This is a genomic window from Bradyrhizobium sp. WSM1743 (assembly GCF_000473065.1).
Classification (GTDB): domain Bacteria; phylum Pseudomonadota; class Alphaproteobacteria; order Rhizobiales; family Xanthobacteraceae; genus Bradyrhizobium.
Window position 1 is genome coordinate 1 of record NZ_AXAZ01000051.1, and the last position, 55,519, is coordinate 55,519.

Sequence of the window (55,519 nt, forward strand, 5' to 3'; positions counted from 1 at the left end):
GTCTTCATCTCCGGCCAGAAGCGCGGCGTCTTCGGTGTCATCAAGCACGAGCTGCGCCGCCGCTCCGCCATCGAGCCCATCATCGGACACCTGAAGACCGATGGTCACCTCGGCCGATGCTACCTCAAAGGCCGCCCCGGCGATGCGGCTAACGTCATCCTCTCCGCCGTCGGTCACAACTTCCGCCGTGTCCTCACCTGGCTGAGGGCTCTTTGGTGCCTGATCCTGACCACCCTCATCGCGGCCGCCAGCGACTGCTTACCGCTCAAATCGGTTTCTTAACGGACGACTCCATATCCAATCGCCGTCTCTGGAATACTGGATCGCCCGGTCAAGCCGGGCGATGACAGTTTTCGTGTGGCGCGATCTACGCCGCCACCACCGCCGGGATCGGCAGCGCCGTGACCGACTTGATCTTCTCCATCGCGAAACGTGAGGTGACGTTCTTCAGCGGCACTGCACTGATCAGCTTCTTGTAGAAGACATCATAGGCCTGCATGTCCGCGACCACGACGCGCAGCATGTAATCGACGTCGCCGGCCATGCGGTAGAACTCCATCACCTCGGGCATGGCGCTGACGGCCTCGGCGAACCGTTTCAGCCAGGCGTCGGAGTGGTCGGCGCTCTCGACCGACACGAACACGGAGATGCCGAGCCCGATCTTGTTCTGGTCGACGAGCGCCACGCGCTTGATGATCACGCCGTCGGCCTCCAGGCGCTGGATGCGCTTCCAGCAGGGGGTCGAGGACAGGCCGACGCGGTCGCCGATCTCGGCGACGGAGAGGGAGGCGTCCTCCTGGAGGACCATCAGGATCTTGCGGTCGATGGCATCGAGGCGGCGGCTGGTCTCGGGGATCTGGACGGCGACATCAGTCATTTTGAAGAACTTTGTTCCATTATGAGGGCTACTTTACCTCATATATAGAAAATTCTTCTATCGCAAGCCCATAATGTCATCATGCCAGCGAAGACGTTCTAAGGGCTGCGTCGTAAAGCCATTTGGATATCAGTACGTTGTTGGGGGGCAGCTCAGGCGTCGCTCTTGTCGTGGACCCAGCGGCCGAGCAGATGATGAGCGATCGCAAATGGATGCGGGCCGGCGAGCCCGTCCGGATGCGTCCGCGTCAACATCTTTGCGGCGTCTTCGCGCGTGAACCAGCGTGCATCCTCGAGCTCGGCGTGATCGATGACGATGTCCTCGCTCACGGCCCGCGCGCTGCAGCCGATCATCAGCGAGGATGGATAGGGCCAGGGCTGGGTCATGTAATATTGCACGTCGGTGCAATCGATGCCGGACTCTTCCAGGATCTCGCGGCGCACCGCATCCTCGATGGTCTCGGCGGCCTCAACGAAGCCAGCGAGGCAGGAATACATGCCGGGCGGAAAATGCTTCTGGCGGCCGAGCAGGCACTTGTCGCCGGAGGCAACCAGCATGATCACGACCGGATCGGTCCGCGGAAAATGCTCGGCCTTGCAGGCCGGGCAGTCGCGCTTCCAGCCGCCTTCCTTCATCGCGGTACGCGTGCCGCAATTGGCACAATAGCCGTGGCGCTGGTGCCAACTCACCATCGACTTCGCCATCGCGATCGCCGACAGCTCCTGTGGTGGAAGCGCGCCCTGCATCGCCATGCCGCGCAGCTCGGTCACGGTATAGTCCTCGCGGCCGATCAGCTTCTCGGCGGCGGCCTGCGACAGGCCCATGCCGAACACGGCTGCATCATCGCGCAGGCCCAAAAAGATCGTGCCGGGATTGGCTCCGCATTTCAGCGCCTCGTCGATCGAGAGCAGCGCGCGCACCTTGTCGCCCTCGCGCTTTACCAGCAGCGAGTCGCGATAGACCACATAAGCGCGCGATGATGGCTTCTGCTCCAGCGCGAACAGCTTTTCGTCATCGCGGCGCAGATGCGCGGCGCGGTCGAGAATGTTGCTGACAAAGGCCGGCTGTCCCAACGGAAACGCGTCGAATGCTGACATTTCTTGTTCTTTCAATCCAACCAGATCTTGCGGCGAAGCGCGCTGATGAAATTCTGCACCTCCGCAGCGTCATGCGCCAGCGGGGGCATCACGCCCCATACCGGCCGCGGCCAGGCCGCGTCATTGGTGCGGCGCGCGATGATGTGGACGTGCAGCTGCGGCACGAGGTTGCCGAGCGCAGCGATGTTGAGCTTGTCGCATTTGGTGATCTCCTTCAGCGCGCGCGAGACGCGGGAGATCTCCGTCATCAGCTGCGCCTGCTGCACCTCGTCGAGATCGATGATCTCGACCGCATCGGCGCGTCGCGGCACCAGCAGCAGCCAGGGATAATGCGCGTCCTTGATGACCAGCACCTTCGACAGCGGCAGATCGCCGATGTCGATGGTGTCCTCTTTCAAGCGGGAGTGCAGCGACCAGGCGGGTTCGGGCATATGCGTTTCCGGATGGCCCGGTGGGGAACGGGCTTGTTGATACGACCATACGATAGGGATTCTGCCAGGGGAAGGATCGGGCTCCGCTCTAGCTGCATAGACGCTCGTCGTCCCGGACAAGCGCGCCTCAGGCGCGCGCCGACCCGGGACCCAACCACAGGGAGTGCTTATTGCGTGAGCTGACAACTCCGGATCTTCGCCAAACTCGATCCTGCGGTTGGGTCCCGGATCTGCGCTTACGCGTGCCCGGGGACGACGACCGAGTTTGTGGCAGTGCTGGTGGCTGCCTTACGCCTCCGCCAGCACCCGCGCATTGGCGCGGACCGAGGCTTCGCTGACGCGAATGCCGAGGCCGGGGCCGTCGGGCACCACGACATGGCCGGCTTGGTTCGCAACGCGCTCCTCCAGCACGTCCTCGGTCAGCACGTGATGCGGCATGTAGAATTCGCAGCCGAGCGAGATGCCCGGTGTGGCCGCGATCAGCTGCGTGCCGGCGGCAAGCCCGATGCCGCCTTCCCACAACGTGCCGCCATAGCCGGGCAGGCCGGCGATGTCGGCGATCGCCATGATCGCCTGCGCCTCGAACAGGCCGCCGGCCTTCATCAGCTTGATCGAGACGGCGTCGGCCGCTTCGCGACGCACGAGCTCCATCATATCGCGGCGGTCGAAGCAGCTCTCATCCGCGAGCACGGGCGTCTCCAGCGCCGCGGTGAGCTGCGCCATCACGTCGAGATATTTCCGCGGCACCGGCTGCTCGATGAAGGTCGGCGCGAACTCCTCGACGTCGCGCAGGATCTTGATCGCGCCGAACGGCGCCAGCGCCTGGTTGTAGTCGACGCGCAGATCGATCTTGTCGCCAAATTCCTTGCGGATCGCCTCGAGATGGTCGAGGTCCTCGCGGTGCGGCTTCACGCCGGTCTTGACCTTGTAGATGATGTTGCCCTCGGGGACCATCTTGCGCATGCGCTCGAGGTCGGCGGCAAAATCCGGGTCGGCGATCGAGAAGGAGAGAGGAATGGTGTCGCGCACGCGGCCACCGAGCAGGTCGGCAACCGAAAGCCCGGACGATTTGCCGACGATGTCGAGCAGCGCCATTTCGATGGCGACTTTCGCTTCCGCATGGCCGACCAGCGCGCGGTCGAGCTCGGCCATCAGCGCGCGGATCCGACGTACGGGTTTGCCGAGCACGATCGGGCGCAGATAGATATCAAGTGCGGAGAACGCGGCTTCCGGCGTTCCCGTGAACACTTCCCACGGCGCCGCCTCGCCCCAGCCGACCACGCCGTCGCTGGATGTGAGCTCGATCAGCACGCGCTTCACGGTGCCCTTGACGTTGCCGACGCCCTGCAGCCGCGCCATCTTGATCGGGCTTTCGATCAGGAACAGCCTGAGGCGCTCGACGGTTGCTTCGCTCATGTCAGGCCTCCATTGACGTGCCAGACCTGGCCGGTGACGTAGGACGTCTTCGGGGACGCCAGGAAGGCGATGATCTCGGCGACCTCCTCAGGCCGCCCGCGGCGGCGCATCGGGATCAGCGCTTCGCTTGCGGCGATCTGCTCGGGCGACAGCCGGCTCTCGCTCGGCTTGTCCTTGACGATCAGGCCGGGTGAAACCGCATTGACGGTGATGCCGTCGCTCGCGAGCTCGATCGCGGTCAGCCGCACCAGGGCTTCAAGCGCGGAACGGCTCGCGGCCGTCGCAGCGAACGGCGCGAATTCGGGCCGGATGGCGTGCGCGACGAACGACGATACGGCGACGATGCGCGCATCGCGCCCAGCGCGTAGCAGTGGAAGTGCGGCGTCGACCATCCGCGTGAACGCGAGCGCCGATTCGTCCATCGACTGCCGGAACTGATCCGCCGGCGTGCCGATCGCGCTGCCGCGGCGGGCGTGGCCGCCGACCAGGATCAGTCCATCGAGCCGGCCGAAGGCGGCTCTCGTAGCGGCGATGGCCTCGGTGACAGCTGCTTCCTCTGCGAGATCGCCGCGGCACTGCCCGACGTAGGCGCCGCGCTCCTCTGCTTCCTCCATTGCGTCATCGAGGCCCGCCCAGTTCGACCGCGTATGCAGCAAGAGACCTACACCAGGTGCTGCTAGCAATCTCGCCGTGGCGCGGCCGATCCCGCTGGCGGCGCCGGTCACCAGATAGACGCGGTCGATAGGAGTTTGTCCTGCTGCGGGGAGAAGTACTTGGCTCATCACGGTGTCGCGTTGGCTGCCGGCAGCGCGCCGGTGCGGTGGAAATGGCTGAGGAAGGCGCGCGTCGCGGCCTCCTGCGGATTGTCGATCACCTGCCGCGCCGGGCCTTCCTCGACCACGACTCCGTCGCGCATGAAGATGAGGCGGTCGGCGACCTCGCGGGCAAAGGCGATCTCATGGGTGACGATCACCATGGTCATGCCCTCGGACGCCAGCTGCTGCATCACGTTCAGGACCTCGCCGACCAGCTCGGGATCGAGCGCCGAGGTCGCCTCGTCGAACAGCATGACATCAGGCTCCATCGCGAGCGCCCGCGCGATCGCGACCCGCTGCTTTTGCCCGCCGGAGAGTGTCGCAGGGTATTGGCCGGCCTTCTCGGCAAGGCCGACCTTGGCGAGCTGCGCCCGTGCGAGCTTCTCGGCGTCGGCCTTGGCCATGCGCCGCACCGTGACCGGGCCCTCCATCACGTTCTGAAGCGTCGTCATGTGCGGGAACAGATTAAAATGCTGGAATACCATGCCGGTGGTGGCGCGGAATCTTGCGAGTGTCTTGACGTCGGGCAGCTTTGCGCCGTCACCGAACGCAAAGCGCGTGTCGCCGACGCGAACGCTGCCGCCGTCGGGCACGACCAGCAGATTGATGCAGCGGAGCAGCGTCGATTTGCCGGAGCCCGACGGCCCGATCAGCGCGACGACACCGCCCTTGGCGACGTCGAGATTGATGTTCTTGAGGACCTCGTTGTTGCCAAAGCTCTTGCGAAGGCTGCGGATCTCGATTTTCGAAGTATTGTTGGTCTCGCTCATTCGCTCACCGCCAGTCGCTTCTCGCCGCGCCGGACGATGATGGTGAGCGGAATCAGGATCGCCGCATAGGCGACCGCGACCGCGGTGTAGGTTTCCAGCGGCCGGTAGCTGTCATGGGCGGCGACCTGGCTCTGATAGACGAGGTCGGGCACCGCCAGCACCGAGACCAGCGAGGTGTTCTTGAACTGGATGATCGAATGGTTCATCAGTGCCGGGATCATGCGCTTGATCGCCTGCGGCAGCACGATGCGCCGCATGCTCTGGCCGGGCGTCATGCCGAGCGCGGCCCCGGCTTCCGACTGGCCCTTGTCGATCGAGACGATGCCGCCGCGGATGATCTCCGAATAGAACGAGCCGCCATAGAGCGAGAGCGCCAGCGCCGAGGCCGTAATCGGTGTCATCTCGACACCGGCGAGGATCGGCAGCGCGTAATAGAACCAGATCAGCTGCACCAGGATCGGCGTGCAGCGGAACGCCTCGATGAAGGCGAGCGCGGCAAGGCGCAACCCCCGAAAGCGCGACAGGCTGCCGAACGCGCCGAGCAGACCGAACAGCAGCCCGCACACCACAATGACCACGGTGAAGCCGACGGTGACGCCAAGCCCGTTGAGAAAGAGCCAGCGATAGCTCCAGAGGATGCCGAAGTCCCACTGATACATGCGTGCTCTCTTGCTTCACCTCTCCCGCTTGCGGGAGAGGTCGCATCGCATCGAAGATGCGATGCGGGTGAGGGCTCTTTCTTCTGGGGGAGTCTTGCCAGCGGAGACACCCTCACCCCAGCCCTCTCCCGCAAGCGGGAGAGGGAGAGGAGCGGTGCGCGCGGCTCGCGCTGGCCCCGAACTGATCACTTACAACGACACGCCCGGCGGAATGTCCGCCTCCGTCACGCCCACCAGCTCCATATTCGTGATGATCGCATTACGGATGAAGCCGAGGCCCTTGTTGAAGTCGATCCAGGTGTTGACGTAGTCGCGCCAGGTCTTGTCGGCCTCGCGGCGGAAGCCGGCATTGGACGTGGTGGCGAAGATCGGTGTCGGCAGCACGAGCTGGCCGAGCGAGGGATTCTTCTTCAGCACGGTCAGCGACAGCATGGTGATCAGGCACTGCGCGTCGACGCGGCCGGTCTGCAGCGCGGCGGTGGCATCGTCCGCGGTCTTCAGCCGCGTGATCTGCGCCTTCGGCGTCAGGCGGCTGACGACCTGGTCATGCGAGGAGCCCTGGTCGACCGCGATCTTGATGTCGGGCGAGTTCAATTCGGCCCAGCTCTTCGGCTTGAAGTCTTTCTTGCAGAGAATGGCGAAGGCGTTGTTGAAGACCGGCACCGAGAAGTCCACCACCAACGCGCGCTTCGGGGTCGGGTTGAGGCCGAAGAAGATGTCGATCTTGTTGGCCTGCAGGTCGAGCACCGAATTGCCCCAGGTGGTCTCGGTGATCTCGAGCTCGGCCTCCATGTCGTCGGCGAGCCCCTTGGCGATGTCGATGTAAAAGCCCTTCCACTGGCCCGTGGCGAGGTCCTTCATGTAATACGGCGCACCGCCGCCGACGGCGCCGATCCGCATCTTCTTGGTCCGGCGGATGCGGGCAAAGGTCGATTCGTTCGGATCGGCGGTCTGGGCCACGGCCGGGGCGGCCAATGCAGCCGCGGTCACCGCGCCAAGCCCGACAATCGCTGCAACATCACGACGTGTAACCATTGGGATCAATCGCTTTTCTGGTTGGATGGAGTTCCGGCAGGGTTCTTAGCAAGGTGGTCCGTGCGGCGAAAGCACAGCCTATCGGCTGGGCAGGCCGGGAATTGCCCGGATGCTGGGCAAACGCAAGACGTTCGACCCGATACCCGCTTGCTTTCCGCTCCCTTTGGCCCCAAATAGGGACCGGGAGATTGGCGGTGGACGAGCCACTCGCCAACCGGGTCAGGTCCGGAAGGAAGCAGCCCTAACGAGGTCCGGATCGGGTCGCTCGTCAGTCTCCTACCTGTTTTTTCGAGCGAATTGCGCCGGCGGGTGTCCCGCCAGCGCGCTCCTTTCCGCAAAAGCCGGCCGAGAGAGATTTCATTGCGGATCGACCGATGACCGACGCTGGCGCCCCTCCCAATCCTGATAGCGCCGGCCCGGCTGGCAACGCGCCTTACCGGGTGCTGGCGCGCAAGTACCGACCTTCCTCATTCGATGACCTGATCGGCCAGGAGGCCGTGGTCCGCACCGTCTCCAATGCGTTCGAGACCGGACGCATCCCGCAGGCCTGGATCCTCACCGGCGTCCGCGGCGTCGGCAAGACCACCACTGCGCGTATCCTGGCCCGCGCGCTCAACTACGAGATGCCGAATGGCTCGGTGCAGGGCCCGACCATCCACATGCCGACCTTGGGCGTGCATTGCCAAGCGATCATGGAAAGCCGGCACATGGACGTGCTGGAGATGGACGCGGCATCGCATACTGGCGTCGACGACGTCCGCCAGATCAATGACAGCGTGCGCTATGCCCCGGCCAGCGCGCGCTACAAGGTCTACATCATCGACGAAGTCCACATGCTGTCGACGGCGGCGTTCAACGCCTTCCTGAAGACGCTTGAGGAGCCGCCGGAGCACGCCAAGTTTGTGTTCGCGACGACCGAGATCCGCAAGGTTCCGGTCACCGTGCTGTCACGCTGCCAGCGCTTTGATCTCCGCCGGGTCGAGGCGGACGTGCTGATGAAGCACCTTGCCAACATCGCAGCCAAGGAAAGCGTCGAGATCGAGCCGGAGGCGCTCGGCATCATCGCGCGCGCGGCGGAAGGCTCGGTGCGCGATTCGCTGTCGCTGCTCGATCAGGCGATCGCCCATGCGGCAGGCCCGGTGAAGGCCGACGCGGTCAGGCAGATGCTGGGCCTCGCCGACCGCACCCGCGTCATCGATCTCTTCGATTCGCTGGTGCGCGGCGACATCGCGGCCGCCTTCAAGGAGTTCCGCGACCAGTACGACGTCGGTGCCGACCCCATCGTCGTGCTCTCGGACCTCGCCGAATTCGTCAACTTCGTCACCCGGGTGAAGGTCGTGCCTCCGACCGCCGACAACGTCGCCTATGGCGAGACCGAGCGGGTTCGCGCGAAGGATTTCGCCTCGAAAATCTCGATGCGCGTGCTGTCGCGGATGTGGCAGATGCTGCTCAAGGGCATCGCGGAGGTGCAGGCAGCAACGCGCCCCGCGGCGGCCGCCGAGATGGTGCTGGTGCGTATCGCCTATGTCGCCGACCTGCCGACGCCGGACGAAGCCATCAGGATGCTGGAGCAGAACGGCGGCGGCTCTCCGGTCGTGAGCGGCGGAAGTGCGGCGCGCAGCACCCCTTCCGCGCCGGTTGCGTCCGCGGCCCCTGTTCGGATGGCGACATCCTCGCCGTCCTCGTTCGGCGGCGGCGCTGCCCGGCCGCAGATGGCGGCACCGGCGCCGGATCCGCAAGGCGCTGCGCCGCAGCTGCGCATCACCAGCTTCACCCAGCTCGTTGCCCTGGCCGGGCAGAAGCGCGACCTCCTGACCAAGGGCGCGCTCGAAGGCGATATGCGCCTCGTCCGCTTCGAGGAGGGCCGGCTGGAAGTCGCGCTCGAGCCCAACGCGTCCAAGACCATGATCTCGGAGCTTGCGAAGAAGTTCGAGCTGTGGACCGGCCGGCGCTGGACCGTGATCGTCTCCAACGAGCAGGGCCAGCCGACGCTGCGCTCGGTGAACCAGGCGGCCAAGCAGGAGCATGCCCGTACCGCGGAAGCCGATCCGCGCGTGCAGGAGGTGCTGTCGCGTTTCCCCGGCGCCAAGGTCGTCGAGGTCCGCAGGCTTGCCCCCGAGACGCCGGAATCCAATATTAACGCGGACTATGGCAGTGACGATCCGCTGGACGGTTCCGACGGCGACGATCTCTAGCGCATGATCCGGAAAAGTGCGAAGCGGTTTTCCGATAAGATCATGCGCAAACAATATGCTAAGGCGCGATGATGATTCATAGCGCCTTAGCCTCTTTCAAGGACAGGCACCGATGGCTGATTTTCTCGGCATGATGAAGCAGGCGGCGCAGCTGCAATCCAAGATGCAGGAGATGCAGGACCAGCTCGCCAACGTCGAGGTCGAAGGCATCTCCGGCGGCGGCCTCGTCGCCGTGCGCATGACTGCGAAGATGGACGTCAAGGGCATCAAGATCGATCCCTCGCTGATGAAGGCGGAGGAGCGCGAGGTGCTGGAAGACCTGCTCGTCACCGCCTTCGGTGATGCGCGCCGCAAGGCGGAGACCGCCATGCAGGACAAGATGCAGGCCCTCACCGGCGGGCTCGGCCTGCCGCCGGGGTTGTTCGGCCAGTAAGATGGGCGCGGTTGCAGGTCCTGAGATCGAGCGGCTGGTTCAGCTGCTCGCGCGGCTGCCGGGCCTCGGCCCGCGCTCGGCGCGGCGCGCGGCGCTGCATCTGATCAAGAAGCGCGAAGCGCTGATGATGCCGTTGTCGTCGGCCCTGCAGGTCGCGCTCGACAAGGTCGAGGTGTGCAAGTCCTGCGGCAACATCGACACGCAAAATCCCTGCACCGTCTGCACCGATCCGAAGCGCGATCCCTCCATCATCGTCGTGGTCGCCGACGTCGCCGACCTCTGGGCGCTGGAACGGGCCAATGCCACCCAGGGGCGCTATCATGTGCTCGGCGCGACCTTGTCGCCGCTCGACGGCGTCGGCCCGCAGGACCTCACCATCGACGCACTGGTCGCGCGTGCCCACGCACCGGAAGTGCACGAAATCATCCTGGCGCTGAACGCGACGGTGGACGGCCAGACCACGGCGCATTACATCACCGACCTGCTTCAGGACGCCAATGTGAAGGTGACGCGGCTCGCCCATGGTGTGCCTGTCGGCGGCGAGCTTGATTATCTCGATGAAGGTACGCTATCGGCTGCGATGCGGCAGCGTACCCTGTTCTAGCCATCCAGATCTTACGGAACGGACGACATGACGAAACTTTTCGCCACACGCCTGGCTTTGGTCGCGATGATGACAATGCTGGTCAGTCCGGCCATCTCCGCGCAGCAGGGCGACGAGGCACCGCCGCCGTCCAAGCCCGGCAAGCCGATCAACACCGGCGACGTGCTCTCCGGCGAGCTCAACGCGATGAAGGTCCGCGACGTCAAGAACGGCAAGCGCGTTGCGACCTACCAGATCACCTCCGAGCCGCGCCGCCTGCCGCCGCCGAACGGGCTCTGCAATCTCGAGACCGGACCCGAAACCTTCCAGCTCGTCACCTCCAGCGATGCGCAGGCCGCGCAGTTGAAGTCGTTCGTCGGCAAGGAGATTTCGGTCAAGGTCGACGAGATCGCCTGCGCCAGCGATGCCGGCCAGATGAGCGAGGCCGTGATCACCAAGTGGAGCCTGATCAAGAAGCAGTAGGGGGCGGTGACGCTCTCTCCGTCGTCATTGCGAGGAGCTCTTGCGACAAGCAATCCAGACTGCTTCTGCGGAACGATTCTGGATTGCTTCGCTTCGCTCGCAATGACGAGGAGAGACGAGACTGTCAAACCCTTACCGGCCCCAGCGCCTCGAAATGCCCGCGCTTCTGCAGGTACGCCAGCAGCACCAGGCTCGGGATCGCCACCAGCACGCAGATTACGAAGAACAGCGCCCAGCCCGTGGTATCGGCCACGAAGCCGGCACCGGATGACAGATAGGTCCGTCCCACCGCCGCGAGCGCGGTGAGCAGCGCATATTGCGTCGCTGTGTGCAGCGGGTTCTGGCACAGCGCCGAAAGGTAGGCGACGAAGATCACCGTGCCGATCGCGCTGGTGAAGTTCTCCGCGCAGATGGCGAGCGCCAGCGCCCATTGATTGGTCCCGACCACGGCGAGCCAGGAGAACGACAAATTGGCGAGCGCCTGCACCACGCCACCGATCCAGAGCGACGTCGCCAGGGAGTAGCGGCGCGCGACGAAACCACCGGCAAATCCGCCGATCAGGGTCGCAGCGAGGCCGACGCCCTTCACGATCGCCGCATAGTCGTTGCGGGAGAAGCCGAGATCGATCACGAACGGCGCCGTCATCGTGCCCGAGAACGCGTCAGTGAACTTGAACAGCACCACGAAGGCGAGCGCAGCGAGCGCGTCCTTGCGCGAGAGGAATTCCGAGAATGCGCCGATCGCGGCGTGCAGCACGCGCGCGAACGCAGTCTCGGCCTTGGTCGCGGCTTCGGCTCGCACCGATTGCTCGGGCTCGGTTGCGACCAGCGCCGTGATCGTCCCGATCAGCACCATTGCCGCCATCACCACATAGCCCCACATCCACGCCGAGGTGCGGGTGATGCCGGTGCTCTCGAAACCCGAGACGATGAACAGCGCGCCGGCGGTCGAGACCAGCATGCCGATGCGGTAGGCCGCGACGTATGATGCCATGCCAGCGGCCTGCTCGCTCTCGGGCAGGCTCTCGACGCGGAAGGCGTCGACCACGATGTCCTGCGTCGACGATGTCGTCGCGACCAGCAGCGCGCCGAGCGCGACGTAGAACGGCGAGCGTGCCGGATCGGTCATCGCCAGCAACAGGATCGCGATGATCAAGAGCAGCTGCGAGAACACCAGCCAGCCGCGCCGCCGCCCGAAGGCGCGGGTGAACAGCGGCACATGCATCGCGTCCACCAGCGGCGCCCACAGGAATTTCAGCGTGTAGGGCGTGCCGACCAGCGCAAACAGACCGATAGTCTTGAGATCGACCCCGGCCTCCCGCATCCACACCAAGAGCGTCGAGCCCGACAGCGCCAGCGGCAACCCCGAGGAGAAGCCGAGGAACAGCACGATCAGCACCCGCGGCTGCAGGTACACAGCAAGGCTGTCGCGCCAGGAGGCGGCGGGAGCTTCGGTGGTGGCGGCAGTTCCGGAGGTGGCGTCGGGTGCTGTCATGAGGCGGTGTTAGCAGATTCTGGCCGTCACAAGGGGGCTCTCGTCGCCCGGCTTGACCGGGCGACCCAGTATTCCAGAGGCCGGAGTTATGGAGGACCTGCGATCTCTGGATAGAGATCGTTCCAGTCCGGATTGTCTTTCTCGATCAGCGCGATCTTCCAGTCACGCTTCCACTTCTTCAGCCGCTTCTCGCGCTTGATAGCGTTTTGAGGATCGTCGAATTGCTCGAAGTAGACCAGCTTCACGACGCCGTATTCCTTCGTAAAGCTCTCGGCCAACTGCAACTTGTGTTCGGCCACGCGGCGGATGAGATCGTTGGTCATGCCGATATAGAGCGTCCACCGATCTTAGAAGCGAGAATGTACACGTAGTACGATCGCGTGCCCATCTGCCGTCTCTGGGATACTGGGTCGCCCGGTCAAGCCGGGCGACGACAATGTGCCTTAAATCCTACTCCCCCGCCTGGAGCTTCCTCGGAAACAGCTCTCCCGCGCCCGTCGCCACCAGGCGCGGGCCCTCCGCGTCGCTCTTGCTGAAATCGAGTTCCTCGATCCGTCCTGCGCGCTTTTCGATCTTGTCGGCGGAGATCAGCACCTGGCGGACGTCCTCGTTCACGTCGGCAAAATGCTTTTGCAGCTTCAGCACGCGGTCGCGCAGGCGGCCGAGGTCGTCGCCGAGCTTGATCACCTCGGTGCGGATCTGGTCGGCGGCATCGCGCATGCGCGCGTCCTTCATGATCTGCTGCATCACCTGGATCGCGAGCATCAAAAGCGAGGGCGACACCAGCACGACGCGGGCGCGATAGGCCTTCTGGATCACGTCGTCGAAGCCGTCATGGATCTCGGCATAGACCGACTCCGACGGCACGAACATCAGTGCCATCTCCTGGGTCTCGCCGGTGACGAGGTATTTTTCGGCGATGTCGCTGACATGCTTCATCACGTCGCCGCGCAGCCGCTGTGTGGCGGCGCGCCGCTCCTCGTCGGTGCGGGCGTCGTGCAGCGCCGTCATCGCCTCCAGCGGGAATTTGGCGTCGATGCAGAGCGGGCGCTGGTCGGGCAGGAACACGACGCAGTCCGGCCGCTTGCCGGTCGAGAGCGTGAACTGGAACTCGTACGAGCCTTTCGGAAGACCGTCCTGGACGATCGCCTCCATCCGCGCTTGTCCAAAGGCGCCGCGCGACTGCTTGTTGGCGAGCACGTCGCGCAAGGTGGTCACCTGGGTGGTGAGGTCGGTGAGGTTCTTGTGCGCGCTGTCGATGATGCCGAGCCGCTCGTGCAGCGCGCGCAGGCTCTCCATGGTGTTGCGGGTCGAATGTTCCATGGACTGGCCGACGCGGTGGGTGACCGAATCCAGCCGCTCGTTGACGGCACGCGCCATCTCGGCCTGGCGGCCGGCGAGCGCCTGGGTCATGGCGTCGACCCTCCCTGAGGCCTCGCTCTGGGCGCGAAGCACTTGGGCAAGGCGCTCCTCAAGCTCGTCGGCCCGGATCGCGTGCGCCATGGCGAGTTCCGCGCCGCGCCGCCCCGACCGCGCGATCACGACCGCAATCACAACCAGCAGGATGAGGACGAGCGCGCCGAAGCCGATCAGCGCATCGACGGTGCGCACCGGCCAGTCGCCGAGCATGACAATGATCTCGTTCATGCCAGCCCTTCTAGCCGATTCGCAGCCTGGCGCGAACGAAGAGAGAACGTCGGCGGTTAAGAACTCCCTACCTTTTATGGTTAACGAAAGGCGAAGTTTTATGGTTAGCGGAGGGTTAACGGGGTTCCTGGCCGCATTGACCACATCCGGCGCGCGGCTTAAATCGCGGCCATGGCCCTACGAGAAATCATCATCCTGCCGGACAAGCAGCTGCGCCTGGTCTCCAAGCCGATCGAGAAGGTCACGCCGGAGATCCGCAAGCTTGCCGACGACATGTTCGAGACCATGTACGACGCGCCCGGCATTGGCCTCGCCGCGATCCAGGTCGCGCAGCCGCTGCGGCTCATCACCATGGACCTCGCCAAGCGCGACGAGAGCGGCGAGACCAAGCACGAGCCGCGCGTCTTCATCAATCCTGAAATCCTCGCCTCCTCCGCGGAACTCTCCACTTACGAGGAAGGCTGCCTCTCGATCCCCGAATATTACGAGGAGGTCGAGCGCCCTGCGAAGGTGCGCGTGCGCTTCACCGATCTCGACGGCAAGGTGCATGAGGAGGACGCAGAAGGCCTCTACGCCACCTGCATCCAGCACGAGATCGACCATCTCAACGGCGTGCTGTTCGTCGACTATCTGTCGAAGCTCAAGCGCGACCGCGTCATGAAGAAGTTCGAGAAAGCCGCCAAGCGCGCGGCGGAGTAGGGCTCTCTGTCATTCCGGGGCGATGCAAAGCATCGAACCCGGAATCTCGAGATTCCGGGTTCGGCTCTTCGAGCCGCCCCGGAATGACCGTCAGTGGATTCGCGTTGTTCGCAGGTTTTTTCGATGCCCCTCCGCCTGATCTTCATGGGCACGCCCGATTTCTCCGTGCCGACGCTGCTCGAGCTGGTCGCGCATGGCCATGAGATCGCGGCTGTCTACACCCGCGCGCCGAAGCCGGGCGGGCGGCGCGGCCTGCAATTGCAGCCGACGCCGGTCGAGGAAGCTGCGCGAAAACTCGGCATTTCCGTGCTGACGCCGAAGTCGCTGAAGACGCCGGAGGCGCTGGAAGAGTTCCGCGCCTTTGGCGCCGATGCCGCCGTCGTCGTCGCCTACGGCATGATCCTGCCGCAGGCGATCCTCGATGCACCAAAGCTCGGCTGCTACAATCTGCACGCTTCGCTGCTGCCGCGCTGGCGCGGCGCCGCGCCCATCAACCGTGCGATCATGGCAGGCGATGCCGAGAGCGGCGTCATGGTGATGAAGATGGACGTCGGCCTCGACACCGGCGACGTCGCCATGGCCGAGCGCATCGCGATCACCGACAGCATGACCGCGCTCGACCTGCACGATCGCCTGTCCCGGTTGGGCGCCGATCTGATGGTGCGCGCGATGGCCGCGCTCGAACGCGGCGGGCTCCAGCTCAAAAAGCAGAGCGACGACGGCGTCACCTATGCCGCCAAGATCGAGAAGGCCGAGGCGCGGATCGACTGGACCAGGCCCGCGCGCGCGGTGCTTCGGCACATCCACGGTTTGTCGCCGTTCCCCGGCGCCTGGAGCGAGCTTGACGATGCGCGGGTCAAAATCCTGCGCTGTGAACTCGCGAAGGGCTCCGGCATTCCGGGCGAGGTGCTCGACGATCAGCTCACCATCGCCTGCAGCGAGGGCGCGATCCGGATCCTCGAGCTGCAGCGCGAAGGCAAGGCCCGGATGCAGGCGGCGGACTTTTTGCGCGGCGTGCCCGTCACGCCGCCAATGCGGTTCGCTTGATGCCCCGCTACAAGCTCACCATCGAATATGACGGCGCGCCGTTCTTCGGCTGGCAGGTGCAGGAGACACTGCCGTCGGTGCAAGGCGCGCTGCAGGCGGCCGTGAAGGCGATGACCGGGGCGGATTTGCGGGTGCACGGTGCCGGCCGCACCGATGCCGGCGTGCATGCGCGTGGCCAGGTCGCGCATGTCGACGTCGAGAAGCAGTTTCCCCCGGGCCGCTTCCGCGACGGGCTCAACGCACATCTGCGCCCGCATCCGATCGCGGTGCTCGAGGCCGAGATCGTGCCTGATACGTTCGAGGCGCGCTTCTCGGCGGTCAAGCGCCACTATCGCTACCGCATCATCAACACCCGCGCCAATCTCGCGCTGGACGCCGGCCACGCCTGGCGCGTGCCGCGCAAGCTCGATGCCGACGCGATGCATGCGGCGGCGCAGCGCCTGCTCGGCAAGCACGACTTCACGACGTTCCGCGACACCGAGTGCCAGGCCAAGTCGCCCGAGAAGACGCTCGACCAGCTCGATGTGCTGCGCGACGGCCGCGAGATCACGGTCATCACCTCGGCACGCTCGTTCCTGCACAGCCAGGTGCGCTCGATGGTGGGCTCGCTGGTCTGGGTCGGCGAAGGGCGCTGGACCGCCGATGATCTCTCCGCAGCGTTGGAGGCCCGCAACCGCACCGCCTGCGGCATCGTCGCCCCGCCGGAGGGGCTGTACCTGATGAAGGTGGATTATTGAGGGGCGCGGAGGGTGAAGGGTGCGCTCTTGCTACACCCACCGCCGTCATGCCCCGGCTTGACCGGGGCATCCAGTACGCCGCGGCGTCTCGACTCAATCACTACCGTCTCTGGAATACTGGATCGCCCGATCAAGTCGGGCGATGACAGCGGTATGTGAGGCGGCAGCAGTGCCTAACCGAAATACCTCTGCAAAATCCCCCGATACACCTTCGTCAGCTTCTCCAAATCCGTCACCGGCACGCGCTCGTCGACCTGATGCATGGTCTGGCCCACCAGGCCGAACTCGATCACCGGACAATAGCTGGAGATGAAGCGCGCATCCGACGTGCCGCCCGAGGTCGACAGCTCCGGCTTGCGGCCCGTCACTTCCTCGATCGCGGAGACCGCAAGATCGGTGAACGGGCCGGGTTTTGTGACAAACACGTTGGAGTTCGAGGGCTCCCAGACGATGCGGGCCTTGATGCGGTTGCCACAGGCTTTGGCGAGGCGCGTCTCCACCAATTCGCGCAAGGATGCCTGGGTGTGGTTGTCGTTGTAACGGATGTTGAATTTTGCGCGGGCTTCGCCGGGGATGACGTTGAAGGCCTTATTGCCGACATCGACCGAGACGAATTCGAGATTGGAGGCCTGGAACTGGGCGCTGCCGTGGTCCAGCGGCTCGTCGGAGATCGCCACGATCAGCCGCGCGATGTCAGGCACCGGGTTGGACGTCCGATGCGGATAAGCGACATGGCCCTGCACGCCGTCCACGTAAAGCGTGCCGGATTGCGAGCCGCGGCGGCCGACCTTGATGGTGTCGCCGAGCGTCTCGACATTGGAAGGCTCGCCGAGCACGCAATGATCAAATTTTTCGCCGCGCTCGGCGACCCATTTGAGCAGCTTGATCGTGCCGTTGACGGAGACGTCTTCCTCGTCGCCCGTGATCAGGAACGAGATCGAACCTTTGCCGTCGCTGCGCGGCTTGCCGCCATTGGCGGCGAGATGCTCCAGCACCGCAGCGACCGAGCAGGCGATGCCGCCCTTCATGTCGACCGCGCCGCGGCCGTGCAGGACGCCGTCCTTCACCTCGCCCGAGAACGCGCCGACGCTCCAGGCGCTCTCGTCGCCCGGCGGCACCACGTCGGTGTGCCCGGCAAAGGTGATGTGCGGCCCTTCCGTGCCGATCCGCGCATAGAGGTTGTCGACGTCGGCGGTGCCCGACTCGCTGAAGGTCACGCGGTGGCAGGTGAAGCCTGCTGCGGTCAGGGCTTTCTCAAGCACCCCGAGCGCGCCGGCATCGGCCGGGGTCACTGAGGGGCAACGGATCAGATCGCGGGCAATGGAGAGAGCATCGGTCATGCTTCCGGCTTAACACGCCATTGCGGCGGTGGGCCAGCCTTCTGCGCGGGCATTTCGAGCTCACGTTGCTGATCCCAACCGGGCTTTCCTGCCGGCGAGACGTGAAGCGGATCGGCGCCGAAACGGTTGGTCTTCTTCGAGCCGCGGAAGAACAGCAGCTCGATCCCGCCCCAGGTCGCGAGGACGAACGAGATCAGCGCGAGCATGAAGCCGACATGATCGTTGCTGATCCGGTCGATGAACTGATTGATCAGGCCGGGCACGACGAAGAAGGGCAGCACCCACCAGGCGCTCTTGTCGCGGTCATGGAGCCGTTTGACAGAGGTCGCGGCGAACACCCACGTGAACAGCGCCGTGCCGATCAGCTTGGCCAAGATCAGCGGGAGATCGGCGCGCGATACCCCTCGATAGGAGTCGGGATCGACGATCTTGAAGATGTCGCTGACCGAAAATGCGAACGAGCGGGGGCCGAACGCCGCCACGAGTGCGGCCATGAAGATCATCCAGCAGACGATGATCAGCCCGGCCAGCCAATATTTGGCGCGGTTGATGCGGCCGTCGAAACGGAAGAGGTACCAGGTCCAGTCCATGCGAGCGGCTCCGGGCGGAAGAAGCCGCCCGGAAATTGGTCGCGATGGTGGGAGGATGGGTTCGACGGGCCTCTAAGACCCTTCATCCCCGCGCAACGGCGAAGCCGTTGTCGCTGGAGGCGCGAGTGGCGCGATGCGAAGCATCGCGCCGGGAGCCTCGAAGGATGAACGGCCGAGATGCAGCTGCCAGCCGGGCCATCGCCCTTCGAGGGCCGCTGAAGAAGCGGCCACCTCAGGGTGACGGGGATAGGTCTGGGTTCGCGGCGCGAACTCAATCCCGCAGCAGCTCGTTGATGCTGGTCTTGGAGCGCGTGCGCTCGTCGACGCGCTTGACGATTACGGCGCAGGCGGTGCTCGGGCCGATCTGGCCGTTCTTCATCGGCTTGCCGGGCAGCGCGCCGGGCACCACCACCGAATATTCGGGCACTTCGCCCATGAAGACCTCGCCGGTCTCGCGGTCGACGATCTTGGTCGAGGCACCCAAAAACACGCCCATCGCCAGCACCGCGCCCTTGCGCACGATCACGCCTTCGGCCACCTCGGAGCGCGCGCCGATGAAGCAGTCGTCCTCGATGATGACGGGCTCGGCCTGCAGCGGCTCGAGCACGCCGCCGATGCCGGCGCCGCCGGAGATGTGCACGCGCTTGCCGATCTGGGCGCAGGAGCCGACGGTGGCCCAGGTGTCGACCATGGTGCTCTCATCGACATAGGCGCCGAGATTGACGAAGGACGGCATCAAGACGACGTTCTTGGCGATGAAGGCCGAGCGGCGGACCACCGCGCCCGGCACCGCGCGAAAACCGGCATCGCGAAAGCGGTTCGGGCCCCAGCCTTCGAACTTCGAGGGCACCTTGTCCCACCAGCTTGCCTTGCCGGGGCCGCCGCCAATGACGTCCATGTCGTTGAGGCGAAACGACAGCAGCACGGCCTTCTTCAGCCACTGATTGACCTTCCACTTGCCGTCAGCGCCGCGCTCGGCAACGCGCGCCTCGCCCTTGTCCAGGGTCTCCAGCGCCTGGTCCACGGCCTCGCGCACCTCGCCCTTGGTGGTGGTCGAGATGCCGTCGCGCGCCTCGAAGGCGCTGTTGATGGTGGATTCGAGGGCTGCAAGGGACATCGGGACTTCCTCTGGGGAGCGGGAATTTTGATGGATTGGTGGGCTTTTTCGGGATTTGGCGGGGTGGAGTCAAGGCATACTGTCCCGTCGTCCCGGACAAGCGCGCCTGAAGCGCGCGCCGATCCGGGACCGATAACCACAGGGGGGAGTTCGGCGAAGACTCGGAGTTTGCCAAGCTCGCGCGACAACCACTCCCTGTGGTTATGGGTCCCGGGTCTGCGCTTACGCTTGCCCGGGACGACGGCAGTTATTGTGGTGACAGCCTGCCCAAAAACCCCGTCAGATCATCCGTGACATAGTCGACATGGGCCGCGTCCCGGCCCTCCAGCTCCCAATCCTCGCGCACCACCTCCTTGGTCCCATCAGGCACCACAAGCACGGTCGTCATGCCAAGCTCATGCGGGACGGTGAGGTTGCGGGCGAGGTCCTCGAACATCGCGGCGCGGGTCGGATCGACAGCGTGATCCTTTAGGAATTTTTGGTAGGTCTGCGGCGCCGGCTTCGGCTCGAATTCGGCGGCGATGATGTCGAACACGCCGTCGAAATGGCTGGCGAAGCCGAGCCGCGCCAGCACCGCATCGACATGGTCGACCGAGCCGTTGGTCAGGATCAGTTTTCGCCCCGGCAGTCTTGCAATGGCTGCACCGAGCGCCGGGTTTGGCTCCAGCGGTGAATGGTCGATCTTGTGCACATAGGCGAGATAGTCGTCGGCGCGGACGCCATGCAGGGTCATCATGCCGCGCATGGTGGTGCCAAACCGCCGGTAATAGTCCTTCTGGATGTTGCGCGCTTCGGCGGGCGTCACGTTCAGCCAGTTGCAAACGAACTCCCCGATCCGCGCATCGACCTGCTGCCACAGATTGACGTGATGCGGATAAAGCGTGTTGTCGAGATCGAACACCCAGGTGTCGACATGCGCGAAGGTGCGGGGGGATTTCATCACAACTCTCTCGCTCACGGCACCGCAAAGCGCAGCGTCTTGCCGCCGCTCGACATGTCCACGGCGCCAAAGCCCGTTGGCGCAAATCCGCGCGCGCCGCAATCGGTCTGCTCACTGGTCTCGAACTTGGTCTCGCGGGTGCAGAGCTGCCTGTCGCCGCCCCAGTTCAGCGGCCGGTCCTTCAGCTTGACGACGCGGTTGTCGGCGTCGACCGCTTCCGCGAAGCTGAAGATCTGCTTCGGCTGGCCGGTCACGTCGGGGTGCAGGCAGGTCTTGGGATCGATGCGGTACCAGCCGCGGCTCGTCACGGCCTTGCCGTCGTCGGTCGCGATCGCCGCCATCACCTTGTGCGGCGTGTCGTTGCACCAGGTCAGCCCGGTCGCAGACGGCGTCTGCACGGCATCAACCATGGTCTTGAAGAAGTTCTGTGAGCCCACGATGTCCTGAGACAAGCCGCGGCTCTTCAGGAATGCGGCAAGGGCGGCTTGCGTCTTCGGCCCGTCGACGCCATCGATTGGCGCTGCGTCGTAGCCTGCGATCACCAGCAGCCGCTGGATTCCGGCGAGGCGCGCCTGCTCGTCGTCATATTCGGAATCCTCGGCGAGATAGGCAACGAGGTTGCCGTCCGCGCCTTGCGTCGGCGTCACTTGCGTGAACGGGACTTGCGTCTGGCCGCTGCGGCACTGCCGCGCCGCGGCGATGACGAAATTGTCTTGCGCCACGCAGAGCATGTCGCTGCCGCTTTGCGGGATTGGAGAAGCGCCGTAGACGCCGAGCGCACGGGCGTTGAGCAGGATGCGGTCGGCGGTCAGCGTGCCCTGCACCACCACGCGGCAGGCGGCGGGATCGATCCTGAACCAGCCGCGCGTCGCGGTGGCCGCCTTGTCGTCGATGCCGATCGCGGCCTCGACGACATAGGACATGCGGTTGCAGATCTTGAGGTCGGCAAAGGCCGGCGCGGAGGAGAAGAGGAACGAGACGATCGCAGCCGGCAGCGTCATGAGGAGGCGCGTCAAGGCGGAGCGGCGATGCGGTCTCGATCCCGTCATTCCGGGATGGTCCGAAGGACCAGACCCGGAATCTCGAGACTCCGGATTCGCCCTTCGAGCGCTCCGGAGTGACTGTGCAAGACGAGACGCGTGGATGGCCGGGACAAGCCCGGCCATGACGGCGTCTCTCGTGTTCTCGCGCATCACTTATGGATCAGCGTGCCCGTGCCCTGGTTGGTGAAGAGCTCGAGCAGCACCGCGTGCTGCATCTTGCCGTCGATGATGACGACGCCCTGCACGCCCTGTTCGAGCGCGTAGATGCAGGTCTCGACCTTCGGGATCATGCCGCCGGAGATGGTGCCGTCGGCGATCAGCTTGCGCGCGTCCTTGATCGACAGTTCCGGAATGAGCTTCTTGGACTTGTCGAGCACACCCGGCACGTCGGTGAGCAGCAACAGGCGCTTGGCCTTCAGCGCACCGGCGACCGCGCCGGCAAAGGTGTCGGCGTTGATGTTCAGCGTCTGGCCGTCATGCGAGGTCGCGAGCGGTGCCAGCACCGGGATCAGCTCGTAGCCGATCAGCTGGTTGAGCAGCGTCAGGTCGACCTTCTCGGGGTCGCCGACGAAGCCGAGATCGACCGCTTTCTCGATATGCGAGTCCGGATCGATGATGGTGCGCGTCGTCTTCGACGCCTTCACCATGTTGCCGTCCTTCCCGGAGAGGCCGACGGCCTTGCCACCGGCTTCGTTGATGTAGCCGACGATCTGCTTGTTGACCGAGCCGGCCAGCACCATCTCGACGATCTCGATGGTCGCGGAGTCTGTGATGCGCAGGCCGGCGGCGAATTCCGAGACGATGCCGAGACGCTTGAGCATGGTCGCGATCTGCGGCCCGCCGCCATGCACCACGACCGGATTGATCGCGGTCTGCTCGAGCAGCACGATGTCGCGGGCAAAGTTCTTCGCAGTCTCCTCGTCGCCCATGGCATGGCCGCCATATTTGATGACGATGGTTTCCTCGTCATACTGCTGCATGTGCGGCAGCGCTTCGGACAGGATGCGGGCCTGGTCGAGCGGGGAGATGTCGGTCATGTCGCGGATCTCGCTGGCGGGTCTAACGCGGCCTGCGTTCTATCTGATTGGAAGGCGGTGCGCAAAGTGGGTGTTGGCTCTTACCCTCCCCTGGAGGGGGAGGGTCGATCGCGCGCAGCGCGAGCGGGGTGGGGTGATCTCTCCACGCGGGCACTGCTTCTGTGGAGGGACTGTCACCCCACCCCGCTACGCATTTCGCTTCGCTGCATGCGTAGCGACCCTCCCCCTCCAGGGGAGGGTAAGGTCGAGCGTCACTTCCGCACCACCACCGCCGCCAGCGTCACCGCCAGCCAGCTCGCGATCATCACCGTCCCGCCGGTCGGCGCCGCCATCGGAAACAGCGAGTGCCCGGCATATTGCCGCAAGGTGAGGTCGCCCGCGAACAGCCCGGCACCGATCACGAAGCCGAACGCCGCCACGAGTCCAATTCCGCCGTGCAGAAGGCCGCGCGCGAGCAAGGCGACGGTCGCAAGTATGGCCGTTGCATGAAACAGCAGCATGGCGCTCGCCGAGGCCAGCCGGCTGGCGTCGGCGCCATGGGCGGAGGCGGCGGCCAGCGCGACGCCGGCGGCGCCCATCAAACCGGCAAACCCAAGCAACAGGCGATGCGTAGGCATCACGAGGCCCGCTCTTCCAAGAGCTTCGCCATCGCGGCGCGCAAGCTCTCCATGCCGGTCGAGCTGCGCGACGAGGTCGCGAGCACGGTCGGGAACGCGGCCGGATGCTTGGCCAGCGCGGCCTCGGTCTCGGCGATGCGCGCTTGCAGCTCGGCGGCCTTGACCTGGTCGGCCTTGGTCAGCACGACCTGGTAGCTGACGGCGGAGCGGTCGAGCGTCTTGAGCACGTCGAGATCGACGTCCTTGATTCCGTGCCGCGCATCGATCAGCACGTAGACGCGCGCGAGGCTGGCGCGCCCCAGCAGGAATTTGTGGATCAGCTCGGTCCAGGACGCGACCTGGCTCTTGGGCGCCTTGGCATAGCCGTAGCCGGGCATGTCGACGAGGCGCAGGTCGCTCTTCCCGGGGACCTCGAAGAAGATCAGCTCCTGGGTGCGGCCCGGCGTATGCGAGGTGCGCGCGAGGTTGTTGCGGCCGGTGAGCGCGTTGATCAGGCTGGACTTGCCGACATTGGAGCGGCCGGCAAAGGCGATCTCCAGCCCCGCCATCGGCGGCAGCGTTTCGATCGAAGGCGAGGCCCAGATGAACTGCCAGTCGCGGGCGAACAGTTTTCGCCCGGCCTCGATCAGCTTCGCATCTTTGTCGTCGGTCATGCGAAGCTCTTTGCCTTCTGTCATTCCGGGGCGATGCGCAGCATCGAACCCGGAATCTCGAGATTCCGGGTCTGGTGCTTCGCACCATCCCGGAATGACTGAGTGTGAGAGAGCTACGTCGCCTTCCTCGCGAACGTCGCCTTGAGATTGTCGAACAGCTCCACCTTCACGCCGTTGCGGCGCATGATGTAGCTCTGCTGGACAACCGAGAGCAGGTTGTTCCAGGCCCAGTAGATCACGAGACCCGCCGGGAAGCCCGCCAGCATGAAGGTGAAGATCAGCGGCATCCAGTTGAAGATGATCTGCTGCGTCGGATCCGGCGGCGTCGGGTTCAGCTTCATCTGGAACCACATCGTGATGCCCATGATGATCGGCCAGATGCCGAGCGCGAGGTAGTGGCCGAACACCGGGATCGTGGTCGGATCGAACGGGATCAGCCCGAACAGGTTGAACAGATTGGTCGGATCCGGCGCCGAGAGGTCCTTGATCCAGCCGTAGAACGGCGCGTGCCGCATTTCGATGGTGACGAACAGCACCTTGTAGAGCGAGAAGAACACCGGGATCTGGATCACCACGGGAAGACAGCCGGCAACCGGATTGATCTTCTCCTTGCGGTAGATCTCCATCATCTCCTGCTGCTGCTTCACCTTGTCGTCGGGATAGCGCTCCTTCAGCGCCTGAAGCTGCGGCTGGATCGACTTCATCTTCGCCATCGAGGCGTAGGACTTATTCGCCAGCGGGAAGAACAGAAGCTTCACGATCACGGTCACGAGCAGGATCGAGATGCCGAAATTGCCGAAGAAACGGAAGAAGAAGTCGAGGCCGAGGAACATCGGCTTGGTGATGAAGTAGAACCAGCCCCAGTCGATCAGCAGATCGAAATGGTTGAGGCCGAGCTCCTTATTGTAGCCGCCGAGGCCGGCGAACGGAAACACTCCGACGACGCCGGCTTCCTTGGCGCCGGCGAACAGCCGCGCATTCGCGGTCGCGGTGCCGCCGATCGCGACGGTGACGGGATCGAGCAGATAGTCGGTCTGGTAGGTGTGGAGATTGCCTGATGGGTTCGAGGAGAAGCGCGCCTGCAGCTTGGCATTGGTGTCGGGCAGCAGCGCCGAGGCCCAGTACTTGTCGGTGATGCCGAGCCAGCCGTTGGTGATGTTGTTGAAGTTCACCTGCTTGGCTTCGTCGACCTTCTTGTAGGCGTATTCCTGCAAGCCCTGATCGCCGAGATAGCCGATCAGGCCTTCATGCAGGATGTAGTACCCCGAGACCTGCGGCGCGCCGTGGCGCGAGATCAGCGCGAACGGGTAGAGCGTGACAGGCGCGTTGCCGACATTGCTCACCTCGTCCTTGATGGTGAAGAGATAATGGTCGTCGACCGCAATGGTGCGGCGGAAGGTGAGGCCCTCGCCATTGTCCCATTTCAGCACCACCGGCGTCGTCGGCGTCAGGCTGCCGCTGCCGTCCTGCTGCCAGACGGTCTGGGCGTCAGGCATCTTCGCCGTCACGCCCGTGGCCGCCACCCAGCCGAATTCGGCGTAATAGGGCTCGGCCGTGCCCGAGGGCGAATAGAGGATGATCGGCGGCGACTTCGGGTCGACCGTTTCGCGGAATTGCACCAGGGCGATGTCGTCGATGCGGCCGCCCTTCAGCGAGATGCTGCCGGCAATCCGCGGCGTGTCGATCTTGACGCGCGGGCTCGCTGCAATCGCGCTGGCGCGAGGAACGACCGCCTGGGCCTGTTGGCTGGCGGCCGGCGTTGATGGCTGAACCGCGCCGCCGGCCTGCGGGGGCGCGCCCGGAGTCGCGGACGCCGTCGGCTGCGGCGTGCCCTTATGCAGCTCGGCCTGTGACTGCTGAAGCGCGCGCTGCTTCTCCATCTGCGGCACGTTGTAGAAATACTGCCAGGCGATCAGCACCAGGCCGGACAGAATGACGGCGAGGATGGTATTGCGATTGTCGGTCATCTCGAATGTCTCGTCATCAATCCGGTTTGCGGCTGGTCGCTGCGGCGTGACCTGGCCTCTGGCCGCGCGCTTTGGGCGTATGCCGCGCGGGCTTCGTGAGCGCTATGCGCAGATCGTCGAGCATGGTGGCAAAGTCGCGCGAGAGCGCGTCCCTTCGTCCGACCAGCACATAATCATGATGGGGCTGCATCGACACCGGATCGAGCCGCTTCACCAGTTCGCGAAGCCGGCGCCGGATACGATTGCGCTCGGGGGCGTTGCCGTTCTTTTTGGTGACGGTGAAGCCGATCCGGATCGGGCCGGAATCGTCGCGGCGGCGGCTTTGCAGGACGAACGCGGGACTATTCACCCGCGCGCCATTGGCAACGGCGAGGAAATCCGCCCGCTGCCTCAGCCGATCCATGATGAAATCCCAAAAAGGGGGTCCGGCTCAGGCGCTCAGACGCTTGCGGCCGCGGGCGCGGCGGGCGGCGAGAACCTTGCGGCCGCCGGCAGTGGCGAGGCGGGCGCGGAAGCCGTGACGGCGCTTGCGCACCAGTTTGCTGGGTTGATAAGTCCGCTTCACGGGTTTTTCTCCGCTGACCGGGCAATTTGCCTGTAGAATTGATGGTAAAGTCCGGAAGATGCGGCCCAAAACGGGCCCTTTCCGGCCCCAAGAGAGCCGCTCCCGGTGTCGCACCGGGTCATCGCGGACAATTCGCGCGGCTTATAAGGGAGCGCCTTCTTTTCGTCAACGCCGCACAAGCGCGCGATTTTCGTGAATATCGCTGTTTGTGCGGGGTTTTTAACCCTTGAGGTGGCGACTCGCGACATCAGCGCCTACATCCCACATCGGTAGATTAGCGATCCGTAATTTGACCGGACTCCGGGCGGGTCGCATCCTGCATCAGCCAAGGCCAACAGGGGCGAATTTCGTGGCACCCACAGATCGCCAGCCGATCCAGGATCTGGATCAGCCGGACCAGCCGGCGATGCGGCCCCGCGGGTCGCGCGGGCTCGGGCTGTCTGGCAAGCTGCTGCTGCTCACCATTCCCCTGGTGATGATTGCCGCCGTGCTGCTCTACGTGCCCGCCATCGCCAATTTCTGGGTCAACCGGCTGAACGACCGCGTTGCGGCGGCCAACACCGCCGCGCTGGTGCTGGATGCGGCGCCGCTCGGCATGGTGCCCGATTCGCTGTCGCGCCAGATCCTGAAAAGCATCAATGCCCGCGCCGTCGCCATCAAGATGGGCCAGCAGCGCCGGCTGCTCGCCAGCGACAACATTCCGGCTGCCATCGAGCATGACCTCGACCTGCGCGACATGACCGCCTGGGAGGCGATCACCGGCTCGTTCCGGATGATGCTGGAGACCGGCAACCAGGCCATCCGCATCGTCGGTCCCGGGGTCGGCAATGCCCAGTTCATCGAGATCGTCACCGACGAGCTGCCGCTGCGGCAGCAGATGTACCGCTTCTCCCGCAACGTCGTGGTGGTCGCGCTGATCATCGCGGTGCTGACCGCGGGCCTCGTCTATCTCGCGCTCCACTATCTCTTCGTGCGGCCGATGCGGCGGCTGACCGCGAGCCTGGTCGGCTTCCACGAGAACCCCGAGAGTTCGGCCGGGATCATCGTGCCGAGCCAGCGCAGCGACGAGATCGGGGTGGCCGAGCGCGAATTGTCGGACATGCAGCGCGATCTGATGTCGATGCTGCATCAGAAGAGCCGGCTCGCCGCCCTTGGCCTTGCCGTCTCCAAGATCAATCACGATCTGCGCAATCTGCTGGCCTCCGCCCAGCTTCTGTCGGACCAGCTCGCCAGCGTGCCAGATCCGCGGGTGCAGCGCTTTGCGCCCAAGCTCGTGCGCTCCCTCGAACGCGCCATCGCCTTCTGCCAGTCGACATTATCCTATGGCCGTGCCCAGGAAGCCGCGCCCGACCGCCGCATGATCCTGATCGAGCCCGTGGTGATGGAGGTGCGCGAGACCGCAGGCCTCACCAACGATGCCTCGATCGCCTGGGTCGCTGCGATCGAGCGCGGGCTCGCGGTCGATGCCGATCCCGACCAGCTGTTCCGCGTATTGCTCAACCTCGTGCGCAACGCCGCCCAGGCGCTCGAAAGCCACGCGTCGGGTGAGGGCCGCGTGCAGCAGATCCGGATCACCGGGAAGCGCGAAGGCGCCGTCGCCATTATCGAGGTCTCCGACACCGGCCCCGGCGTCCCCCAGAAGACCCGGGAGCACCTGTTCGAGGCCTTCCAGACCTCCGGCCGCCCCGGCGGCAGCGGCCTTGGCCTTGCCATCGCCGCCGAGCTGGTCCGCGCCCATGGCGGCGACATCCACCTGGTCGAAGGCACCATTGGCGCCACCTTCCGCATCGTCATTCCCGACCGTCCCGTGGAACTGCTTTCCATCCGTAACGAGCGGGCCAGGGCGTAAGTCGGCCAGGGGCCGAATGAACGACCGGGGCGATCTCCATGACTTCCGTCATTCCGGGATGGCCCGAAGGGCCAGGCCCGGAATCCATAACCCCGACTGGTGGTTATGGATTGCGGGCTCGCGCCTTCGTCGCGCCCCGGAATGACGGTCGAGAGGCGGAAATGCCCCAAAATACCGCCATCCCAGACCTTGCCAACGCCGGCAAGAGCGGTTAGTCAGAGCGCTCTTTCGCACCCCCTCCGGCTCTGCCGGGGGCTGCGTCGCGGGCCACGCCCGCGCTGTTTGCGAAGCACGCGCCCGTAGCTCAGCTGGATAGAGCATCAGACTACGAATCTGAGGGTCGGACGTTCGAATCGTTCCGGGCGCGCCATTCTTCGACGGAAGGTCAGGACAAGGCAGCATCTGGTCGCCAGACCGGCTCGAGACCGGATGGCCGCGCCGTGTGAGGAGCTGGATGAGGATATCGCAGGCGTTCAAGTTCGAAGCGGCGCATCGGCTGCCAAACGTGCCCGAGACTCACCGGTGCAGCCGGCTGCATGGTCATTCCTATCGGGTCGAGGTCCAGTTGGACGGGCCGGTCGATCCGCACACCGGCTTCGTCGCGGACTTCTTCGATATCGAAAAAAGCTTTGCCGACATCATGGACGCGCTGGATCACCGCTGCCTGAACGAGGTCGACGGACTCGAGAACCCGACCGCCGAGAATATCGCGGTGTGGATCTGGGATCGACTGAAGCCGAGCCTTCGGCAGCTATCGGCGGTCCGGGTCTATGAGACGGCAGACTGCTGGGCCGAATATCAGGGACGGTGACGACAGCCCTGCGCTGACCCGGCGCGGGCCACCCGTAGCTCGGCTGAAGAGAGCATCAGACGACGGATCTGAGGGGCGGGCGTTCGAATCGTTCCCGGCGCGCCACTTCGGTACAAAACTGGGCACTCCAAAACCTGCCGATTTTGCGCTCGATGCGGCGACGAGCGTGCGCAAGGGCCCGGTCCGGCGGACGCCGTAGCTGCGATTTGTGAGGGAGAGCCATGGCGCCACTGTGGCAAGCTTGGCCGATCCACAGAACGGCCGATGGTCTACGCCACGTCCCGCTGCAGCGCTGCGAACTCGCACTTTCTCTGCAGAATGAGCGCGATCGCGCAGAGCAGGCCATGAACGCATGGAAGCAAAGGAGCCGGGCCAGCGGAGCGCGGTCAAGGCCGCAAGCCGGCGAGCCGGTCGCGCGCAGCGCGACCCTTGACGGCGCTCCGTTGGCCCGGCAGCGGCCTTCCATGCGATCATGGTCGGACATCCCGCCGAGCACGCGCAAGAAGACGCGACGCTACGAACGATGGCGCTCGGAACGTTGATTTTGAATGCTTTTGCGGTTCGAGCGGCACCAAGTCACTTCATATGGTGCCGCTGCAGTGCCATCCAAAGCGATGTGCAGACAAACACATACGACCCCCGACAGCACGGAGCGACACCGTCGCTTTTATCTTGCCGTCTTAATCGGTCGCTGGGGTGCTGTCGTTCGGCTAGCGATATTGATACAAGTTCGGTGAACGTCGGATCGGTAGATTTCAAGCATGTCAACAAACTCCCTAACGGATCTTCAAAGCGCCCTAAAGGCCGCCCAGATACGGCTCAAACGTGCAGTGCAAGCTCTCGCGCCTCAACATAAGGGTGGAGAGCTCGAGGAATTTGCCGCGGCCCAAGAGGCTTTGCTTGAAGCGGAGCGCGCCCTCGCAGCAGCGCAGAACGAACCGCATGCCGTTCCAATTGAGTTTCCCGTGCAATGGGACACCGGCGCTCCGTTTCCTTATCTGCTCCAGAACGACTATCGGACCTTTCTTGTGTTCTTCCTGCGCGACGTTGATCCCGAATGGGACGGAACCTACGTCAACATTCGTCACGCTGACGATCCTAGTCCGGGCAATCTTGCAGTTGTCGAATTCAAGCGTTGCATATGCACAAGGATGGGAACACCAAACGATGAGGTGTTTCATGGCCATCCGCTAAACGGAAAGGGCTTGCGAAGGTATAGCCCGCTACGGGTGAAGAATTCTCTTTGGGTCAAGGAACTGGAGGCGATCAATTCAATACATGAAGGCTACAGACCCGAATCCTGGCGCAGTCTCAACCATTACATCTTCGGATTCCACGACTGCACCTTCGAATGTGTCGCGGAATCATTCCTCGTCGAGGTAGGAGCGACGACGATTCCGGAAGTGCTCGCAGAAATATGCGGCAAACTTGTCCAATAGCGACATTCGAGACGCGCCATGGATTAACGCGCAGCAAAGACTGGTCGTCCTAACGATTGCGCTCTACAAGATCAGACCAGAACGGTATGTACTTGATTTGGTCTGGCCACGGCCGATGGCCCCACCCAGCGAACTCTCGCTCGAAATAGTCGAGCAGATCGGCTCCATAGTAGATCACGTCGGCCTGATAGACGGAGAACACGGGATTGCCCGGCTCGTGCGGCTCCTCTGGCAAGTATCGGTGGCTGATCAATGGTATCAATTTCGGGGCGCGCGAGACGACGGAACGCAAAACCTCACGGGCGTCCGGGCTGACCGGCTTTTCTCCCCATTCCGGCCACCAAAGGTCGTTGTGCTCAATGTCGAAAAGGAGCCCTTCAAACGGCCAGTCCAGCATGCGCCTGATCGCGACTTCATCGGTCCAGTCGTGTCCATCCACTGGCCGCCTATCTCCCAATAGGGCCACTAAGTCTGGAGGAAAAACCAAACCGAATTTCTCTTGTGCGTCATCAAGTTCGGTCTGTGTGTAACCTTTTGCCCACCTACCCGACGTCATTTGTGCCTCTCAGCCACCGCCTGGACGCGACCCATCCGAAGACTTCCGCAAGGCGTAGCATGAATTCGCATGCTGTCGCAGTACTGGTGGTTGGATCGGGCGGCAGGCTCCGGCATCATAGTGCCACGGCGAAGCAATAGTGCCCATCTTCATCGGCCGTGGCGCGCCACTTCGATAGTAAGTTCGTCCCATGCCTACTCTCGCGCGTCTGCTCTCCTGCCTCTTTTTATTCGTTGCCATCGCAGCCGTCCCGGTGCTTCCCGTGCGCGCGGCCGAAACCTGCCCGTTCATCAGCGCCCAGGAGCTCGGCCGCGCGATGCCGGCGCTCAAATGGTCGCTGATCTCAAATCAGGACGGCCGCGGCTGCATCTACCAGGCCGGGCGCGGCGACACGATGATGCTCTCCGTGTTCCGCAATCCCGACAAGGACCGCGCCAGGGAATTGTACGCGACCTTCGTCAAGACGCTTGGCGAGCGCATGCCGCTTAACGCAGTGTCCGGAATCGGCGACGAGGGCCAGGGCGGAACGAGCGCTGCCGGCGCAGAGCGCCAGGAGGCCTCGGTCGTCGCTCTGTCCGGCGACTACATTCTGCAGATCAGCGTCTATCCGATCGGCCGGCGTGCCGACGATGCGCTGCTCGGGCCGGTCACTGAAGCCGCGCGCGTTGCCGTCGCCAATGTGAGCAAGAGCAGCGAGCGGTTCGGCAATTGCGAGTGGCTCACGGCCGCGGATGCCGATGGCTTTCTCGACTAGAGCACGCTGACGGTGCAGCGGACCGGCGCGGGCAGCTGCATGATGTTCGATCTCGAGGCCAACACCATGACCGTCGCGGTGATCGCGACCTCGCGCGACACCGCCATCGGCATGATGAAGCGCGCGGGCCCCTGCACGCACGTGGCGATACCCGAGCTCGGTCGCGAGGCGTTCGGCGAGCATTCCTGCATCAAGGGCAACGGCAACGCCGTCAACATCTATGTCTGGAAGAACGGCCGGCAGGCTTCGATCCTGTTCGCGCCGGTCAAGCCGCATCCTGAGTCCGGCTCGGTCGAGCGCCTGAAGGCGGTCGCCGGGCGGGTTTATGGAAAATTGTAACGGTGCGGCCTCTCGCACCGATCAGCTTCACCGGCCCGCCAGCACCTCCTTGCACTTGGCCGCGAAGGCGTTGAGATACGAGCCGATCTCGCTCGCCAGCGCATCGGAGCGGTCGACATTCTGCAGGCTCATGTTGAGGGCGTAGACCGGAAGCCCGTCGAGCACGATCGGCGTTGCAACGGCGAGAACGGCGGGCTGCCAGGACACGCCACAATAGCCGTCGCGTTCGACGGAGCTGATCGATCTCCTGACGTCCGCAAGCAGCGCCTTGGTGGCAGCTGTGCTGCGTCGTCTGAACAGTTTCAGTAACCGCTCGCGCTCGGCCTCGGCAATGCCGGCAAGATAGGCGCGGCCGAGCGAGGTCAGCTCCATCGGGACCTGCTGGCCGGCGACGACGTTGCGCAGCGCCGCGCGCGGGCTGTAGCGGATCGACTCCAGATAGACCATCATGGTCCGATCCGCGGTCGCGAGCCCGACGTTCAGCCGGCGCTTTGCCGATTCCGCCCGCATCATCGGACCGATCGCGTTGAGCACGGGTGATCCCGTCCGCATTGCGTGGCCGATGCTGATGACGGACGCGGCAAGGCGATAGGCCCGCTCGCTGCGGACTTCGTCGAGCATCCCGGAATTGACCAGCGTCCGTGTCAGCCGGCTGACCGTCGATCGCGGCAAGCCGGTTCGCTCCGCAATCTCGCCGTTGCCGAGCGTGTCGACGCCGGGGCGGAACGCCCGGAGGATCTCGATGCCCCGTTCGAGCGAGCGGTTGCCATCGACCCCGCCTGCATATCTGCGCGCCTGCGCCATCTCTGACCTCCCCCGGCGTTTCCACTTAGTGGAATTAAGGGGATGGTCCGGCTGGCTGCAAGCCGCTATAGGCAGCGGAAAGAACAATGCCGGGCTGCGCACGGCTCGACGAGGAAACGGCAGTGCGGACCTTGCGCGGATCACTCGCCTCGCGCCGGTCGATCCGACTGCAATCAGGAAGCTTGCCATGTCCTATCAGCTCATCGAATTTTCCGTCGAAGCCGGTATTGCGACGATCGCATTCAACCGGCCGGAACGGCGCAACGCGATGAGCGACGACATGCGCTCCGAGTTCGCAGGCGCCCTCGAGACCGTGTCCCGCGACAAGGCGATCAGGGCTCTGGTGCTGACGGGACGCGGCAACGCCTTCTGCGCCGGCGGCGACATCAGCGGAATGAAGCGCCGGCTCGAGGCGCCGCAGGGGGAAGTCGCATTCAACGGATGGAGCCGCCAGCAGGGCGTACATCACGTGCAATCGCTGCTGCTGGGCTTGCCGAAACCGACGATCGCCGCCGTCAACGGCGCCGCGGCGGGCCTCGGTGCCGACACCGCACTGGCCTGCGATTTCGTCATGGGCACGGAACGCTCGAAGTTCACCTGGTCCTACATCAAGCGCGGTTTGATACCTGATGGTGGCGGCTTGTATTTCCTGCCGCGCCGGGTCGGGCTTCCCAGGGCCAAGGAGCTGATCTTCACCGGACGCGTCGTCGCGGCCGACGAAGCGCTCGCGCTCGGCATCGTCGATCGCAAGGTGGCCTCGACCGAGCTGCTGTCGGCCGCGCAGGCCTGGGCGGCCGAGCTGGCTCAGGGGTCTCCCACCGCGCTGGCGCTGAGCAAGAAGATCCTGAACGAGACCTTTGAGCATTCCGCGCACGATATCTTCAATCTCGGCAGCCAGGCGCAGGCCATCTGCTACACCAGCGCGGAGCATCGCGACGCGGTGACGGCGTTCCTCGCACAATCCTCGTCGAAGGATTGAGCGATGAATGCGATCGAACGCCTGATCCGGCCACGCAGCATCGCCGTCATCGGTGCATCGGCGGACCCGAGCAAGACGTCGGGGCGACCGGTCTCCTATCTCCAGAAGCATGGCTTCGCGGGTAAGATCTATCCCGTGAATCCCAAGGTCGCGGAAACCGGCGGTCTCAAATGCTACGCCGAAATCGCCTCGCTGCCTGATGTGCCTGATGTCGGCCTTGTCTTGCTCGGCGCCGAGCGCGCCCACGTCGCCGTGCGCGAGTTGTCCGAGCGCGGCGCCGCCGCGGCCATCGTTCTCGCCAGCGGCTTCACCGAAATCGGGGCCGTAGGCGCCGAGCGCCAGAAGCTGCTCTTACAGGCCGCCGGATCCATGCGCCTTCTCGGGCCGAACACGATCGGCCTCGTCAATCTCACCGACAATATCGTGTTGTCGGCATCCGGTGCGCTGGCGATGGACCATTTCCCGGCAGGCGCGATCGGCCTGGTCTCGCAAAGCGGGGGCATTCTCGGCGCCGTCTTGTCGCGCGCTGCGGCGCGCGGGGTGGGGCTGTCTAAGCTGGTGTCGACCAGCAACGAAGCCGATCTCGAGCTCGCTGATTTCATCGACTTTCTTGCCGACGACAGTGCAACCAAAGTCATCGCTCTCTACATCGAGGCGATCCGCAATCCGGCTCGCTTCCGCGAGGCGGTCCTCAAGGCGCGAGGTGCCGGCAAGCCAATTGTCGCCTTCAAGATCGGACGATCGGAGGCGGGCGCAAAGGCGGCCGTCTCGCACACGGGGGCGCTTGCGGGCTCCGACCGCATGTATGATGCCTTGTTCAGGCAGCTCGGCGTGATCCGTGCGAAAACGTTCGAAGACCTGCTCGACATTCCCGCAGCCCTTGGCGTGGGGTGGACGCTGTCCGGCAAGCGTGTGGCGATCCTCACCTCGACCGGCGGCGCCGGCACGATCGTGTCCGACAGTCTGGGCGTCGCAGGCTTCGCAACGCCCGCACCCGATGCGGAAACCGCCGCGCAATTGCGCGCATTGCAGTCGGGATCGCACGCCATGCTCGATCGCAACCCGATCGACGTGACCCTGGCCGGTCTGCAGCCGGATCTGCTTCGCGCCGCAATTCGCATCCTGCTCGCCAGTCCCTCCTACGATGCGCTGATCGTGATTGCCGGCTCGTCAGCCGTGGGATCGCCGTCCCTGTTGGCCGATGCCATCCACGACTGCCTGCCGCTCAGCGACAAGCCCGTCATTGCCTATGTGAGTCCCTACGCGCCCGAGGTGGTCTCCGTCCTCACCCGGCGAGGTGTCCCGGCCTACACGTCCGCCGAGAGCTGCGCCAATGCGCTCGATGGGCTTCTGCAGGCCGGCATGCCGGAACAGCTCCAGGCATCCGGCTCGACCAGGACGGCGGTCGATATCAGCGACCTCCCGGCGGGATCGCTGGATGAGGCGCAGGCCAAGGCCTTGTTCGCCCGCTTTGGTATTCCGGTCGCTGCAGAGAAGGTGGTCGCAACCGCTGAAGAGGCCGAACAGGCGGCGCGAAACTTCGGCGGCCCTGTCGTGCTCAAGATTCTGTCCGGCGAGATTGCGCGCAAGAGCGACGTCGGCGGCGTCGCAGTCAATCTGACTGCCGGGACGATTAGCGGTCGCCTGACCGCAATGGCGGATGAGGTCGAGGCCAGGACTGGGATGCGACCCGACCGCTTCCTGGTTCAGGAGATGATTTTAGGTGGCGTTGAAATCATTCTCGGCATGCATCGCGATCCGCTCGGGACAGCAATTCTCCTCGGAATGGGCGGCGTTGCCGCCGAGCTGTTCAAGGACACGACGATGCGTCTGCTTCCTCCGGAAGGAGGTCTCGGTCTGGCCGAGGCTAGAGCGATGGCGCGCGATTTCGTCACCTGGCCGTTGCTGGACGGTTTTCGCGGCCGGCCGAAATGCGATGCAGAAGCCCTTGCTGCCGCGATCGTCGCTTTCTCGCGCATGGTTGCGCAGCTCGGCGCCCCTCTCGTCGAGGCCGAGATCAATCCGGTCTTCGTGCTGCCGGCCGGCCAGGGCGTGAAGGCGGCCGATGGATTGGTTGTTCTCAACGCAAATCCATGACGCCGCATCGCTGTCGCGCGCCAAGAACTCCTAAAAAGGCGCGCGGCTGCGTTCGTCGAAAACGACAGGCCTTGTTGAAGAACGAGACAAAACCGGATGGGAGGTCCGCATGGCAATCGGTAAAATCATCAGTCGCGACGGCGCTGCAGGGAAGGGCTGGCCGCGTCCTGCCATTCTCGCCTGGACGGCGTTGCTGGTCGTGGCGGGATTGAGTGCTGCGCCGGCGTCGGCCGAGTATCCCGAAAAGATCATCAAGATCGTGGTGCCCTTCGCAGCTGGCGGCGGGACCGACATCATCGCGCGCACGACGGCGCAGGAAATCCAGGCGGACCTCGGCAAATCCGTCATCATCGAGAACAAGCCCGGCGCCGGGACCATCCTCGGAACCCAGACGGTGGCGACGAGCGAGCCTGACGGCTATTCGCTGCTGATGGCGACCTTCGCGCACGCGGTCAATCCGAGCCTGTACGACAAGCTGCCGTTCGATCCGCACAAGGATTTCGCGGCGGTCTCGCTGATCGCGCGATCCTTCAATATCGTCGTCGTCAACCCCGCATCCAGGATCAACTCGATCTCCGATTTGATCACTGAGGCCAAGGCCAAGCCGGGCAAGCTCAATTTCGGCACGTTCGGCATCGGCACATCGGCCCATCTTGCCGGCGAACTGTTCAACGCCATGGCAAACGTCAAGATGACGGCGGTCCCCTACAAGGGCGCGGCACCTGCAATCAGTGATCTCCTGGGTGGGCAGATCGACGTGATGTTCACCACCGTGGCCAGCGCGGCTTCGCTGGTGGCTGCCGGCCAGCTCCGGGCGTTGGCTGTCACATCCGCCGAGCGTTCGGCCGCGTTCCCGCAATTGCCGACCGTCGCCGAGGCCGGGGTGCCCGGCTACGCCGCCGAGTCCTGGTACGGTTTGTACGCGCCGGCCAAGACGCCCGCTCCGGTGATTGCGCGCCTGAATCAGGCGGTCGCCAAGGCTGTCCAGTCCGGTGCATTCAAGCAACTGGCGGCCAATGAAGGCCTCATCATGGTGGGCAGCGCTCCGGAACAGCTCGATCGCTATGTTGGGCAGGAGGAGGAACGCTGGCGCAAGCTGGTCAAGGACGCGAACATCGAGGTGCAATAAGCCTGTTCGCAGATCTCTTCCCATCAACTTCCGCGACGACCCAACGGGACCTCACGCCCGGGTACGCGTGGGCGATTGTGGCTCCGGCTCAGCCTTTCACCGCAGGCCCTGTTCGTCGATCAGAATGCGGTGGATCTCGATGCGTTCCGGTAGCTCGATCAGGAATTCCGCGTCGCGTGCGAGATGATGGACCTTGGTCGGCTCACCCTTGGTGAAAGCCGTCATGGCCGCGATGTCCGGCCAATAGGAGATGGTCGTGAACCATGTCTCCTCATCGCGGTCCTCGCGCAATTGCTGCACGCCGAGCGCGGTCTTGAGCAGCGGCGGAATGCCCTCGGCTTGCAGATAGGCCTGGTACACGTCGGCGACGCCGCGGCGGGTGCGGCCGCGCCAGATGCGGGCGATGGTCGGTTTGGTCGGCATGATGAACTCCCTTCCAGGCGAACGCCGTGCCGCGCGTTCCCGTTCCAGCGTCTCCATGTCACGGTCGCCGAGGCCGAAAGCAACCGACACGTGGACGATCAGCCGATATGTGTTGCTGCCGAGATCGAAGACAAATCGGTTGTCGCCCGCGAAAATCGACGATACCGCCGAACCGGCAAAGTTGGCATCAGCTGAGCGCGGCGCTCGCCGCGCACGCGCCGGCAGCATGCCGACGCTGGCGCTCCAGCAGCCAGGTCGCGATCGCCATGTTCGCGATATTCCAGGCGATGCCATTGATCAGCGCGGAAGCGTAGGAGTCGGTCCAGTCGTAGATCGCGCCGGCCATCCAGCCTCCCAGCGCCATGCCGGCGAGAGTGACCGAGATGGCGAGGCTGACGCGAAAGCCGGCCTCTTGCGCCGGGAACAGCTCACGGATGATCACCGCATAACTCGGCACGATGCCACCCTGCGCCAGGCCGAAAACAGCGGAAACGACATAGAGTGAGACCAGCCCGTTGAACGGCAGATAAAGCGCGAGGGCCATGGCCTGCATTGCCGAGCCCAGCAGCAAGGTCGGCAAGCCGCCGATGAGGTTCAACACCCAGCCGAAAATCAGGCGGCTCGCCACGCTGAAGCCGAGCATGACCGCCAGCATCTCGGCGCCGCGTGCAGCGCCGTAGCCGAGGTCGCCGCAATAGGCGACCAGGTGCACCTGCGGCATCGACATGGCGACGCAGCAGCACATCCCGGCGAGGGCGAGCAGGCCCTGGGTGGCTCCGGGAGACAGGCCTATGGCTTGCATCGTGTTGCCGCTGCTCGCCCCCGCGGGCGTCGCCTTCTGCAACACCGGCCTCCGCAGCAGAGCCAGGGAGAGCAGCAGCATCGTTGCGAGGCAGAACAGGCCGATGCCGACATGGGTCTGCCGCCAGCCGATCGCGGCGATGGCGTGCTGGACGATGGGCGGCCAGACCACGCCGGCCAGGGAGCTGCCGGCCGTCGCCAGGGAAACGGCGAGGCCGCGGTGCCTGTCGAACCACAGTGAGGCGTCGGCCACCAGCGGCGCGAAGCTCGCAGCGCCGCCGAGTCCGATCGTGAGGCCGCAGATCATCGCAAAGACCGACAGGTTCGGCGCGAAGGCGGTGAGGACATAGCCGAGGCTCATCAGGATCGTGCCGGCGGCCAGGGGCGGCAGGATGCCGAAGCGATCCGCCAATCGACCGACGATGATGCCGCCGATCATGAAGCCGATGATGGCGGGCGTGTAGGGCAGGGTCGCCTCGGCGCGAGGCGCATTGAAGTCGGCCTGCACCGCCGGCAAAGCCACGACCAGGGACCACATCCCGACGCAGCCCAGCGCGCTGAGAGTCATGGAGGCGGAAAGACGAATCCAGGAATAGGGAGTCTCGATCGACGGCATGTCAGGCGGCACTGCGGCAGGTTTCCTCGGGCTGCGTGGAGGTCGGCCCCGGGGTATCGCCCGCCGTCACCGGCGACAAAGCAGGATTTCTCTTTTGTCGAGCGAACGAAACTCATGCATCCTTCCGAACCTTCCCGCATCGCCAGGAGCCGGCCATGACGTATCTGCTGCCGCCACTCAATGCCCTGCGCGCCTTCGAGGCCGCCGCCCGCCATCTCAGCTTCAAGCAGGCCGCTCACGAGCTGCACGTCACGGCCGGTGCCGTCAGTCAGCAAGTTCGCCTGCTGGAGGAGCGGCTGGGCGTGCAGCTGTTCGAGCGGCGGACACGGCAGGTCATTCTGACGTCTGGCGGCGAAACCTATCTGGCGCGCGTGCGTCAGGCATTTCGTTGCCTCGCCGAGGCCACTGCCGAGCTCAAGCCTGAGGGCGTCACGAGCCTGCTGCATATCGGGCTTCATGCGAGCTTTGCCGTCGACTCGTTGCGGGCGCGCCTTTCACGGTTCCGCCGGGCCCAGCCCCAGCTCGCCATTCGCATCAGCCAGCCGGCCGGGCTGCATGAGCTGCTCGAAGGCAAGGTCGATGTCGTGATCGCGGACAGGGTGCAGCGCTGCCCAGGCTACAGGTGCGAGCCTCTGGACAGCGGCTTCCTGATCGGCCCGCTGGGCACCGCCGATTGTCCGGAGATCGAGACGCTGCGGTCCTGCCTGCTTGGCCACATCGAGCTCGAGCCTCCGGCCAAAACCAAGGCGCCGTCGCCGCCGGCATGGCCGAGCCGCGTGCCATGATGTCCACGCGCGGCCGTAACCGGCGGTTAACCATGGATATTTACGGTGCAACAAGCCTCTGAGCTATGACAGTCAGTTGATTTCGAGTCCAACCCCATGGCGTTCGGTAGCCGCGCATCTCCGCGAAGCATCGCCCCGACGGAGCCAGCGGCTTCGTGGGAAGCGCCGCGGGCTGCGAAGGCGAAGCCTGACGGCGCCTCGCCGGGACTGATCAAGGGATCGCTGACCGTCTCCGGCACACTCGCCTTTCTGCGCGAGAATGGCCGGCGCATTCTGACGCTGGCCCTGGCGCTGTTCGCCCTCGGCGTCGTCGTTCTGATGGTCCTTCCGGTCCGCTACGCCGCCACCGCCCTGGTCGTGCTCGATCCCCGCGAGCTGCGCGTAACCTCGGATCAGGACGTGCTGCCCGGCATCGGCCAGGATGCCGCGGCGCTTCAGAGCCAGATCGAGATCGCCAAATCCGACGGCTTTCTCCGCCCCCTGATCGAGCAGCTCAAGATCGCGGACGACGAGGACGTCGCGGGCGGCTATACCGACATGACGCGCCTGCTCGAAAAATTCCGCAACCGTCTCGAGATCACCCGGCGCGGGCTCACCTATGTCATTGCGATTTCCTTCACCTCGAACCGCCCGGACCGGGCCGCTTACTACGCCAATGCCATCGCCGAGGCCTTCGTTGCCAGCCAGGGCCGCGTCCGCACCGAGGCGACGGACGAGGCCGCCGACTGGCTCAAGGACCGGCTGAAGACGCTGAGCGAGCGCCTGCGCGCATCGGAAGACGCCGTCGCCGCCTTCCGGCTCGAGCACAACATCGTCAATGCCGGCAAGGAATCCACCACGCAGCAATTGCGGGTGACCGATTTGACCCAGCAGGTTTCGGCCGCGCGCGCGCGCACCGAGGAGGCCAAGGCGCGCTACGAGCAGGTGCAGCGCGATCTCAAGGCCAATGTCGAAGGGCCGGTGAAGCAGGACCTCCTCAGCATGCTGCGCACGCAGCGCTCGGCCCTGAATGACCAGATCGCGCAGAAGAAGGCGGTGTATGGCGACCGCCATCCCGACCTCGCGATCTCCTACAGCCAGCTGGCGGATATCAACCGGCAGATCGAGATCGAGCGGAAGAAGAACATCGACACGGCCAAATCCGAGTATGAGGCCCAGCTGGAGCAGCAGAACGCGCTGGAAAAGCAGCTCAAGGCGGTCGAGACCAAGATGCTGGTCGACGGCCAGGCGCTGGTGAAGCTGCAGGAGCTGCAGCGCGACGCCGATGCCAACAGGAATATCTACGAGCAGTTCCTGTCGCGGTTCAAGAGCACCAACGAGCAGCGTCAGCTGCAGGCGTCCCAGACCAAGATCGCCTCGATCGCCATTCCGCCGCTGCGCTCGACGCGTCCGCCGCTCGCCTTGCTGCTCGCGGCATTGGCGATCGGCTCGCTGTTGACCTCGACCGCCGCCGTTGCGGTGACGACGAGCGTGTCCGCCGACAAGCCCGGGTCCGTTCAGGCGCCTGCGTCTGTGGAAGCGGATGAGGCGCCCAGCCGGGAAGTCCAGCCTGCGGCCGCCGCCGCGCGCCGAGCCGAGGCGATGCCCAACCTTCCTGTCTGGGCCCGCATCCCCGAGCTGGCGCCAGGGGCCGGGACCAACACAGTCTGGCAAAGACCGATCGCAGCAGTGGCCGAGCTCGATCTCGGCCTCCATCTGCGGCCGCTGCTCGAACGCATCGAGCGTGTGCCGGTGCGCGGCTGCAAGGTCGCGCTGGTGTTGTCGGTCGGCAAGAGCGCAGGCGGCAACACGGTTGCGCGCTCGCTCAATCGCGCCGCCGTAAATCGGGGCATGATGAGCGTGCTGATCCGGCTGCAGCCTGAATTCGCAGGCCACCAGCCGCCGGTGACCGAATGGCACGATGGCTCGACCACGGCGGGACTTCAGTCGATCGACGAGCTCCTGAGCGCCGGCCGAAAACCCGATGCAAGGCCCGAGGACGATATTCGTTCGGAGTTCGACCTGATCATCGTCCACGCCAGCAATCTCGCCTTGCAGCCCGACGCCATCGCCCTGGCCGCGCACGCGGACCTGATCGTCCTGGTGGCGCGCGCCGGCGAGCTCGGCTCGTCCGCGATGCGCAGGGTGACCGCGGCGCTGTCGAAATATGCGGCGGTGCCGACCGGCCTCGTCGTCAATCACGTGCCCGCCGGTTCAGTGGCGCCTCACGCGGAGGGTGGTGCATTGGGTCTTGCGGTTTGACGATGACGGCGTCGCGCCGCCGTCTGCTGGTCGCGGCGATGCTGCTGTCGATCTCATTCGGCCCGCCGGTCTTCGCGGGCAATTGCCTGCCCTTGCCGTCGACGGTCGCGCCGCAGCGGCTTGCCGCGCTGTCTCGCGGCTTCAATGCCGACGGCTGGATCAACGGTGCGGCGCCAGGCCGCGCGTTGCTGCAGCAGCTGCGCAAGGCGGGCATGAGCCATGTCCGCTTGCCGGTGCCGGCGGAACGAGTGATGCCGCGCTTTGCCGCGAAAGACGAGCGCGAGGCGAGCTTGCGCGTGCTCGGCAACGCGTTGAAGCAGCTCACCTCGCTCGGCTATTCCACCTCCGTCGACCTTCATCCGGGCGAGCGCTTCAATCGCCTGCACAAGGATGATCCGGATGCGGCGATGCGCGAGATGCAGGAGGCCTGGCGCGCGCTTGCAGAGGTCATTCGATCCCATCCTGCCGATCGCATCTTCGCCGAGCTGCTCAACGAGCCCGATATCGAAGCCGACAGGTGGCAAAGGGAGGTAGAGGCGCTGGCCGCGTTCGTCCGCGGGCTGCTCCCCGCGACCACCCTGATCGTCGGTCCGGTCAACTGGCAGCGCGCGGATTCGCTGCCGGGGTTTCGTCCGCTGCCGGACCGTGACGTCGTCTACGCCATCCACTTCTACGATCCGATGGTGTTCACCCATCAGGGCCATTGGGACGAGCGGGATCCGCTGCACGACATCCGCGGCCTGCCTTACCCGATCAGTGCCGGAGATCCCGCCGTGCAGGCGCTTCGCCAGGATCTGCAGGACAGGAACGCGGTCAGGGCGCTCGGCATGCTCGATACCGCGATTGCCGCCGCCAGGGACAAGCCTCGGGCCGATCGCTGGCTCGCGCCTGCGCTCGAGTGGCAGCAGCAATTCGCGCGACCGATCATCGTCAACGAATTCGGCGTGTTGAAAGCCGCCGCCCCCAAAGAGAGCCGGTTGCGCTGGCTGGCGGAGGTCACGGCCTATGCCCGCGAGCATTGCTGGGGCTGGGCGCATTGGGAGCTGGCGCAGGGTTTTGGTCTCGTCGATACCGCCACCGGCAAGCCCGATCCCGACCTGATGCGGGCGCTGCTCGGCGCGCCCCGAGCTCCCGCCGCGCGCCGCGATCGTTAACGGATCTTTACGTACCGCCCCGCTACCGTGCTCCTGCGCGATGATGCCAAAGGACGATTGATGAGTGCCGGGTACTCACCGCAAGGGCAGAGCGTGCAGGCCGTGCCATCGCCGCCGGCCTGGCGCGAACTGGTCCCGACCTTCTGCATCGCCATGGCAACGATCGGCTTTGCGCCGGTTCTGCACCTCGCCAATCCGGCCCTGGCCATCACCGTCGAGGTCCTCATCGGCATCGCCATTGTCGTTGCGGTCCCGACCTATGCGCCGGCCGTCGCGATCTTCGTCCTGTTCTTCCAGAATCTGTTCGTCTCGATCCTGTCGCCGCTGGTCCCGCTTCCGTCCGATCTCGACTTCATCAAGGGCTACAATTTCCTCGTCTGCTCCGTCATGTGGCTGGCGACGTTCGCTCTGTACGTGCTGGGCCAGAGGAATCAGTCGACGGAGGTGAACCGGATCATGCGCTGGGGTGTCGCCACCCTGGCCGTGGTGTCGCTCTATTTCGCGATCGGCTTCGGCCAGAACGGACAGGCGGCCGCGGTCTATCTGCGCAACATCGTGCTTCCACTGTTTCTGTTTCAGCTATCGCTGCTGACGGCCGCGGCCTATGAGATGCGCATCACGCCGTTCCTGGTGACGCTCGCGGTCATCCTCATGCTGTGTGGCTATGTCGAGCTCGCATTCCGCGACCTCTGGCTGGCCATCACCAACGGCTATACGTTCTGGGGCTTCGACGAGCTCAAGGCGACCCACTCGGGCGTCTGGGAAGCCGAGATGCGCGCCACCGGAAACGTGCCCGTCGACCTGAAGGACCGTTTCAGCTTCGACTTCCTGAACACGCCTCTGCTCGAAGGATTCGGCCTGTCCAAGATGCTGCGCATCCACGGCCCGAACATGCACCCGATCAGCTTCGCCTACGGGATCGGCTTTCTCGCCCTGTTCCTGTTCTCGGTGGGGCGTCCGTTCCTCGCCCTCGCGGCATTGCCCCTTCTGGTCTTTTGCAGCGTGAAGGGAGCGCTCATCGTGGTGATCTTCGTGGCCGCGGCCTGGATGTCGACCCGCCTGCTCGGTGCCGTGGTGACGCTGTTGCTCGGCATCCTAGGCCTGATCGCGTTCGCGATTCTCGCGATCCGGGTCGGCCTGCAGATCGGCGACTATCACGTCATCGGCCTCATGGGCGGCTTGAACGGATTTTTGGAGAAGCCGCTCGGCCGGGGTCTCGGCGTCGGCGGCAACTTGTCGGAGAGCTATTTTTCGATCGACTGGGGCGCCGCGCAGGCGGCCGGGACGATCGACGGTGCGGTCGAAAGCGCGATCGGCGTCCTCCTGTACCAGATGGGCATCGCGGCTTTCGTGCCGCTTGCCTTCTATTCCGCGATGGCCCTCAAGGCCTGGCGCCTGTACGCCTCGTCAGGATATCTGACACAGGGCCTCGCCGGCTTCGGCGTCATGGTGGTGCTGCTCAACGGATTGTTTCAGGAAGAGGCCTTGTTCGCGCCGCTCGCGCTGGGCCTGATGCTCTCGCTCGCTGGCCTCGTCATCGGCAGCCAAGTGAGGATGCAGACCGTCGCCAACGAGGATTCCGGCCTCGCGCAGATCACGCGCTACCAGCCCGTGACGTAGGCTGGCGCTCCAAGTGAAGCCCGACATTGGCTGAGCGCTCCCGATCATCGCATTGTCATGCTCCGGTCATCTCAGCTGCATCGTCCGTTGCTCTTTTCCCCCGCGCGCCAGAGCCTCTTCCGTTCCGATGGCATCGGAACGGAGCTCTGGATGATTGTTTGACGCGTTTTCTTGACGCGAGCCGGACGCCACGTCGCTCGAAAACGCTCTGGGGAGAGCTGACATGCAATTGATCAAGACGATTTCGGTTGGCCGCCGGCTGGTCCTCAAGGGCCTCGCGGCATCAGTCATGGCGCCGCTTGCGGCGCCGGCGTTTGCCGCCGAGAGCCTTCCGGCGCAGCCGACCGGTTCGGCCACCGCTGTCGCCACCGACAAGTCCTATTGGGCGGCCGTGAAGGGGCTCTATGCCGTCACGCCCGAAATCGTCAATTTCGAGAACGGCTATTGGGGCATCATGGCCGAGCCCGTGAGGCGCGAGTTCATCCGCCAGTCCGACATGGTCAATTATCAGAACACTTATTACGCGCGACTGCGTGCCGGTGCGGATTTCGAGGCCGTGCGCACCAAGGTGGCGGAGGCGGTCGGCGCGGCACTTGAGGAGATCGCGCTCACCCGCGGCGCGACCGAAGCGCTGCAGCTCCTCATCGACGGCTACAACAGGCTGAAGCCTGGCGATGCCGTGCTCTATGTCGATCTCGACTATGATTCGATGCAATATGCGATGAACGCGCTGAAGGCGCGCCGCGGCGTCGACGTGGTCAAGTTCGACGTGCCGGAGCCGGCCACCCGCCAGACGGTGCTCGACGCCTATGCCCGCGCCATCGAGGCGAACCCGAAGACGAGACTTCTCCTCCTGACCCATGTCAGCCATCGCACCGGCTTCGTCATGCCGGTCGCCGAGATCGCCCGCATGGCGAAGGCCAAGGGCATCGACACCATCGTCGATGCCGCCCATTCCTGGGGACAGATCGACTTCCGGGTGAGTGAGCTCGAGGCCGATTTCGTCGGCTTCAATCTGCACAAATGGATCGGCGCGCCGCTCGGCGTCGGCTTCCTCTACATCAGGAAGGACCGCCTCGCGGCCATCGATCGCGACATGGGCGATGAGGATTTTCCGGACAGCGATATCCGCTCACGGGTGCATACCGGCACGGTCAATTTCGCCACGGTGCTGACGGTGCCGACGGCGCTGGCGCTGCATCAAGAGATCGGCGCGGCGGCCAAGCAGGCGCGCCTGCGCCATTTGCGCGACTATTGGGTGAGCCGCGTCCGCGGCTTTAGGGATATCGAGATCCTGACGCCGGATGAAGCCGGCTCATATGGCGCGATCACGTCCTTCCGCCTCGCCGGCAAGACCAGCAAGGCCGACAACGAGGCCATTGTTGCGAAGCTCCGGGACAGCTACAGGATCATGACGGTGCGCCGCGCCGGCGTCGCCAGGGGCCAGTGCATCCGTGTGACGCCGGCGCTCTTCACCGACGAGGCCGATCTCGACCGCCTCGTCGAGGCGTTGGCTGTCGTCACGGGAACGAAGACGGGGTGAGGCGGGGGCGGCGCGTTCTTCCGTTATTTCACCGCCACCCCAGCGCCGGCGCGACATGCGCCAAAATCGCCTCGATCGCATGCGCGCAGTAGTCCACACCCAGCTGGTTCGGGATGGTCAGCAGCAGCGTATCCGCCTCCGCAATCGCCTCGTCCTGCCGCAGCTGCTCGATCAGCACATCCGGCTCCGCCGCGTAACTCCGGCCGAAGATCGCGCGCGTGCGCGGATCGATGAAGCCGATCTGGTCCTCGCCTTCGCCGCCGCGGCCAAAATAGGCGCGGTCGCGGTCGTCGATCAGCGCAAAAATGCTGCGGCTGACGGAGACGCGCGGCTCGCGGCTGTGGCCGGCTTCTCTCCACGCCGCGCGATAGGCGCGAATCTGGGCAGCCTGCTGCACGTGAAAAGCTTCGCCGGTCTCATCGTTCTTTAGCGTCGAGCTCTGCAGGTTCATGCCGAGCTTCGCCGCCCACACCGCTGTCGCGTTCGAGCCGGCGCCCCACCAGATCCGATCGCGCAAGCCCTGCGCATGCGGCTCGAGGCGCAACAGCCCGGGCGGATTGGGAAACATCGGCTGCGGATTGGGCTCGGCAAAACCTTCGCCGCGGAGCAGGTCGAGAAAGACCTCCGCGTGACGCCGCCCCATGTCGGCATCGCTCTGGCCCTCGGCCGGCCGATAGCCGAAATAGCGCCAGCCGTCGATCACCTGTTCCGGCGAGCCGCGGCTGATGCCGAGCTGCAGCCGCCCGCCGGCGATGAGATCGGCGCTTCCCGCGTCCTCCACCATGTAGAGCGGGTTCTCGTAGCGCATGTCGATCACAGCCGTGCCGATCTCGATCCTGCTGGTCTTGGCGCCGACGGCGGCAAGCAGCGGAAAGGGCGAGGCGAGCTGCCGCGCGAAATGATGCACGCGGAAATAGGCGCCGTCCGCCCCTAACTGCTCCGCCGCCACCGCAAGCTCGATCGATTGCAGCAGCGTATCGCTGGCAGAGCGGGTCTGCGATTGCGGCGAGGGCGTCCAGTGCCCGAAGGAGAGGAATCCGATCTTTTTCATCAAGCCAAGGTAAGCCTGATCGCAAGAGTTTGCGATAGTCGGCTGGAAGAAAGTTGGGCAACATGGAAGAGCGTGTACTCGGCAAGTGCCGCTCTTTGGGGTGAAGCAGACCTAAGCAGACTGCGGCGTCAGTTTCGCATTCTGACCCTTCTCGGAAGTGCGTGCTTCGCCCCGGCAGTGGACGCTCCCCGCTCCGACAAGCGAGCGAAGTCGCCGATCCCGTTGCGCTGCTGCGGCCGGTATGATCGAAAGACTATCGCGTCCGTAGCGAGGATGCGTTTGAGGCCGTGGGCTCCCGCCTGCGCAGCGCCCGCTCATGAAGAGGCGATGTGGATCATCCCTGTTCCGAAGGCAGACTAAACAGAAACACGGCCCCCCGTCGTTCATTCGCACGAGTCCAAAGTCGTCCTCCGTGCGCCTCGATGATCGATTGGCAGATCGACAAGCCCATGCCGGTCCCGTCCGGCTTGGTGGTGTAGAAGGGCTCGAACAGGCGGTCAACCATTGCAACGTCAAGTCCGGGACCGTTGTCCCGCACGGCGACAACGACGAGACTCGAGGCATCTGCAGCCGTGCTGATCCGCAGCTCCCGTCCGCCAACGTCGAGGCAGCTCATTGCCTCGATCGCGTTGAGGATCAGATTGAGAACAACCTGTTGCAGCTGGACGCGATAGCCTTTCACGAGCGGCAAGCCCGGAGCGAGGTCGGTCTGGACCAAGATGTCATGCTTGAGCAGCTCGCTCCGGGCTATGGTGATCACGTCCAGGATTGCACCATTGACGTCGACGCTCTCCTTCGGCGCCGGAGTCTTCTTGATCAGGGATCGGATCCAACCGATGATCTCGCCGCCTCGCTTGGCTTCTGCGACAATGGATGCGAGCGCCTGCCGTGCCTTTTCGTAATTCGGAGATTGCGTTCCTAGCCAGCTGAGTGCGGCTTCTGCGTTGCAGAGCATCGCGGTGATTGGTTGGCTCAGTTCGTGTGTCACCGAAGCTGTGACCTGGCCCATTGCCGCCGCGCGATTGGCGTGGGTTAGTTCAGCCTGCATCTCGCGGAACGTTTCGGCGGTTCGCTTGCGTTCGGTTATGTCGCGGCTCAGACAAATGATCTGTGACCGGCCGCCTTCGCAGAATTCCCGCATACGGACTTCGACGGGAAACACAGTGCCGTCCTTTCGGCAATAGCGACTCTCGAGCGTAGCGATGCCGCCGGCCTTGAGGCGCTCGCGGTTGATACGCCAGGCCGCTTGATCCATCTGCAGATCGAAGAAGGAGGCAGTTGCCCCAACCAGTTCGCCCCGGCTGTAGCCGAGGCTTTCGCAGGCATTTCGATTCACATCGAGAACGCGACCGTCTTCGCTGTGGAGCATGAACATGTCGGTCGCGTGGTCCACGAAGGTACGGAAACGGGCCTCGCTCTCGATCAGCGCCTGTTCGGCGCGCTTGCGCTCCGTGATGTGACGCCCCACACCGCGGTAGCCAATGAAGTGCCCGGCGTCGTCAAAGATGGGCAGCCCAGAGACGGAAACGTAGCGCTTGCCGCCGTCGGGCGTCGGCCGCGCGAGCTCGAAATCGCGAAACGGGAGGTGGGCATCGAGTATCTCCCGGTGCTTGCGCCAGCCCTCTGCATCAGGCTCCAGATAAGGGACCTCCCATCGTGTCCTGCCGATTTCGGAGACGGGCGGTTCGGGAAGTGTCTCAGCGAACTCCTGGCGGATGAAGTGATGCTGCGCGTCAGTTTCCCAGTACACATCAAAGGAGAATTGCACCAGCGTGCGGAACCGCTCCTCGCTCTCGCGCAGTGCCTCCTCGGGGCGCTTGCGCTCATTCGAATCGAGCGCGACCGACGGCACTTGAATCGGATGTTGCATGATCATCTCTTGCTCACGAGCGATGGATCAATCGAGGCATTCTTCTACCGGATTGCGGACCTGTCTCTCGCCCGGGGTGGCAAACAGCACCGGCGATCGCTAACGATGCACGGCGGGTCGAACCTGGCCTGGCAGCGGCCAATGATCGACCAGGAATATGCCTCGTGACGACTATACTCACGTATACAGGCCGTCTTTATAGCCATACTGCTGTGACGACTCCGCCCCGACAACGCGAGCTGAACTCCGGTTCCATCAACGCATGCGTGCGAGGCTGAGTCCGTTTCTTGTGCCGCGGGCATCAACCAGTAAGGTCGGCTGTTGGCCCTTTGCCGATTCGCAGGGGCGAACTCGTCACGTCCAGTTTTGAGCGCAGAACGAACGCCGACTAATTGACAATCATGGACGCGCGCCCGGGCGCATCCGGTTTGCACGAATGCCCGGCCGTGTTGACGAAGCCGTGACACGTCAAGCGTAGGCCACCCAGCCGCGGAAGGTGAAGCCGGTGTAGAACAGGGTTGGGTCGGAGAAGCCGGCTTCGCGCAGAACCGCCTCATCCTGCGCGGGCGTGAGGATGTCGAGATGGTTGGTGACGGCGTCGCGCGCGGCCGCCGCCTTGTCGGGCTCGACGCCGGAGGCGGCCAGGAACGCCGAGTACCGCGACAGCCATAGCGGGCGTTCCTCGTCGCCTCAGGCGCGCTCAGATGCGCGACCACGAAGGGCGCGCGCGGCTTGAGGCGGCGGCGGATGTCCGCGGCGATGCGACGCCGTTCGGCGGCATCGACGAAGTGCAGGGTCAACAGGCAAGTGGCCCCGTCGAACGGTCCGTCCGGCGCATCGTCGATGTAGCCCTGATGCAGCCATGCGCGCGGCGCCAGCGGCCCCAGGGTTTGCCTCGCGAGCGCCAGCATGGCCGCGGACGGGTCTACGCCGTCGAATTTCCAGGCCGGATGCGCCTGCGCAAACGTCTTCAACTCCAGGCCGCCGCCGGCGCCAAGCACGAGGATCCGCGCATCGTCGCGTGCGCGCTCGGCCAGGAGAATCGTGGCCATCGACAGCATCGCATTGTAACCGGGAACGAACCGCGGCGGTCCCTCAGTGTAATTCGCCACGGCTTGCGGATCGGAAAACATGTCTTGAACGTTGGGCATGACGTCGTCCTTGCCGGGTCGGGCGCCTCACGCGCGATGCGCGCGCATGCCTTGATGCTTGCGAGAGCCGAGACGCTTGCGAAAGTCGTCGCTCAGCATCGCCAGCGTCACCTCACCGAGGCGCGACAGCAGCAGCGCCTCCGCATCGTGAAAGGCCTGGTCGAGCGCGGCATTCACCGCCTGCTCGACGAGGCAGCCCGGCGCCTCGGTCCGGTTGCCCATGGCGAGCAGCGCGGGACTGCCGAGCGCGACGTAGACGTCGCGCAGCGTCACCTTCGACAAGTCGCAGGCCAGCGTCCAGCCGCCGCCATGCCCCTTCTCGGAGCGGACGTAGCCAAGCTCGCGCAGGCCCGCCATGACGCGCCGAATCACCACGGGATTGGTATCCATGGCCTTGGCCAGCGTCTCGGACGTGAACGGCCCAGGCTGCTGCGCCATGTGCAGCAGAATGTGCAGCACGCCGGATAGTCGGGAATCGCGTTTCATGTAACTTTATATGTTACATATTTGGGCGAGGTCAACCGACCGGAGCGCGTCGATCGAGGCCAAGGGGACGATTCAAAGTCGCGTTGGACGACTTCAAACGGAAGCACGGGCCGGAGAAGCTGGAAAAGGCCTATGCCGAGATGGCGTTCGCGAACGGGGTGGAGCGGTTTCGGCGGTGATCGGGGCGCTCCGCTCGGCCTCCAACACGCGGGCGCGAAGACTTTCCAACTCGAACAATTGAGACGTGAGCTGTTCTAGACGCTCATGCAGCAGCACGGCGGCGTCAACCGCTAGACCATGATGTTCACGCATGTCGCGTAACCCCCAACCAAGCTCTTGAACGAGCCTGGATCATGGCCCGCGATCGGACCAATCGGGAAAATGATGCAATCGCGACTGAAATCCGCCGACGTTGTTCCAGCATCTACATATGTGAATCGTATGTTGCTTTAGCCGAAAGTTAGTTCGGCGGAGAGTGCACTAGGCGCGGCGCGACGTCGTCCATGTACATCGCGCGCGGCGCGAAAGGGTGCGGCCGAAGTATCCGGGGCGAGCGCCGCGTCAAGGTGAGGCGCAGTTCGTAGAGGCGTCACTCTCGCTTGGACCGGGTGCTAAGGGGCACCACCTTGTCCGGCTCGATAGGGTCTGAACCCGCGCTCTGCCGCTTGATCACCAGTTCAAGCTCAAGAGCCTCAATTGCGAGTTCCTCTGCCAAGCGTCCGAACAGTTGCCGTTTTCCCGCGTCACTCGTCCGTCTGCTCATGAGGGCGAGATCTGCAGCATCGGCGCGGAGCTTCTCTAACCTTTCCCTGAGGTCCTTCATTGCATTTGGCTCAGGTTCCTGCGGGTAGCGTACAAAACAACGACCAGAACGCGCCACAGGTTCATCGTTCGTCGCTTCTTTACCTGGGCGAAGACCCACGCCCGGAGCAGTGCAGCTGCACAGACGGCTTGACGATGTCCATGCATGCAGCCCCCTCATGGCCCGCTTGGCCATCGGGAAAAAGATGCCACAAGAACTGAAATGCGCCGATGCCGTTCCAGGCGGCAATAGCTCGATTCTTGATGATGGCGAGCACCCCACGAGCGCGACCGATCTTTACTGCGCACCCGACGAGAAGGTCACCGCTACGATTGCCAGTGAGAAACACAGGACCACCGGGCGAGGGGGACAGCGCCTCGCCCATTGCGAGGCCGGAAGCCCAATAGCCACCTCGTGATACCGGAATGTTTCAGGTCCGAGCGCGTCAGGCGCTGAGGCCTATCGCATTTCGATTTTCTTGACCGCCAAAGCAGCGATTTCCGCCGGATCATGGATATCGGATTGCGCAATCTCGATGACCTTTCTCGCAACGACTTCTGCAAGCGGGTCGTGGTCGTCGCGATCCTCGATGCAAAGCGTATGGAGCGCTCGCTTGTAGGCTGCCGTGATGCGGCTGACCATTTCCGGGTCCAAATCGGCGGTTTGTAAACGCAGGGAGGTAGACATTTCTTGCCTCCTAAGCCCACGGAGTACCAAACGATAGGATACCACGGGAACTCGGTCGGGCTCGTTTAAATTCAGTGCGCTTGGCCGCCCCTCGGGCAGACTACTCGGAAAAAGAAAGCCCCGTCGGAGCAACTCAAAGCCTTGCGCGTTTAAGGCGGCAGGAAAGCTGCATGCACAGCCAGAATGGTCGCAGCCATGGTGGACAGCCGACTAACTCGCGCCCATGGTTCACCCTCCGATTTAGCGCCGGAGCATCGCCGGGCAATCTGCGACGAGATCGGTCAGCAGCTTCGCGGGACCCTTGCCGACGATCTCACCCCGCTACCATCGCGGCTGGAAGGCATGGTGGAGCGGCTGACCGAATTGGACGCCGACGCGCCGTCGGCCCCGCCGGATTGCCAAGACGATGCGCCATCCCGGCCACTCCGGAAATTTGTGTCGGCGCTTTGGCGGGTCCTCCGAAACCGGCCTTGAAGCGCGGTGACGCGCGGCAGCGCCCCGTTCGCATATTTGCGATTTTCGGCTTGCCAGTTCGCATGGCGGGCTATCCAGCGGAATCCACGAGATAGGGCCGAGGCAATGACCGCTAGTCTCCGCCACCGTGACCGTCCACTTCCCGATCATCACGACCAATCTGCCGACGCTCTATCAACGGTTTGAAGCCTGGCGCCGAGGCTACTGCTATCGAGCTTGATAGCTATGGCTACGCCTCGACTGAGCCAATGAGCGGCAATGAGGGCCGGCCGATCAATTCAGCCGGCACTCACGATTGGAAGTTTCTGATGCGCCGCCTGGCGTTATAGGCCGCCACGTCCTTCCCAGTAGGTGGGCGTCCCATAATACCGGTGGGTTTGCGTTTCCCAGTCTCGATCCTGCCAGGAATCATCGCTGAACTCAGGCGCGTCCCTCAGCTGTTGCTCGGTGATGTTGGTTCGAAAACCGTTAAGCGACGTATCATATTTCAGAGCGCCCCAGGGAATGGGGTAGTGGCTGTGACCCAAGCCGACAAATCCGCCGAAGCTCATGACGGCATAAGCGACGCGGCCTGACACCTTGTCGATGATGAGGTGATCAATCTCACCGATGTTCTTTCCATCGGCTCCATAAACCTCGGTTCCCTGGATGTCCTCGCTTGAGATGCAGTGATGATCCGGATGGGCTGTTGCGCGGGCCATGACTTACCTCCTCCAATAGGTGGTTTTGCCGGCTTAACTCGGCTGCCACGGGGGCGTTCCTGCCTTAGGAGAACATGTCGCAGCTCGACCACCAACCTGCCATCGCCGACGTCGATTGTAACAACCTAACCGTCGTCGCCCCGAGAAGGCAGCCGGCGCGTGCGATGCGCATGGCATCTTCTGAACTCTTCTCCGCTGTGAGCCGGCCGAGAAATGCCAAATGCGATCCTGGTTCGTAACAGGGCGCCGGTGGACTGTGCGTTGGACGAGAGGCTCGGAAGGCGGGGTTGCCCGAATGAGCCGCGACGCGGTACGACGAAGCGGTTGAATGACCGCTTCTCCGGATTTTGTGCTCGGCTGTGTTGACGAAGCCGTGACGGATCAGGAGTAGGTCCTAGCCGCGGCGTCGCGTAACAGCCTGCGCGTCGGACGCGGTGTGAAGCCACGCGGACGATCATCTGCAATAGTCCTAAAAAGCTCCAATCCTTGCATGAATCTGACAACGCTTGCGGCCTATGGTGCGGCACTCAGCGTGTAAGAAGTCGAGAGCAGAGATTCGCGTTACGACATAGGTCAACGCCACCGCAGAACGCGACGGACAAGCGGCCTGTGAAAGGCACATGCGCTGCACGATCAGCGGTCTAGGTTGGGGACCCATTCCTCCGCGGTTGCATCCCAATGATGGGTGTCATCGAAATGCTTCCAGAGTGGCTGCCCTTGCTTCCTTTCGCCGTTCTGCCGGTTAGCCTGTGAGCCGATGACAAGCGCCACAGCCATCATTACCCATTCGCGAGCACTATGTCGGGAGTTCCATTTGACTGCTGCGAGCATTGGAAGCCTCCGTCAAGTAAGAACCGTTCTTCACATTAGCCCGCGCCAGAGCGAAGAGATGTAAACTACTTCACAGGCAGTCAAGATCTTCGACATAGGCGCCCGTGATCGGGGCGCAGCGAGCGCGAGCAAAGCTTCGCTTGCACTTCCCGTTAATCCTCAAGGGCAGCGGTCGACGGCCCTGGGTGGGGATTCAGGGTAAGGGAGCCGCAGGCTGCTCGAAAAGCCAGTCCACCTTCCATTGCAGAGGAGCAGATCGAGGCCGACAGCCTGTTGGCGTGTGGGCGAGCTTCGGTTTGCTCGGCAGCGCACCTGCAAGTGTCTTTTCCGTCGCAAGATGGAATGGGCCAGGAATAGAAGCGGCAATGCCTGCAACAATAGGCTCTCGCACCGATGTCGCTGCAATCATGATTGTTACCACAGATATGACGACTACAAGCACATGGTTCACAATGCGCCTAGAAAAAAGCTTCGTCATGAGTTGGGCCCTCACAACCGAAATAAACCACCGTGCAGTTGCAATCTCAGTCGCAGCAAATGGGTATTTGAATGAGTGCTCACCGCACGTGGCCTGCTTGTCGCCTTTGTAGGGCAGTAGTGAACAATGTTGTAGCAGCGATCCAGACCTAGTCCGAAGCCGAAACGCGCTACCAGCGCTCGTTGGCGCTCCCGAAAAGACCCCACGTTCGTTAAACTAGAGATCGTGTGATTGATATTCTAGGATCTTGCCGTGTGGTGAATCGCTTCGCCTGTGGCGTAGGTCGCGCTGCGACAGAGCCGTCTCCCGTACATCCCGTTCGACCCGCCCTGACGGTGGTCCATGTTGGGTCCGCGGATTTCCGGTAAGGTCAAGCTGACGGTCGGTGGGCTGCGCTACAAGGTCGGCTAAGGGGCCCACAGCCGACATCGCCCCTGTGCCGGAATGACGAAAGAGGCCGCCGATTGAAGGCGGCCTCTTTTTATGCTTCGGCGCTTCGTTTTTACTTCTTGCGCGGATCATCGGCTGGATCGATGAACACGATGCCTCCCGGCCCGGTGAATACAATTTGGACCATCGTTTCTTCGTTTGTCGTCCAAACATAATGGGGGTGCTTCGCCGGCAGCGCGAAGACGGAGCCCGGCTGCAATATCGAGCCTTTCGAGGGATCAAACTTTTCACCCATGGCGTTCCCAAAGCTGCCACTCATCACGGTGACGACCTCGGCATAGGGGTGAGTGTGCGGCGGAACTTTATAATT

General features: G+C 64.2%; 52 protein-coding genes, 1 tRNA gene, 1 other RNA gene and 3 pseudogenes (1 of these 57 cut by a window edge). 23 read left to right on the plus strand and 34 right to left on the minus strand.

The annotated features are described in order from the left end of the window. A pseudogene (locus YU9_RS42500) lies at window positions 1–282 on the plus strand (IS5/IS1182 family transposase); the annotation flags it as partial. A gap of 85 nt (window positions 283–367) precedes the next feature. On the opposite strand, the gene YU9_RS0126140 reads toward YU9_RS42500, so the two are convergent. The 8 genes from YU9_RS0126140 to YU9_RS0126175 form a co-directional block, all read right to left on the minus strand. After that, complete coding sequence (locus tag YU9_RS0126140; RefSeq protein ID WP_027575454.1) at window positions 368–877, minus strand: Lrp/AsnC family transcriptional regulator; 510 nt, start codon at window positions 875–877, stop codon at window positions 368–370. 152 nt (window positions 878–1,029) lie between these two features. Next, the gene (nudC, locus tag YU9_RS0126145) at window positions 1,030–1,974 is read right to left on the minus strand and encodes an NAD(+) diphosphatase (protein ID WP_027575455.1); all 945 of its coding nucleotides are present in this window, start codon (window positions 1,972–1,974) and stop codon (window positions 1,030–1,032) included. A gap of 11 nt (window positions 1,975–1,985) precedes the next feature. Further along, complete coding sequence (locus YU9_RS0126150) at window positions 1,986–2,405, minus strand: HIT domain-containing protein (protein WP_027575456.1); 420 nt, start codon at window positions 2,403–2,405, stop codon at window positions 1,986–1,988. Between the two features lie 288 nt (window positions 2,406–2,693). Next, window positions 2,694–3,821: a muconate cycloisomerase family protein gene (locus YU9_RS0126155; protein WP_027575457.1), complete on the minus strand. Its 1,128-nt coding sequence runs from the start codon at window positions 3,819–3,821 to the stop codon at window positions 2,694–2,696. After that, the gene (locus tag YU9_RS0126160; protein ID WP_051380512.1) at window positions 3,818–4,603 is read right to left on the minus strand and encodes an SDR family NAD(P)-dependent oxidoreductase; all 786 of its coding nucleotides are present in this window, start codon (window positions 4,601–4,603) and stop codon (window positions 3,818–3,820) included. The genes YU9_RS0126155 and YU9_RS0126160 overlap by 4 nt, the downstream gene beginning before the upstream one ends. Next, window positions 4,603–5,406 carry an amino acid ABC transporter ATP-binding protein gene (locus YU9_RS0126165; protein ID WP_027575459.1) on the minus strand — a complete coding sequence of 268 codons (804 nt, stop codon included), beginning with the start codon at window positions 5,404–5,406 and terminating at the stop codon, window positions 4,603–4,605. Before YU9_RS0126165 ends, YU9_RS0126160 begins: the two co-directional genes overlap by 1 nt. After that, on the minus strand, window positions 5,403–6,065 hold the full coding sequence (locus YU9_RS0126170; RefSeq protein WP_027575460.1) for an amino acid ABC transporter permease: 663 nt from the start codon (window positions 6,063–6,065) through the stop codon (window positions 5,403–5,405). Before YU9_RS0126170 ends, YU9_RS0126165 begins: the two co-directional genes overlap by 4 nt. A gap of 189 nt (window positions 6,066–6,254) precedes the next feature. Next, complete coding sequence (locus YU9_RS0126175) at window positions 6,255–7,100, minus strand: transporter substrate-binding domain-containing protein (RefSeq protein ID WP_027575461.1); 846 nt, start codon at window positions 7,098–7,100, stop codon at window positions 6,255–6,257. Between the two features lie 183 nt (window positions 7,101–7,283). On the opposite strand from YU9_RS0126175, the gene ffs reads away from it, so the two are divergent. From ffs to YU9_RS0126195, 5 genes are all read left to right on the plus strand, one after another. Beyond that, an RNA gene (gene ffs / locus YU9_RS45115) (signal recognition particle sRNA small type) lies at window positions 7,284–7,380 on the plus strand. A gap of 94 nt (window positions 7,381–7,474) precedes the next feature. Beyond that, window positions 7,475–9,295: a DNA polymerase III subunit gamma/tau gene (locus YU9_RS0126180; protein WP_027575462.1), complete on the plus strand. Its 1,821-nt coding sequence runs from the start codon at window positions 7,475–7,477 to the stop codon at window positions 9,293–9,295. A gap of 112 nt (window positions 9,296–9,407) precedes the next feature. Further along, on the plus strand, window positions 9,408–9,728 hold the full coding sequence (locus tag YU9_RS0126185; protein WP_027575463.1) for a YbaB/EbfC family nucleoid-associated protein: 321 nt from the start codon (window positions 9,408–9,410) through the stop codon (window positions 9,726–9,728). A 1-nt stretch (window position 9,729) separates the two neighbouring features. Beyond that, window positions 9,730–10,332, plus strand: a complete 603-nt coding sequence (gene recR / locus YU9_RS0126190; RefSeq protein ID WP_027575464.1) for a recombination mediator RecR — start codon at window positions 9,730–9,732, stop codon at window positions 10,330–10,332. Between the two features lie 27 nt (window positions 10,333–10,359). After that, window positions 10,360–10,794, plus strand: coding sequence for a hypothetical protein (locus YU9_RS0126195; RefSeq protein WP_027575465.1), 435 nt, complete (start codon window positions 10,360–10,362; stop codon window positions 10,792–10,794). Between the two features lie 124 nt (window positions 10,795–10,918). Here YU9_RS0126195 and YU9_RS0126200 read toward each other — a convergent pair whose 3' ends face one another. From YU9_RS0126200 to YU9_RS0126210, 3 genes and pseudogenes are all read right to left on the minus strand, one after another. Further along, window positions 10,919–12,289: an MFS transporter gene (locus YU9_RS0126200; RefSeq protein WP_027575466.1), complete on the minus strand. Its 1,371-nt coding sequence runs from the start codon at window positions 12,287–12,289 to the stop codon at window positions 10,919–10,921. Window positions 12,290–12,375: 86 nt separating this feature from the next. Beyond that, window positions 12,376–12,677 (minus strand): annotated as a pseudogene (locus YU9_RS42505) (GIY-YIG nuclease family protein). A 62-nt stretch (window positions 12,678–12,739) separates the two neighbouring features. After that, window positions 12,740–13,936, minus strand: coding sequence for a DNA recombination protein RmuC (locus YU9_RS0126210; protein ID WP_027575467.1), 1,197 nt, complete (start codon window positions 13,934–13,936; stop codon window positions 12,740–12,742). 171 nt (window positions 13,937–14,107) lie between these two features. On the opposite strand from YU9_RS0126210, the gene def reads away from it, so the two are divergent. The 3 genes from def to truA all read left to right on the plus strand — a co-directional run bounded on the left by def (window position 14,108) and on the right by truA (window position 16,419). Next, window positions 14,108–14,635, plus strand: coding sequence for a peptide deformylase (gene def, locus YU9_RS0126215; RefSeq protein ID WP_027575468.1), 528 nt, complete (start codon window positions 14,108–14,110; stop codon window positions 14,633–14,635). A 123-nt stretch (window positions 14,636–14,758) separates the two neighbouring features. Then, complete coding sequence (gene fmt, locus YU9_RS0126220; RefSeq protein WP_027575469.1) at window positions 14,759–15,682, plus strand: methionyl-tRNA formyltransferase; 924 nt, start codon at window positions 14,759–14,761, stop codon at window positions 15,680–15,682. Continuing rightward, complete coding sequence (truA, locus tag YU9_RS0126225; protein WP_027575470.1) at window positions 15,682–16,419, plus strand: tRNA pseudouridine(38-40) synthase TruA; 738 nt, start codon at window positions 15,682–15,684, stop codon at window positions 16,417–16,419. The genes fmt and truA overlap by 1 nt, the downstream gene beginning before the upstream one ends. A 173-nt stretch (window positions 16,420–16,592) precedes the next feature. Here truA and dapE read toward each other — a convergent pair whose 3' ends face one another. The 11 genes from dapE to rpmH form a co-directional block, all read right to left on the minus strand. Further along, window positions 16,593–17,759, minus strand: a complete 1,167-nt coding sequence (gene dapE / locus YU9_RS0126230) for a succinyl-diaminopimelate desuccinylase (protein WP_027575471.1) — start codon at window positions 17,757–17,759, stop codon at window positions 16,593–16,595. Beyond that, window positions 17,756–18,349 (minus strand): DUF805 domain-containing protein, encoded by a 594-nt coding sequence (locus tag YU9_RS42510; protein WP_051380513.1) that lies wholly within the window; start codon window positions 18,347–18,349, stop codon window positions 17,756–17,758. The genes dapE and YU9_RS42510 overlap by 4 nt, the downstream gene beginning before the upstream one ends. A 271-nt stretch (window positions 18,350–18,620) precedes the next feature. Further along, window positions 18,621–19,466, minus strand: a complete 846-nt coding sequence (gene dapD / locus YU9_RS0126240) for a 2,3,4,5-tetrahydropyridine-2,6-dicarboxylate N-succinyltransferase (protein WP_027575472.1) — start codon at window positions 19,464–19,466, stop codon at window positions 18,621–18,623. 247 nt (window positions 19,467–19,713) lie between these two features. Beyond that, window positions 19,714–20,406: a pyrimidine 5'-nucleotidase gene (locus tag YU9_RS0126245; protein WP_027575473.1), complete on the minus strand. Its 693-nt coding sequence runs from the start codon at window positions 20,404–20,406 to the stop codon at window positions 19,714–19,716. A 14-nt stretch (window positions 20,407–20,420) separates the two neighbouring features. After that, on the minus strand, window positions 20,421–21,407 hold the full coding sequence (locus YU9_RS0126250; protein ID WP_027575474.1) for a DUF1036 domain-containing protein: 987 nt from the start codon (window positions 21,405–21,407) through the stop codon (window positions 20,421–20,423). Window positions 21,408–21,598: 191 nt separating this feature from the next. After that, window positions 21,599–22,486 (minus strand): acetylglutamate kinase, encoded by an 888-nt coding sequence (gene argB, locus YU9_RS0126255; protein WP_027575475.1) that lies wholly within the window; start codon window positions 22,484–22,486, stop codon window positions 21,599–21,601. Window positions 22,487–22,737: 251 nt separating this feature from the next. Beyond that, on the minus strand, window positions 22,738–23,103 hold the full coding sequence (locus YU9_RS0126260; protein ID WP_027575476.1) for a DUF423 domain-containing protein: 366 nt from the start codon (window positions 23,101–23,103) through the stop codon (window positions 22,738–22,740). Beyond that, entirely contained in the window at window positions 23,103–23,756 is a 654-nt protein-coding gene (gene yihA, locus YU9_RS0126265; RefSeq protein ID WP_027575477.1) for a ribosome biogenesis GTP-binding protein YihA/YsxC, read from the minus strand. The genes YU9_RS0126260 and yihA overlap by 1 nt, the downstream gene beginning before the upstream one ends. A 113-nt stretch (window positions 23,757–23,869) precedes the next feature. Then, window positions 23,870–25,723, minus strand: a complete 1,854-nt coding sequence (yidC, locus tag YU9_RS0126270) for a membrane protein insertase YidC (protein WP_027575478.1) — start codon at window positions 25,721–25,723, stop codon at window positions 23,870–23,872. 16 nt (window positions 25,724–25,739) lie between these two features. Continuing rightward, window positions 25,740–26,126, minus strand: coding sequence for a ribonuclease P protein component (gene rnpA / locus YU9_RS0126275; protein WP_027575479.1), 387 nt, complete (start codon window positions 26,124–26,126; stop codon window positions 25,740–25,742). A 27-nt stretch (window positions 26,127–26,153) separates the two neighbouring features. Then, window positions 26,154–26,288 (minus strand): 50S ribosomal protein L34, encoded by a 135-nt coding sequence (rpmH, locus tag YU9_RS0126280; RefSeq protein WP_008542748.1) that lies wholly within the window; start codon window positions 26,286–26,288, stop codon window positions 26,154–26,156. A 349-nt stretch (window positions 26,289–26,637) separates the two neighbouring features. On the opposite strand from rpmH, the gene YU9_RS0126285 reads away from it, so the two are divergent. The 4 genes from YU9_RS0126285 to YU9_RS48135 all read left to right on the plus strand — a co-directional run bounded on the left by YU9_RS0126285 (window position 26,638) and on the right by YU9_RS48135 (window position 30,387). Continuing rightward, window positions 26,638–28,137, plus strand: coding sequence for a HAMP domain-containing sensor histidine kinase (locus tag YU9_RS0126285; RefSeq protein ID WP_027575480.1), 1,500 nt, complete (start codon window positions 26,638–26,640; stop codon window positions 28,135–28,137). Between the two features lie 293 nt (window positions 28,138–28,430). Then, a tRNA-Arg gene (locus YU9_RS0126290) sits at window positions 28,431–28,507 on the plus strand. Between the two features lie 84 nt (window positions 28,508–28,591). Then, on the plus strand, window positions 28,592–28,948 hold the full coding sequence (gene queD, locus YU9_RS0126295; protein ID WP_027575481.1) for a 6-carboxytetrahydropterin synthase QueD: 357 nt from the start codon (window positions 28,592–28,594) through the stop codon (window positions 28,946–28,948). Between the two features lie 761 nt (window positions 28,949–29,709). Beyond that, window positions 29,710–30,387, plus strand: coding sequence for a hypothetical protein (locus tag YU9_RS48135; protein WP_156952136.1), 678 nt, complete (start codon window positions 29,710–29,712; stop codon window positions 30,385–30,387). A 49-nt stretch (window positions 30,388–30,436) separates the two neighbouring features. On the opposite strand, the gene YU9_RS0126310 is transcribed toward YU9_RS48135, so the two are convergent. Next, entirely contained in the window at window positions 30,437–30,943 is a 507-nt protein-coding gene (locus YU9_RS0126310) for a hypothetical protein (protein WP_027575483.1), read from the minus strand. Window positions 30,944–31,205: 262 nt separating this feature from the next. On the opposite strand from YU9_RS0126310, the gene YU9_RS50160 reads away from it, so the two are divergent. Together YU9_RS50160 and YU9_RS50165 are read left to right on the plus strand one after the other, a co-directional pair. Further along, on the plus strand, window positions 31,206–31,697 hold the full coding sequence (locus YU9_RS50160; protein WP_245266531.1) for a hypothetical protein: 492 nt from the start codon (window positions 31,206–31,208) through the stop codon (window positions 31,695–31,697). Between the two features lie 39 nt (window positions 31,698–31,736). Then, window positions 31,737–32,036: a hypothetical protein gene (locus YU9_RS50165; RefSeq protein ID WP_245266532.1), complete on the plus strand. Its 300-nt coding sequence runs from the start codon at window positions 31,737–31,739 to the stop codon at window positions 32,034–32,036. Between the two features lie 27 nt (window positions 32,037–32,063). On the opposite strand, the gene YU9_RS0126320 is transcribed toward YU9_RS50165, so the two are convergent. Further along, a complete protein-coding gene (locus YU9_RS0126320; RefSeq protein ID WP_027575484.1) occupies window positions 32,064–32,840 on the minus strand; it encodes an IclR family transcriptional regulator in 777 nt (258 codons plus the stop codon). Window positions 32,841–33,027: 187 nt separating this feature from the next. On the opposite strand from YU9_RS0126320, the gene YU9_RS0126325 reads away from it, so the two are divergent. The 3 genes from YU9_RS0126325 to YU9_RS0126335 all read left to right on the plus strand — a co-directional run bounded on the left by YU9_RS0126325 (window position 33,028) and on the right by YU9_RS0126335 (window position 37,045). Further along, complete coding sequence (locus tag YU9_RS0126325; protein WP_027575485.1) at window positions 33,028–33,819, plus strand: enoyl-CoA hydratase/isomerase family protein; 792 nt, start codon at window positions 33,028–33,030, stop codon at window positions 33,817–33,819. Between the two features lie 3 nt (window positions 33,820–33,822). Next, entirely contained in the window at window positions 33,823–35,916 is a 2,094-nt protein-coding gene (locus YU9_RS0126330; RefSeq protein ID WP_027575486.1) for an acetate--CoA ligase family protein, read from the plus strand. 109 nt (window positions 35,917–36,025) lie between these two features. Beyond that, complete coding sequence (locus YU9_RS0126335) at window positions 36,026–37,045, plus strand: tripartite tricarboxylate transporter substrate binding protein (protein ID WP_027575487.1); 1,020 nt, start codon at window positions 36,026–36,028, stop codon at window positions 37,043–37,045. A 96-nt stretch (window positions 37,046–37,141) separates the two neighbouring features. Here YU9_RS0126335 and YU9_RS0126340 read toward each other — a convergent pair whose 3' ends face one another. Then, a complete protein-coding gene (locus tag YU9_RS0126340; RefSeq protein WP_027575488.1) occupies window positions 37,142–37,468 on the minus strand; it encodes a hypothetical protein in 327 nt (108 codons plus the stop codon). Window positions 37,469–37,655: 187 nt separating this feature from the next. Beyond that, the gene (locus YU9_RS0126345; RefSeq protein WP_051380514.1) at window positions 37,656–38,885 is read right to left on the minus strand and encodes an MFS transporter; all 1,230 of its coding nucleotides are present in this window, start codon (window positions 38,883–38,885) and stop codon (window positions 37,656–37,658) included. A 155-nt stretch (window positions 38,886–39,040) separates the two neighbouring features. Here YU9_RS0126345 and YU9_RS50945 point away from each other — a divergent pair, with 155 nt between their 5' ends. From YU9_RS50945 to YU9_RS0126370, 5 genes are all read left to right on the plus strand, one after another. Further along, window positions 39,041–39,670 carry a LysR family transcriptional regulator gene (locus tag YU9_RS50945; protein WP_027575490.1) on the plus strand — a complete coding sequence of 210 codons (630 nt, stop codon included), beginning with the start codon at window positions 39,041–39,043 and terminating at the stop codon, window positions 39,668–39,670. A gap of 96 nt (window positions 39,671–39,766) precedes the next feature. Beyond that, window positions 39,767–41,911, plus strand: coding sequence for an exopolysaccharide transport family protein (locus YU9_RS0126355; protein ID WP_027575491.1), 2,145 nt, complete (start codon window positions 39,767–39,769; stop codon window positions 41,909–41,911). Window positions 41,912–41,913: 2 nt separating this feature from the next. Further along, window positions 41,914–43,065: a glycoside hydrolase family 5 protein gene (locus YU9_RS0126360; protein WP_027575492.1), complete on the plus strand. Its 1,152-nt coding sequence runs from the start codon at window positions 41,914–41,916 to the stop codon at window positions 43,063–43,065. 60 nt (window positions 43,066–43,125) lie between these two features. After that, entirely contained in the window at window positions 43,126–44,685 is a 1,560-nt protein-coding gene (locus YU9_RS0126365) for a hypothetical protein (protein ID WP_027575493.1), read from the plus strand. Window positions 44,686–44,908: 223 nt separating this feature from the next. After that, complete coding sequence (locus YU9_RS0126370) at window positions 44,909–46,228, plus strand: aminotransferase class V-fold PLP-dependent enzyme (RefSeq protein ID WP_036018126.1); 1,320 nt, start codon at window positions 44,909–44,911, stop codon at window positions 46,226–46,228. 28 nt (window positions 46,229–46,256) lie between these two features. On the opposite strand, the gene YU9_RS0126375 is transcribed toward YU9_RS0126370, so the two are convergent. From YU9_RS0126375 to YU9_RS0126425, 8 genes and pseudogenes are all read right to left on the minus strand, one after another. Beyond that, a complete protein-coding gene (locus tag YU9_RS0126375) occupies window positions 46,257–47,279 on the minus strand; it encodes an LLM class flavin-dependent oxidoreductase (RefSeq protein WP_027575495.1) in 1,023 nt (340 codons plus the stop codon). A 334-nt stretch (window positions 47,280–47,613) separates the two neighbouring features. After that, a complete protein-coding gene (locus YU9_RS44720; protein ID WP_027575496.1) occupies window positions 47,614–49,149 on the minus strand; it encodes a PAS domain S-box protein in 1,536 nt (511 codons plus the stop codon). 468 nt (window positions 49,150–49,617) lie between these two features. Further along, window positions 49,618–50,300, minus strand: a pseudogene (locus tag YU9_RS46185) (class I SAM-dependent methyltransferase). A 27-nt stretch (window positions 50,301–50,327) separates the two neighbouring features. After that, complete coding sequence (locus tag YU9_RS0126390) at window positions 50,328–50,786, minus strand: Rrf2 family transcriptional regulator (RefSeq protein WP_027575497.1); 459 nt, start codon at window positions 50,784–50,786, stop codon at window positions 50,328–50,330. A 589-nt stretch (window positions 50,787–51,375) separates the two neighbouring features. Beyond that, window positions 51,376–51,609, minus strand: coding sequence for a hypothetical protein (locus YU9_RS0126400; protein ID WP_027575498.1), 234 nt, complete (start codon window positions 51,607–51,609; stop codon window positions 51,376–51,378). A 438-nt stretch (window positions 51,610–52,047) separates the two neighbouring features. Next, window positions 52,048–52,275 carry a hypothetical protein gene (locus YU9_RS0126410; protein WP_027575500.1) on the minus strand — a complete coding sequence of 76 codons (228 nt, stop codon included), beginning with the start codon at window positions 52,273–52,275 and terminating at the stop codon, window positions 52,048–52,050. Between the two features lie 797 nt (window positions 52,276–53,072). Beyond that, entirely contained in the window at window positions 53,073–53,450 is a 378-nt protein-coding gene (locus YU9_RS0126415) for a PRC-barrel domain-containing protein (protein WP_027575501.1), read from the minus strand. Window positions 53,451–55,261: 1,811 nt separating this feature from the next. Further along, window positions 55,262–55,519, minus strand: the 3' portion of a protein-coding gene (locus YU9_RS0126425; RefSeq protein ID WP_027575502.1) for a cupin domain-containing protein. The gene runs 195 nt beyond the window's last position; the window shows 258 of its 453 coding nt (coding positions 196–453); its start codon lies beyond the right edge, outside the window; it ends in the stop codon at window positions 55,262–55,264.

Excerpts from the sequence above, each read along its gene's own strand:
- YU9_RS0126140 (WP_027575454.1), bottom strand. The coding sequence starts at position 877 with ATGACTGATGTCGCCGTCCAGATCCCCGAGACCAGCCGCCGCCTCGAT.
- YU9_RS0126400 (WP_027575498.1), bottom strand. The coding sequence starts at position 51,609 with ATGAAGGACCTCAGGGAAAGGTTAGAGAAGCTCCGCGCCGATGCTGCA.
- YU9_RS42510 (WP_051380513.1), bottom strand. The coding sequence starts at position 18,349 with ATGGACTGGACCTGGTACCTCTTCCGTTTCGACGGCCGCATCAACCGC.
- YU9_RS0126345 (WP_051380514.1), bottom strand. The coding sequence starts at position 38,885 with ATGCCGTCGATCGAGACTCCCTATTCCTGGATTCGTCTTTCCGCCTCC.
- YU9_RS44720 (WP_027575496.1), bottom strand. The coding sequence starts at position 49,149 with ATGCAACATCCGATTCAAGTGCCGTCGGTCGCGCTCGATTCGAATGAG.
- YU9_RS0126390 (WP_027575497.1), bottom strand. The coding sequence starts at position 50,786 with ATGAAACGCGATTCCCGACTATCCGGCGTGCTGCACATTCTGCTGCAC.
- YU9_RS0126180 (WP_027575462.1), top strand. The coding sequence starts at position 7,475 with ATGACCGACGCTGGCGCCCCTCCCAATCCTGATAGCGCCGGCCCGGCT.
- YU9_RS0126355 (WP_027575491.1), top strand. The coding sequence starts at position 39,767 with ATGGCGTTCGGTAGCCGCGCATCTCCGCGAAGCATCGCCCCGACGGAG.
- YU9_RS50165 (WP_245266532.1), top strand. The coding sequence starts at position 31,737 with ATGATGTTCGATCTCGAGGCCAACACCATGACCGTCGCGGTGATCGCG.
- dapE (WP_027575471.1), bottom strand. The coding sequence starts at position 17,759 with ATGACCGATGCTCTCTCCATTGCCCGCGATCTGATCCGTTGCCCCTCA.
- yidC (WP_027575478.1), bottom strand. The coding sequence starts at position 25,723 with ATGACCGACAATCGCAATACCATCCTCGCCGTCATTCTGTCCGGCCTG.
- YU9_RS48135 (WP_156952136.1), top strand. The coding sequence starts at position 29,710 with ATGTCAACAAACTCCCTAACGGATCTTCAAAGCGCCCTAAAGGCCGCC.
- YU9_RS0126415 (WP_027575501.1), bottom strand. The coding sequence starts at position 53,450 with ATGGCCCGCGCAACAGCCCATCCGGATCATCACTGCATCTCAAGCGAG.
- YU9_RS0126310 (WP_027575483.1), bottom strand. The coding sequence starts at position 30,943 with ATGACGTCGGGTAGGTGGGCAAAAGGTTACACACAGACCGAACTTGAT.
- YU9_RS0126185 (WP_027575463.1), top strand. The coding sequence starts at position 9,408 with ATGGCTGATTTTCTCGGCATGATGAAGCAGGCGGCGCAGCTGCAATCC.
- def (WP_027575468.1), top strand. The coding sequence starts at position 14,108 with ATGGCCCTACGAGAAATCATCATCCTGCCGGACAAGCAGCTGCGCCTG.
- YU9_RS0126150 (WP_027575456.1), bottom strand. The coding sequence starts at position 2,405 with ATGCCCGAACCCGCCTGGTCGCTGCACTCCCGCTTGAAAGAGGACACC.
- YU9_RS0126170 (WP_027575460.1), bottom strand. The coding sequence starts at position 6,065 with ATGTATCAGTGGGACTTCGGCATCCTCTGGAGCTATCGCTGGCTCTTT.
- YU9_RS0126260 (WP_027575476.1), bottom strand. The coding sequence starts at position 23,103 with ATGCCTACGCATCGCCTGTTGCTTGGGTTTGCCGGTTTGATGGGCGCC.
- YU9_RS0126160 (WP_051380512.1), bottom strand. The coding sequence starts at position 4,603 with ATGAGCCAAGTACTTCTCCCCGCAGCAGGACAAACTCCTATCGACCGC.
- truA (WP_027575470.1), top strand. The coding sequence starts at position 15,682 with ATGCCCCGCTACAAGCTCACCATCGAATATGACGGCGCGCCGTTCTTC.
- YU9_RS0126370 (WP_036018126.1), top strand. The coding sequence starts at position 44,909 with ATGCAATTGATCAAGACGATTTCGGTTGGCCGCCGGCTGGTCCTCAAG.
- YU9_RS0126330 (WP_027575486.1), top strand. The coding sequence starts at position 33,823 with ATGAATGCGATCGAACGCCTGATCCGGCCACGCAGCATCGCCGTCATC.
- queD (WP_027575481.1), top strand. The coding sequence starts at position 28,592 with ATGAGGATATCGCAGGCGTTCAAGTTCGAAGCGGCGCATCGGCTGCCA.
- YU9_RS0126155 (WP_027575457.1), bottom strand. The coding sequence starts at position 3,821 with ATGAGCGAAGCAACCGTCGAGCGCCTCAGGCTGTTCCTGATCGAAAGC.
- nudC (WP_027575455.1), bottom strand. The coding sequence starts at position 1,974 with ATGTCAGCATTCGACGCGTTTCCGTTGGGACAGCCGGCCTTTGTCAGC.
- YU9_RS0126200 (WP_027575466.1), bottom strand. The coding sequence starts at position 12,289 with ATGACAGCACCCGACGCCACCTCCGGAACTGCCGCCACCACCGAAGCT.
- YU9_RS0126210 (WP_027575467.1), bottom strand. The coding sequence starts at position 13,936 with ATGAACGAGATCATTGTCATGCTCGGCGACTGGCCGGTGCGCACCGTC.
- YU9_RS0126250 (WP_027575474.1), bottom strand. The coding sequence starts at position 21,407 with ATGACGCTGCCGGCTGCGATCGTCTCGTTCCTCTTCTCCTCCGCGCCG.
- YU9_RS0126320 (WP_027575484.1), bottom strand. The coding sequence starts at position 32,840 with ATGGCGCAGGCGCGCAGATATGCAGGCGGGGTCGATGGCAACCGCTCG.
- rnpA (WP_027575479.1), bottom strand. The coding sequence starts at position 26,126 with ATGGATCGGCTGAGGCAGCGGGCGGATTTCCTCGCCGTTGCCAATGGC.
- argB (WP_027575475.1), bottom strand. The coding sequence starts at position 22,486 with ATGACCGACATCTCCCCGCTCGACCAGGCCCGCATCCTGTCCGAAGCG.
- dapD (WP_027575472.1), bottom strand. The coding sequence starts at position 19,466 with ATGTCCCTTGCAGCCCTCGAATCCACCATCAACAGCGCCTTCGAGGCG.
- YU9_RS0126325 (WP_027575485.1), top strand. The coding sequence starts at position 33,028 with ATGTCCTATCAGCTCATCGAATTTTCCGTCGAAGCCGGTATTGCGACG.
- YU9_RS0126375 (WP_027575495.1), bottom strand. The coding sequence starts at position 47,279 with ATGAAAAAGATCGGATTCCTCTCCTTCGGGCACTGGACGCCCTCGCCG.
- YU9_RS0126175 (WP_027575461.1), bottom strand. The coding sequence starts at position 7,100 with ATGGTTACACGTCGTGATGTTGCAGCGATTGTCGGGCTTGGCGCGGTG.
- YU9_RS0126360 (WP_027575492.1), top strand. The coding sequence starts at position 41,914 with ATGACGGCGTCGCGCCGCCGTCTGCTGGTCGCGGCGATGCTGCTGTCG.
- yihA (WP_027575477.1), bottom strand. The coding sequence starts at position 23,756 with ATGACCGACGACAAAGATGCGAAGCTGATCGAGGCCGGGCGAAAACTG.
- YU9_RS0126410 (WP_027575500.1), bottom strand. The coding sequence starts at position 52,275 with ATGTCTACCTCCCTGCGTTTACAAACCGCCGATTTGGACCCGGAAATG.
- YU9_RS50945 (WP_027575490.1), top strand. The coding sequence starts at position 39,041 with ATGACGTATCTGCTGCCGCCACTCAATGCCCTGCGCGCCTTCGAGGCC.
- YU9_RS0126245 (WP_027575473.1), bottom strand. The coding sequence starts at position 20,406 with ATGAAATCCCCCCGCACCTTCGCGCATGTCGACACCTGGGTGTTCGAT.
- YU9_RS0126335 (WP_027575487.1), top strand. The coding sequence starts at position 36,026 with ATGGCAATCGGTAAAATCATCAGTCGCGACGGCGCTGCAGGGAAGGGC.
- YU9_RS0126365 (WP_027575493.1), top strand. The coding sequence starts at position 43,126 with ATGAGTGCCGGGTACTCACCGCAAGGGCAGAGCGTGCAGGCCGTGCCA.
- YU9_RS0126165 (WP_027575459.1), bottom strand. The coding sequence starts at position 5,406 with ATGAGCGAGACCAACAATACTTCGAAAATCGAGATCCGCAGCCTTCGC.
- YU9_RS0126340 (WP_027575488.1), bottom strand. The coding sequence starts at position 37,468 with ATGCCGACCAAACCGACCATCGCCCGCATCTGGCGCGGCCGCACCCGC.
- recR (WP_027575464.1), top strand. The coding sequence starts at position 9,730 with ATGGGCGCGGTTGCAGGTCCTGAGATCGAGCGGCTGGTTCAGCTGCTC.
- fmt (WP_027575469.1), top strand. The coding sequence starts at position 14,759 with ATGCCCCTCCGCCTGATCTTCATGGGCACGCCCGATTTCTCCGTGCCG.
- YU9_RS0126195 (WP_027575465.1), top strand. The coding sequence starts at position 10,360 with ATGACGAAACTTTTCGCCACACGCCTGGCTTTGGTCGCGATGATGACA.